The organism is Sphingopyxis sp. FD7 (assembly GCF_003609835.1).
Classification (GTDB): Bacteria; Pseudomonadota; Alphaproteobacteria; order Sphingomonadales; family Sphingomonadaceae; genus Sphingopyxis.
On sequence record NZ_AP017898.1, the window covers coordinates 1,249,469 to 1,305,409 of the forward strand.

Sequence of the window (55,941 nt, forward strand, 5' to 3'; positions counted from 1 at the left end):
GACGAGCATCATGATCGCGATTTACGGGCACGAGACCGCTTATGGTCAGGTCACGGGCGGCTTCGACCTGCCCGAAGCACTGGCGACGCTGGCCTATGAAGGACGCCGACGCAGTCTGTTCGAGCCCGAACTGATCGCCACGATGGTGATGGTCGAGCGGGGCGTGCCGCGCGATGTGCTGAAGGGCAGCTGGGCGGGGGCCTTTGGCTATCCGCAGTTCCTGCCGTCGGTCTATCTGCGCGTCGCCGAGGATGGCGACGGCGACGGGGTGGCGCGAATCTGGTCGAGCGAGGCCGATGCGATCGAGTCGATCGGCGCCTATCTTCGCAACGCCGGCTGGCGCGCGGGGCAGCCATGGGGCATCGCGGTGAGCGTGCCCGCCGCCTTTGATCGTGCCGCCGTCGCCAACCGCCTGACGCCGACGCGCTGCCCCCGCGTTTTCGAGCGGCACAGCCGCTGGCGCACCATGGCGGAGTGGCGCGCCGCGGGGCTTCAGCCGATCGGTGGCCGATGGCCCGACGACAATATCCAGGCGACGCTGCTCGAACCCGACGGGCCGGGGCGGACGGCCTATTTGCTGACCGGTAACTATCGTGCGATACTGGACTATAATTGTTCCAATTTTTACGCATTGTCGGTGGGGTTGCTGGCGGATGAAATCGATCGTTAGAGGCGGGGGCCTGATCGCGGGGGCGGCGCTGATGCTGTCCGGTTGCGGCGGCGCAGATGGCGCGCGCAGCGCCGGGCAGGCGAGCAATGCGGCGGCGTTGCCGGGCGTCACGGACGTGCCGGTGGTCGTCGGCGACCCCTTTAAGGTCGGCGACGTCACCTATACGCCCGCCGACGTCATGGATTATGACGATGTCGGCTATGCGTCCTGGTATAGCGATGCGGAGGCCGGAAAGACCACCGCCAATGGCGAGATTTTCGACCCCACCCGGATCAGCGCCGCGCACAAGACGCTGCCGCTGCCAAGCTATGTCGAAGTGACCGCGCTCGACACCGGACGAACGATCCTTGTCCGCGTCAATGATCGCGGGCCGATGGCGAACGACCAGCTGATTGCCCTGTCGCCCGCCGCCGCCAGACAGCTCGGACTCGACCAGGGGCTTACAGCCGTTCGCGTTCGCCGCACCAACCCGCCGACCGCCGAACGCGCCCAGCTCCGGGCGGGCAGGGCGGTTCCGGAGCGGCTCGCGACCCCGTCGTCGCTGCTGGCGATCCTTCGGACAAAGGCGAAAGCCCTGCCGACCCCGAAGGTCGCGAGCGAACCCGCGGCGCCCCTTGCGTCCGCCAAGGCGAAACCGGGAGACGATCGCCTCTCCATCATGGGCAACATGGCGCCGACGACTAAGGGCGAATATGTCGTGCAGGTCGGGGCGTTCAGCACCGAAGCGCGTGCCGGGGCCGCGGCCAAGTCCGTGGGCGGTTATGTGTCGAAGGCCGGCAATTACTGGCGCGTGCGGATTGGTCCCTTCGCCAGCGAGGCCGCCGCGCAAGGCGCGCTGGCCACTGCGAGGTCGAAGGGCTTTCGCGATGCGGTGGTTCGGCGCGATCGATGATTCGAGCGAGCGGCAAGTCCGCGCTGCTGAGCGGCGCTGCCGCGATGCTGGGCCTGTTCACGGTCAACGCGGCTTTTTTGCCCGCTGCTTCGGCGAAGGATAATCGCACATCCGCTGTCGCGGCGGCCAGCCCGGCGCCCTATACGACACAGGCCCCGATCGTCATGCTCAAGGACGTGGATTCGGGCCGGATCCTCTTTTCGCGCGGTGCCGACAAAGATTTCGCTCCGGCTTCGATGGCAAAGGTAATGACCGCCTATGTCGTGCTCGATCTTATCCGGAAGGGTGAATTGACGCGCGACACGCGTTTCACGGTCAGCGACGGCGCGTGGAAGAAATGGAACAGCAGCACCGGCGGATCGACGATGTTTCTCAGTCCGGGCGAAATCCTGTCGGTCGATGATCTGCTGAAGGGGCTGATCACCGTATCGGGAAACGATGCCGCGGCGGTTCTTGCGGAAGGCATTGACGGAAGCGAAGATGTTTTCGTTAAACGAATGAATGCGGTAGCCGCCGATATTGGTATGATATCGAGCCATTTCGGTACGCCAAATGGCTGGCCCGACGGCGGCGTCACCAAGGTCAGCGCCGCCGACCTTATCACGCTTGCCGACCGGCTGATCCGCGATCATCCGGAGGCTTATGCGCGCTATTTTTCGATCCCGAAACTTCGGCATGGCATCGCCCCCGATGGACGGCCGATCGTCCAGGCGAACCGCAATCCGATCCTCGGTCGATTCGACGGGGCAGACGGCCTCAAGACGGGGCATACGCGCGAGGCGGGCTATTGCTTCCTCGGGTCGGCCAAGCGCGACGGCCGCCGCCTGATCATGGTCGTCGCCGGTCTGCCAAGCGCAAAGGCGCGGCGCGAAGAGGCGCAAAAACTGATGGAGTGGGGGTTCGCCGCGTCGACGCGCCCGGTGGCAGGGCGAATCCCGCGCGGCACCGCCTCGCCGAGCCGCGGGTCGGCCGCGACGCGCAGATGACAAAAACCGCAGGGTAGGTTACCGCCCTGGTCATGCCTCGACGCCTGCCCATTTTCCCATCATTTGGCCCGACACCATGACCCGCGGACGTTTCATCACGCTTGAGGGGGGCGAGGGCGTCGGCAAATCGACGCAGCTGCGCGCGCTGACGGAGGCGCTCGCCGCGCGATCGATCGAGGTGGTGGCCACGCGCGAACCCGGCGGCAGTGCGGGCGCCGAAGCCATCCGCGCGCTGCTGATGGAAGGCAGTGACGATCGCTGGGACGCGCGCAGCGAGGCCTTGCTGTTCGCGGCGGCGCGCGCCGATCATGTCGCGCGCACCATCCGTCCGGCGCTCGCGCGCGGCGCGTGGGTGCTGTGCGACCGGTTCGTCGATTCGAGCCGCGCTTATCAGGGCGGCGGCGGCGGGATCACCGACGCCGACATTCTGGCGCTCCATCGTTTCGGGTCGGAGGGTTTGCTTCCCGATCGCACCTTTCTGCTCAAACTGAGCGCCGACGAGGCGGCGCGCCGACTGGCGACGCGCGGTGGCAGCGATCGCATGGGCAACAAGCCGGCGGCTTATCAGGCGCGCCTTGCCGCGCGGTTCGCCGAAATGGCGGCGACCGAACCGCTGCGCTGGCGTGTGCTGGACGCCGGCCTGCCCGCCGCCGACGTCACCGCCACCATTCTGGCGGAGCTTGCCGAATGGCTGCCATGATCGGCCATCAGGAGGCCGAAAAGGCGTTTCTGGAAGGCTGGCAGGGCGGCCGACTTCATCATGGCTGGCTGCTCGCCGGGCCGCAGGGAATGGGAAAGCGCGGCTTTGCCGAGCGCGCGGCACGCTTTCTGGTCACCCATGGGGTGGGCGGCGAGCGCGCAGCGATGGCGCTGGACGATAGAGGCGACGATACCGCGGCGCGGCTTGTCGATGCCGACAATCACCCCGAGATCATCCGGCTGACGCGCCAGCCCAGGGACAAGGGCAAGGAGCTCGCGCGCAACATCACGATCGACCAGGTACGCCAGATGATTCGCCGCCTGCACCTGTCGCTGTCGCTTGGTGACTGGCGCGTGATCATCGTCGATGCCGTTGACGATCTGGAAAGCGATAGTGCCAATGCGCTGCTCAAGACGCTTGAGGAACCACCCGCAAGGACGCTCTTTCTGCTCGTCAGCCATTCGCCGGGACGATTGTTGCCGACAATCCGCTCGCGCTGCCGAATCCTTCGTTTTCAACCCGTTGACCGTGACGTCATGCTGCCATGGTTGCATGGCTTGCGTCCGATGCTCGACATGGAAGAGGTGCGCGCGATCGTCGCCGCGTCGGGCGGAGTTCCGGGCAAGGCGCTGGGGCTGATCGATAGCGATGTCGCGGCGATGAAGAAGAAACTGCTCACCATTGCCATATCGGGCGACCCCGAGAACCGGCTGCGCGAGGCGCTGGCGCGCGAGGTGGGTGGCACGAGCAACCGCGCGCGGCTCGAACTGGTGATCGACATCGTTCCGGGACTGCTGGCGGAGATTGCACGCGCACGCCCCATCGCCGAGATCGCGCCGGTGCTGGCGCAGTGGGACCGCGTGCAGCGCACCGTGCGCGACGCGATCCGTGGTTCCTATGACGGAATGATGGTGGGCTTCGAGATCGGCAACTGCCTCGCCGAACTTGCGCCGAGACCGGCGCAGACAGCACGCTGACGCTTTCCCTTGCGCGCGCCAGCGGCTAAGGCCCGCGCATGTCCGAACAGAACGCCCCCTTCTATATCACCACCGCAATCAGCTATCCCAACGGCCGCCCGCATATCGGACACGCCTATGAAGCGATCGCCACCGACGTCGCGGCACGCTTTCAGCGCGCGCGCGGACGCGAGGTGCGGCTGGTCACCGGCACCGACGAACATGGGCTGAAAATGTTTCAGACCGCGCGCGACCAGGGGCGTGCAACGATCGATCTGGCCGATGAAATGTCCGGATATTTCCGTGAGATGTATGCCAAGCTGAATATCAGCTATGATGTGTTCATGCGCACATCCGATCCGGCGCATCATGCCGCCTCGCAAGCAATCTGGCGCGCGATGGAGGCGAATGGCGACCTTTATCTCGATCGTTATGAAGGCTGGTATTCGGTTCGCGACGAAGCCTTTTACGACGAAAGCGAGCTGAGCGAGGGGGAAGGGGGCATCCGCCTGTCGCCGCAGGGCACGCCCGTCGAATGGACCGTGGAGGAAAGCTGGTTTTTCCGCCTGTCGAACTATCAGGATCGCTTGCTCGCGCTTTATCGCGACCATCCCGATTTCATCCGCCCCGAAAGTCGCCGCAACGAGGTGCTGCGGTTCGTCGAAGGCGGGCTCAAGGACCTCAGCGTTTCGCGCACCAGTTTCGACTGGGGGGTTCCGGTGCCGGGATCGCCGGGGCATGTAATGTATGTCTGGGTCGATGCGCTGACGACCTATTTGTCGGGGCTTGGCTATCCCGATCCGGCGGGCGACTTCGGCACATTCTGGCCAGCAAACATCCATATGATCGGCAAGGATATCGTCCGTTTTCATGCGGTTTACTGGCCGGCCTTCCTGATGAGCGCCAATCTGCCGCTGCCCAAGCAGGTGTTCGGTCACGGCTTTCTGCTCAATCGGGGCGAAAAAATGTCGAAGTCGCTCGGCAATGTCGTCGACCCGATGGCGCTCGCCGAGCAATTCGGTGTCGATGCGTTGCGCTATTATCTGCTCCGCGAAGTCAGCTTCGGACAGGACGGCAGCTATTCGGCCGACGCGATCGTTCGCACCGCCAACGCCGATCTCGCCAATAGTTTCGGCAATCTGGCGCAGCGAAGTTTGTCGATGATTTTCAAGAATCTGGATGGCGATCTATCGAACGATTATTCACCTACGGCCGATGACGTCACACTGCTCTCGACGGTAGATGAAGTCGCGCGAACGACGCTGCCGCGGGCATTCGAGGAACTGGCCTTCTCGGTCGGGATCGAGGACTGGTTGCGCGCTGTTTTCGCCTGCAATCAATATGTCGATACGCAGGCGCCCTGGGCGCTGCGCAAGAGTGATCCCGAACGGATGCGCGCCGTGCTGATGACGCTGTTTCAGGCCGTACGCACGCTGGCCATTGCCATTCGTCCCGTGGTGCCCGCGTCCGCCGACAAACTGCTCGACCAGATGGGCGTTGCCGCGGATGCGCGCGATTTTGCGGCGCTTGAGGATGCGGCCTGGTTCGCAAAGCTGGCCGCGAGCGATTTCGCGGTCGGGCAGCCCGTGCCGATCTTCCCGCGCCTCGATCTGCCCGAGGACGAAGGGGAGGGGGAGGCGTAATGCTCGTCGATTCGCACTGCCACCTCAATTACAAGGGACTGGCCGAGCGGCAGGATGAGGTGCTGGCGCGTGCGCGGGCCAGGGGCGTCACGGCGATGCTCAACATCGCGACGCGCGAGAGCGAGTGGGACGATGTGCTCGCCGCCGCCGAGGCAAATGAGGATGTGTGGGCCAGCGTCGGCATCCATCCGCACGACGCCGACCAGCATCCCGATGTCGACACCGCCAAGCTGGTCGAGCGCGCCGCGCATCCGCGCGTGATCGGCATCGGCGAGACCGGGCTCGACTATTATTACGACAAAAGCGATCGCACCCGGCAACAGGACAGCTTTCGCCGCCACATCCACGCATCGCAGGCGACGGGCCTGCCGGTGATCGTCCACACGCGCGATGCCGAGGCCGACACGCTGGCGCTGCTCGGCGAAGAAATGGGGAGGGCGCGCTTCCCCGGCGTGATCCACTGCTTCACCGCGAGCGACGATTTTGCGCGCAAGGCGCTCGACCTCGGCCTTTACATCTCGATTTCGGGCATTGTGACGTTCAAGAATGCCGCCGACCTGCAAGCGACCGCCAAATGGCTGCCGCAGGACCGGCTACTGATCGAAACCGACGCCCCCTTCCTCGCCCCGGTGCCGCATCGCGGCAAGGCCGGCGAGCCGGCGTTTGTCGCTGACACACTGACGTTCCTGGCCGATCTTCGCAGCGAAGCTCCGGAGGCATTGGCGGCCGCAACATGCGCCAATTTCTATAAGCTTTTCAACAAGGCGGCGGCATGACGTCACGCGGCGTATGAAGGTCCGAATCCTTGGCTGCGGAACGTCGTCGGGTGTCCCGCGGCTCGGCAACGACTGGGGTCTGTGCGACCCCGACAATCCGCGCAACCTGCGCAGCCGGGCGTCGATTCTCGTGGCGCTCGGCGGCTTTCGCATTCTTGTCGACACCAGCCCGGACATGCGGATGCAACTGCTCGACGCGCAGGTGGGCGAGGTCGATGCCGTCATCTGGACGCACGAACACGCCGATCACACGCACGGAATCGACGACCTTCGCCAGGTCATGCACCTGCGCGGAACGCCCGTTCCCTGTTACGCCCGCAATCATGTGCTCGACATTCTGAAGTGGCGCTTCACCTATGCCTTTGCTGGCAACGCCGGTTATCCGGCGTCGGTCGACCCGATCGATCTGCTCGATCATCAGTCGATCGGCCCCATCGAGGTATCGGCGATCGAAATGCCGCACGGCCCCATCAAGGCGAGCGGCCTGATCTTCAGCGACGGTGCGCACAAGATTGGCTACGCAACTGATTTTTCAAAGTTTACCGATGAAATGGTCGACTTCTTCCACGGAGTCGATCTGTTCGTGATCGATGCCTTGCGACGCTATCCGCATCCGACGCATCCCCATCTTCAGATGACGCTCGAAGGCCTTGAAAAGGTGGGCAGTCCGCGCGCGATCATTACGCATATGGACAATACGATGGACTATGCGGATCTTGCGGCCGAATTGCCGCGCGGCGTCGAACCCGGTTATGATGGGCTGGAGGTGCAATTATGAACGGCGACACGACGGTTCAGCTGCTCTGGTTCGCGGGCGCGTTCACGCTGGTGCTGAGTTCGCTGCTGGCGCGCCGACTGCCAATGTCCGACTGGTTGAAAATGGCACTCGCATGGATCGCGATATTCGCTCTGATGTTCCTGGTGATCCGCACATGGCAACTCGTCGCCTGAGCGCTGGACTCCCCCTGAGCATCGCCAGTAATTTAACATAATATATATTATCGGCCAATTCGCGGTTAAAAAAATTAAAACTTGGCGCGGCGCGGTTTGACGACCTCACCCTCGCCAGCCGGACGTGCCACCGGGTTCGCGGCGACCTGTTCGAGAACTATACGAACAGTGCTGACGCCAGACCGGCGAGCGCTTCCGCTACGCCGACGGGTAGCAGATCGGCGGCCACCAGACCTGCGAGCAGACCCGTAAGAACGGCGCGAACCGGAATACGACGCTTTTCGTCGCGAGGTTTTTCTTCGACGAGCATATGCCATCTCTTTCTTCTCCTAACAGCCCAACATAGGGCACCATGTTTATGATTCGTCAGCCGAAACTTGTCCAGCCCCCAAAAGCATGTCCAACAGGGCGGCGCGTAAGCCTATAGGTTCGCTCGAAATTCCGATGAATTTGACGAGACGTCCGCGCAAAAGCCCTGTCCTCAATTTCGTTTGCCGCGAGGTTCTCAATCGCCTTGCGCAAATCGATTTCATCGAAATGCCGCGCGACGAGCGCGGCGCGCTCGATAGCGCTCGCCTTCGGCTTCCATTTCTTCGCTTTGGGATCATACCAAAAGCCGCCCTTGCGCGCTTTCGGGAGCGCGTCCCAGAGCGCATTGGTAATATCGGTTGCGGTCGTGTCCGTCAATGTGGTGTAAATTCGGGTGTGGCCAGCGGGCTTCATTTTCAGGCGGCCTTTGGTGTAATCTGTAGCGGCTGAGCCTCCTCGATTGTTGGTGTGGCGAGCGCTGCCATGCCCTCGATCTGCATGTAGCGGTGCTGGAGCTGGTATTCGTCGTTCTGCTCGAGCAGGACGGCGCCGACGAGGCGGATGATGCTGTCCTCGTTGGGGAAGATGCCGACGACATCGGCGCGGCGCTTGACCTCCTTGTTCAGCCGTTCGAGCGGATTGGTGCTGTGGAGCTTGACCCGGTGCTGCTCAGGGAAGGTCATGTAGGCGAGCACGTCATGCTCGGCTTCATCCATGCAGGTGCCAAGCTTCGGCCAGCGGGCGCGCAGCTGGTCGGCAACCTGACGCCAGACCTGTGTCGCAGCGGCATGATCGGGCTGGAGGAAGACCTGGCGGATGGCGGCGGCAACAACGGTGTTCTGGCCCTTGGGAACGTAGGCCAGCGCATTGCGCATGAAGTGGACACGGCAGCGCTGCCAGGTGGCGCTGAGGACGCGGGTGATCGCTGCCTTGAGGCCTTCGTGGGCATCCGAGATGACCAGCTTGACCCCTGTCAGACCGCGCCGGGCGAGGTCCTTGAGGAAGTCTGACCAGAACACCTCTGCCTCCGAAGGGCCGATGTGCAGGCCGACGATCTCGCGCTTGCCCTCGGTGTTGACGGCAACGGCGATTATCGCGGCAACGCTGACGATCCGGCCGCCCTGGCGCACCTTCAGGTAAGTGGCATCGAGCCAGAGGTAGGGCCAGTCGCCGGCAAGCGGGCGCTTGAGGAAGGCATGGACGCGCTCGTCGATGTCCTTGCACAGCTTCGAGACCGAGGATTTGGAGATGCCGGTCATGCCCATGGCCTGCACCAGATCATCGACGCGCCGGGTGCTGACGCCGGCGATCCACGCCTCCTGGATCACGGCGACCAAGGCCTTCTCGACTGTCTTTCGCGGCTCCAGGAAGCCCGGGAAGTAGGCGCCGGTCCGCAGCTTGGGGATCCTCAGGTTGAGCGTGCCGAGCCGGGTATCGAGGCTGCGGTCGCGGTAGCCGTTGCGCCAGGTCGTCCGCTCGCCGGAACGCTCGTGCCGGGCGGCACCGACCAGGCCCTCGACGTCGGCCTCCATGATGATCTGCAATACGCTTTCGGCAATGGTGCGCAGAAAATCTCCATCTCCGCTCTTCGCCAAAAGCTCGGCAAGCGGTAGTCTGTCTTCGGTCATCGGGATCAACTCCTTGGTTGGTGTGAAGTCTGGAAACTCCACCTTACCAATGAGCCCGGTGGCCACCGAGATCGAAATCGCATGGGGTGGGGCATGCCCCACCCCATGCGATCACCTCAATCTACACCAGAAATTACACCACGAACGCGGACGCTAACTCGGTTGCTTCGGTCACGGCACCGAACACGCGAACAACGGCCTGATAAAGAGCGTTGTCGCCGATCTTCCATTTGCGCTCCTTCTCACCGGACGGCGCAGCGCGCCGTTTCGTCCTGACTCGACGCCCGGTAAAGCGGTCCAAGCCGCGCTCCACGACAGTCCAAGAACGCTCAACGACAGGTTCATGCGACGGCGGCGCTTCATCCTTCGGCGGAGCGTCCGGGCCAACTCCCGGCGGACTATCAACGATAGGATAGCCAACGCCGGGAACCCACGGCGGATCGAGCTGGGGCAGCTCATTGCCCCATTGATCCTGCTCATGCGGAGACAGGTTTTCCTTCGGCAACCTGTCCCGCCCGGCCGACGGTCGCGGATAGACCGCCGGATCGGCATACGGGTCGGGGAATGGGTTACGCGGGAACGCCGCATTGCCCATTCGCCCGGTGAAGGAAGGGTCAAATTGATCAGTTTGCCCCGACGGCGCATCTCGCACCCAACGCTCGTAATTCGCGTGGCGATGTTGAGACAAGCCTTTCGTGTAGCACCACCAAAGGCCGAACTCTGTCCAATGTGGTAGAAGATCGCCAGCGTGGCCGATCGCTTGGGCTGCAATCGGCCCTTCATACGCCAAGCCGCTGCCAATAATCGGCGGCGACCTCAACGCTGCTCCGAGCACACCGTAGGAGGCCCATGAATATGGGCCGTGAGTGCGCCGCCACCCCTTCGCCGTGGGGAAACCCCACGGACGCGGCGGCGTCGGAGGAAACCAGTTATCGGGGTCAAACATATCAATGACCCCCAAAACAGGCACACGCGGCAACGGAATGCGCGGCGTCGGTAGCCCCGGTCCAAAATTGGGGACGCGCTTGCCAAATGGCACCCGCTGACGGGGCTTAAAGGGCTGATTGTCATTAGCTGGCCGGGGCCGAGGCTGGCGACGGTCTGGCCTCGGCTCCCTTGGTTTTCTGCGGGGAACACCCATCTTGAACAGTCCTAATCGGTGAAACACACCCGACCTTAACATAGGACGAATCGGGTGTGAATCGGCCCTCTCCTGCAATGGCAGCGCGAGGGTTCACCGTTAGGGGTCATGGGGGCCTATCGGCCCAAATCACGCCTGTAAGGCTAACGCTTCCGGCGGCGATCCATACTCAAGCGATGCCCTCACCCGCGTTCGTGCCTCCTTGGCCAGATATTTGGCTACATAAAACGCCGGGCGACTTTCGCCCTGGGCGACCAGTTTGAACTGGCTGAAGCCGCCCTTCCATTGCCCTTGCAATGTCCGTTTCTTCACGGGTTCCGACTGCGAAACCTCGTGAACAAGCAGATGCCAGTGAGGCATACCGTCTTTATGGGCCTCACTGACCAACAGGTAGCGCAGCTGCGAACCGCTCTCCTTCCGCACTCGCTTCAGGTAGCGGGTGATCGACGGGTTCGTCTCTCGCACAAGCTCGGTGAACCGTTCGTCCTCGGTCATGGTGTCGTAATCGATCGATTGCGCGGCCAGACGGTGCCTCGCGCGGGACAACACCAGAAACCGAATGTCGGGCGAGAGCGTCAGGGTTCCGAACCATGTCCGCTGCGCCCGCGCCATCTCGTTGATGGCCGCGAGCCGCCAATAGGCCGCTCGCGCACGGAGGCAGCCGTCGCACTTGCGACAGCGTGCCTGAATGTCGAGGCGATAGACCGGGCTATCGCTCGAACTCATACCGTGGGTGACATGGACACCCATCGCTTTCGCTCCTCTGTGCTCGACGGCAACGGGCCGCGAGCATCTTGTTCGGGAGCCTTCCCTACCGGCGGCGTCCCAAGAAAGGCTTAACGATGAAGCCTTTACGGCGCCCGCGTCCAAAGCGCGGGTGGCGGCGTGGCGCCAGAGGTCGAGATGTTGAACTCGCCTCATAGTGACACCGTCGGCGCGGTGTCACTTGTGCAAAGATATTCAAGTCCCCGCTTCGCGGGGAGATTTTGCACCCCGCCTACCGGCGGGCAGCCCTTGCGGGCTGGAAGAGGGGGACGCCGCCCCCCTCGCCTGTCAAGGGGCCGTGTCCTCGCTTCGCTGCGGGCCGCACCACCCCCTTGACAGGCACACCCCCCGCTCTCGCCGAGGGGCAGAAGGCCGGGGCGATTTGCCCCGGCCTTCGCATGAAAGGATGATGAAATGACAGAACCGAAGCTACCGCTGCTGACGCGGCACTTCTCACTGGCTGAGCTGACCGTCACGAATACCGGCCTCGACAACTGGCCCTCGGACGTGATCCGGGCGCGACTGCGCCAACTGGCGCAGTATCTGGAACAAGTCCGGGAACGTTGCGGCGGGCGCGCGCTAATCATCACGTCGGGCTACAGATCAACGGCAGTCAACCGAGCCGTGGGAGGTTCGCCGACTTCGGCGCACCTGAAAGGCTATGCGGCTGACATACGTATCCACCGAGGACTGGACAGCGACCTGATCGGCGCTATCCGCTCAGTGGGCGGGTTCGACCAGCTAATATATGAGCCGTCGCGCGGAATCGTGCATGTCAGCATCGACCCGCGCCAGCGCGGGCAGGTCAAGACACTGACCGCGCGAGGATATGTGAACGGCATAGATAACTGGGGCTGGCATCGGGATGGGGGGCGGAAGCCCCCCTCCCCTTCGCGTTAGCCGCTGGTATCCTCCAAGCGGCTCTTGATGTTCAGATCGACGCGACCGTCGACGCGGACCTTGTTCAAGGTCGCTGGCGTCGTGAACATCGAATCGGCGTCGGCGGCGACCGGATACTTCTTCTGGAGCGCCGCCGTCGGCAGAGCGACCAGACCGGCATCGGTAGACGCGAGGTCGAAGTTGACGAACTGGTCGCCATACATCGCCAGATCGCGAATATCGACCCAATAGTCATTCGTGCCGACGTTACCCGCGAGCGGGCCATCCGCCGCCAAGAACTTCTTGAGCGACGTATAAGGCTCGTCCTGCAACACGGCAGGAAGCCAGCTGAACGCATCGTTCAGATAGCTGGCCAACTGGCCCTTCTGCTTACCAAGGTAAATCTTCGGGCGAGTGACCGTCACGCCGAAGATGAAGCCCGGCTCCTTGAAGAAGCGATCCTTGTCCGCGCGCTCCGCAACAGCCCACGAAACCGCCGACGCGACGGAGCCGTCGGTCGGGTTCACGGTATTCGATGGATATTGCCAGTGCCGGACATAGCGCACCAATTCCGGCTCGTGCGGCTCGGCGTCCTCGCGCGGAACGCTCACGCCAAAGGTCTTAAGCCAATCCTCGAAATCCACCGTAGTAAGCGACATCGAGCGCATGGCCTCCCAGTGCGCGTAATGATCCGCAAACTGCGGATTCAGTCCAGGGGCAATGACCCCATCGGGCTGACCGCCGGGGAACTCCTCGTCGCCGTCGGCGACTGCGCTGTCGAGGATCGCGCTGTCGAGCCACGACTGCGACGAGACCTTTGCGACGGGGATGTTGTCGATGACGAAGGCGTCCCATGCTTCGTCTTCATCACGAAACACAGTTTCAACGATACGCTCCAAACAGTGCTTCGCATAATTGATACCCCCTTGGTGATAATAGGCCGCACTGGCGGCCTCATTGAGCGCCGACACGTCGGCATTGGTGACGATCATATCCGTGAGGTCATCGCGGATATTCAGATCGCGCAGCTTCACGTAGAAGAAGTAATATTCATTCCACCAACCGATGAGCGGATTCTTGATGGGATCGGTCACGCAACGCGCCTGCAACAGCAGGTTGGTCATCGTCTCACCCGGCCAGACCGGCGCGACGAGAAAAGGCTGAATCTGCCACGGACGATAGCGGAGCTGAAAAGTATGCGACGGGCGACGCAACTTGCGGCCCGTCTTGGATATTGGAACGATGTTGCTCACATCGACCTTTGCGGCGTAGGGAACTGCCATAACGCGGTCCTTCCGAAAAAGACCGCGAAGTGACTGATAACACTATATATATTATCGATGTTTATTGGCTATGCGCCATGCGCGGATTTGATCCCTCGTCCATCAGGCTTTAGGCCCTGTTTCAGTAAGATTGAAGCGATGCGCCCAGCGCGGCTCGCTGCACGATCTCGTCGCTTCAATCTTACTGAAACAGCGTCTAAGGCGCGCGCATGAGGATTGCGATCATCGATACCAGCATGACCCGCGCCGCCATCATTTCCGATGGCTTGCGCGAAGCTGGTCTCGACGACCTGGTGCTGATCGACCCGACCGGCCCCCTCACCCGCCAGATCGAAACAGCCAAACCCGAAGTGGTGCTCATAAATCTTGAAAACCCGAGTCGCGACCAGCTGGAGGATTATTTCGCCATGTCGCGCGCACTGGCGCGGCCGATCGCCATGTTCGTCGATCAGAGCGATGCAGAGGCGACCGGAGCGGCAATCGACGCCGGAGTGTCTGCCTATGTCGTGGATGGCCTGTCGAAACGGCGCATCAAGCCGGTGATCGATCTCGCCATACGGCGCTTCCAGGCTTTTTCGCGGCTACAGCGCGAACTGGACGAAGCGAAGAACGCTCTGGCCGAACGCGCCACCATCGACAAGGCCAAGGCGATATTGATGAAACGTCGCCAGATCGACGAACCGGCGGCCTATGCGCTTCTGCGCGGCCAGGCGATGCGGACCAACCGCCGGATTTCCGAGATTGCCGAGGCGATCGTGACCAGCGAAGCGTTGATGGGAGACATGGAATGACGGGCGATCGTTTCCGCATCGGTTTCCTGCCGCTCGTCGACGCCGCATTGCCTATCCTGGCGCACGAAATGGGTTTTGCCGCCCGCGAAGGCGTGCAGATCGAACTCGTGCGCGATATGACCTGGGCGACGGTGCGCGACCGACTGCTCTATGACCATACCGACGCCGCGCACATGATCGCGCCGCTGGCGATCGCGACCACGCTCGGCCGTGACCGACCGCCCCTCCCGCTCGCGGTGCCGTTCGTGCTCGGCCTCAACGGCAACGCCGTGACCTTTTCAACCGCGCTCGCCGCCGAGGCGGGGCTGGGCAGCGCGCTCGGCGATCCGACAGAGGTTGGAGCGGCGCTGCGCGTGATCGCGGCGGCGCGCAAGGTGACAGGCAAGCCGCTGCGTTTCGGAGTGGTTCATCGCTATTCGAGCCACAATTATATGCTGCGATACTGGCTCGCCGGCGTGGGCATTCAACCCGATGTCGACGTCGAGATCGTCGTGACAAGCCCCCCTTTCGCCGCCGATGCGCTCGCCGCCGGCGAAGTCGATGGTATCTGTGTGGGCGAACCGTGGAACTCGATCGCAGTCGATCGCGGCGTCGGCCATATTGCCCTGGCAACGGCGCAGATATGGCGGCGCGGTGTTGAAAAAGTCCTCGTGACACGCGAAGCGGTGCTCGGTGAGCGACGCGACGCGGTCGAGGCGCTGATCCGCGCGCTCCATGCTGCGGCGGCGCATTTCGTCGCGCCCGATTCGGTCGAGGCGAGCGCCGACATATTGGCGCGCCGCGAATATCTCGACGCTCCGCGCGACGCGGTGCTGCGCGCGATCACCGACCGCATCCGTGTCGTTCCAGGCGGCGAGCCGATCCATTATCCCGATTTCATGTTTCAGTATCGCGAAGCCGCGAACTTTCCCTGGCGCAGTCAGGCGGCCTGGCTCTATTCGCAGATGGTTCGCTGGGACTATATGCCATATGACCGGGTGCAGGCCGATGCGGCAGCAAATGTGTTTCGACCCGACATATATCGTAGCGCGCTTGCGGGTTCCGGCGCTCCCCTGCCCGGCGCCAGCTCAAAGCTTGAAGGAGGTCTTGGCGAACCGATCGGCGCGGGTTCGACGCAAGGTCGACTGACACTCGGCAACGACCGATTTTTCGACGGCCGCGCCTTCGATCCGGATGATATCGAAACTTATCTCGCTGATCTGCCTTGATTTCATATAAATGCTGCACCTGCGAAATAACAACTTGCAGCCGATCCGCGAATCAGGCAGTTTAATCGCACTCGGCAAGGATGCCGGGGCAGGATAAAGCGGCCGCTGCTCCAACGAGGGGGTAGCCCGCGCGGCAGGCAGGGGCCATCCCTGCACTCCAACAGGCAATGAAGCCGTCAGGATGCGCCCGCGTGGCCGCCGTCCTGGCGGCTTTTTTATTGCCCGTCACACGAAGGGGACGGACGATGACGATAGCAGGCGCAGGTGCCGGGAGGGCACCCAAATCGAGTTTCTGGGCCAGCGGCCACTGGCCGACGCTGGTTGCGGCCTTTCTCTATTTCGACCTGGCCTTCATGGTATGGGTGATTCTGGGGCCGCTTGCCCCCGCCATTTCCACCGATCTTGGCCTGAGCCCGGCGCAGAAGGGGCTGATGGTCGCGGTGCCGACGCTCGCGGGCGCGCTGTTGCGCGTCGTGAACGGGCTGCTCGTCGATCGTATCGGTCCGAAGCGTGCGGGGGCGATCAGCCAGGTGATCGTCATCGTCGGCCTGTTTCTCGCCTGGGCGGCGGGCGTGACCAGCTTTGCGGGGACGCTCGCGCTCGGCGTGGTGCTGGGCTTCGCCGGGGCCAGCTTTGCGATCGCGCTGCCGCTCGCGAGCCGCTGGTATCCGCCCGAGCATCAGGGCAAGGCGATGGGGCTTGCCGGCATGGGCAATTCGGGCACCGTGCTCGCCGCGCTGTTCGCGCCCGGCCTTGCCGTGACCTTCGGATGGAACGCCGTGCTGGGCCTCGCCTGCATCCCCCTGACGATCGTGTTCGTCGCCTATCTTTTCATGGCGAAGGACGCGCCGAACGCCCCTGCCCCCAAAAAGCTGGTCGATTATTTTCAGCCGCTCAAGACCGCCGATGCCTGGTGGCTGATGGCCTTTTATTCGGTGACCTTCGGTGGGTTCGTCGGACTGGCGGCATCGCTTCCCATTTATTTCACCGACCAGTTCGGCCTGACCCCGGTGATCGCCGGTTATTGCACCGCCGGCTGCGTTTTCGCCGGATCGCTGGTGCGCCCGCTGGGCGGCGCGCTCGCCGACCGGATCGGCGGCGTAAAGGCGCTGATGATGGTGTTTGTGGTCGCCGCGCTGGCGCTTGCGGGGGTGCCGCAGGCGGCGAGCCTGCCCGCCGCGCTCGGCCTGTTCGTCATCGCGATGCTGGCGCTCGGCACCGGCAATGGTTCGGTGTTCCAGCTCGTGCCGCAGCGCTTTGCGGCCGAAATCGGCGTGATGACGGGACTCGTCGGCATGGCGGGCGGCGTCGGCGGCTTCTACCTCGCTTCGTCGCTGGGCTTTGCGAAACAGTGGAGCGGCAGCTTTGCGCCGGGCTTCTATATCTTCGCGGGGCTTGCGGTTGCGGCGCTCGCCGCGCTGATGTTCGTCAAGGGCCAGTGGCGCGCCACCTGGGGCGCGGCCGAAGGCGTGCGGATCTGAGCATGACCCGCACCCTCATCCTGCTGCTGGCGCTCGCGCCGATCGGGGCCGCGCACGCCCGCGAGGTCACCCTCGCGCCGCTTGGCGACGCCCGCCTCCGCTACGAGCAGGTCGATCAGGACGGCCTTGCCGCCGATGCCGACGCGCTCACCCTGCGCGTCCGCGCCGGGTTCGAGGCGAAGGCGGGGCGCTGGTCGGCGCTGATCGAAGGGCAAGGCAATCTGGCAATCGTCGACGACTATTTCGACGGCCTCGACGGCGGCGCAACCCGTCCGATCGTGGCCGACCCCCGGAACATCGCCCTCACCCGCGCGCAACTTCGCTATGCCGCGCCCGGCATTGCGGTGACCGCGGGACGGCAGCGGCTGGGTTTCGACGACGAACGGTTCGTCGGCAGCGTCGGCTTTCGCCAGAACGGCCAGGGTTTCGACGCGCTGCGCGCCGAGATCAGCCCCATCAGGGGCGTGAAGGCCGACATCGCCTATGCGTGGAGCGTTCGGACGATCTGGGGCATCGATGGTGCAGGCGCGCGCCAGCAGGCGGTATCGGGCGACAATATGTTCGCCAGGCTGAGCGTGCAAACGCCGGTCGGCGCGCTCGGCGCCTTTGCCTATCTGGTCGATCAGGACGAGGCGGCGGTGCAGGGCTTTCGCCTGTCGAGCCAGAGCTATGGCGTCCGGCTCGACGGCGGGCAGAGGTTGGGAAAGGCGAAGCTCGCATATCAGCTTTCCTACGCGCGCCAGTCGGACTGGCACCGCAATCCGAACGACTATGCCTCCGATTATTATCTTGCCGACATCGCGGTTGATTTTGGCGGTCCGCGCATCGGCGCGGGATATGAAATGCTTGGCGCGAGCAACGGCGCCGCGCTCACCAGCTTTCAGACCCCGCTCGCGACGGGGTTCAAGTTCCAGGGTTGGGCCGACAAGTTTCTCGTCACTCCGCCCGATGGCGTGCGCGACCTCTATGCCAGCGCGGGCTGGGGGTGGAAGGCGGTGGGACCGTTGAACGCGGTCACCGTGCAGGCGGCCTATCATGCCTTCCGCAGCGACCGTGCCGCGCGCGCCTATGGCGACGAGATCGACCTGCTTGCGAGCGCGAAGCTCGGCAAGCTCACCGGCTCGCTGCGCTACGCCCATTACAAGGCCGACAGCTTCGCCACCGACACCGACAAACTCTGGCTGCAATTCGATTGGACGCTTTGATGGAACATCGCCCTCTCTCCCCCGATGCCGACACGCGGGCCCATCTGGTCGTGATCGGCAACGGCATGGCCGGGTGCCGCGCGGTCGAGGAACTGCTCGCGCGCGATCCCATGCGTTATCGCGTGACGATTTTCGGCGCCGAGCCGCGCGTCAATTACAACCGCATCATGCTCTCGCCCGTGCTCGCGGGCGAAAAAAGCTTCGACGACATCGTGATCAACGATGCCGACTGGTATGCGGCGAACGGCATATCGCTGATCGCGGGCGACCCGGTGATCGCGATCGACCGCGCGGCAAAGACGGTGACGACGCGCGGCGGGGTCAGCGAAAGCTATGACAAGCTGCTGATCGCGACCGGTTCGGACCCCTTCATCATCCCCGTGCCCGGCAAGGATTTGCCCGGCGTCATCGCGTTTCGCGACATGGACGATGTCGGCACGATGCTGAGTGCCGCCGAAAAGGGCGGTAGCGCCGTGGTGATCGGCGGCGGCCTGCTCGGCCTCGAGGCCGCGCACGGCCTGAGCCTGCGGGGCATGAACGTCACCGTCATCCACCTGATGCCGACGCTGATGGAACGCCAGCTCGACGAAGCGGCGGGCTGGCTGCTCAAGCAGGCGCTGGAGGCGCGCGGCCAGACCATCCTGACCGGCGCCGACACCGCGGAGATCGTCGGCGACGACAAGGTCGAGGGTGTGAAGCTGAAAGACGGGACGCTGATTCCCGCCGACCTGGTCGTCATGGCGGTCGGCATCCGTCCCTCGGTCGCCCTCGCCCGCGACGCGGGGCTCGCGGTCGGGCGCGGCATTCAGGTCGACGACCATATGGTGACGAGCGACCCCGACATTCTCGCGGTCGGCGAATGTGTCGAGCATGACGGGCAGGTATACGGCCTCGTCGCGCCTTTGTGGGACATGTGCCGCAGTCTTGCCGACGGCCTCGTCGAAAAGCCATCGGGTTATCGCGGATCAGTGACCTCGACCAAGCTCAAGGTGTCAGGGATCGACGTCTTCTCCGCGGGCGATTTTTCCGGCGGCGACGGGTGCGAGGACATTGTGCTGCGCGACGCGGCGCGCGGCATCTACAAGCGCGTGGTGCTCAAGGACGATCGCATCGTCGGCGCGGTCCTCTATGGCGATACCGCCGATGGCAGCTGGTATTTCGACCTGCTCAGGAAACAGGAGGATGTCGCCCGGCTTCGCGACGTGCTGATCTTTGGCCAGGCCTTCGCCTCCGGGGGTGGGCAGGCGGACCCTAGGGCGGCCGTTGCGGCGCTTTCCGACGATGCGGAAATCTGCGGCTGCAACGGCGTTTCCAAGGGCCAGGTCATCTCATGCATCACCAAGGGCGCGCACAGCCTCGACGCCGTGCGCGCCACGTGCAAGGCATCGGCGAGCTGCGGCAGCTGCACCGGCCTCGTCGAGAATCTGCTCGCGCTGACGCTCGGCGACGATGTCCAGAGCGGCCCCAAGACGATGTGCAAATGCACCAGCTTCGGCCACGACGATGTTCGCCGCGAAATCGTCACGCAAAATATGCGCTCGATCCCCGAAGTGATGCAGAAGCTCCACTGGTCGACCCCCGACGGCTGCTCCTCCTGCCGTCCGGCGCTCAATTACTATCTGCTCTGCGCGCTGCCCGGCGAATATGTCGACGACCAGCAGAGCCGTTTCGTCAACGAGCGGCTTCACGCCAATATCCAGAAGGACGGCACCTATTCGGTCGTCCCGCGCATGTGGGGTGGGCTCACCAGCCCCAAAGAGCTGCGCGCGATCGCCGATGTCGTCGAAAAATATAATGCGCCGATGGTCAAGGTGACCGGCGGCCAGCGGCTCGACATCTTCGGCATCAGGAAAGAGGATCTGCCCGCGGTCTGGGCCGATCTGAATGCCGCCGGGATGGTGTCGGGGCACGCCTATGGCAAGGCGCTGCGCACCGTGAAAACCTGTGTCGGGTCCGAATGGTGCCGCTTCGGCACGCAGGATTCGACCGGGCTCGGCGTCAGGATCGAACGGATGAGCTGGGGCAGCTGGATGCCGCACAAGTTCAAGATCGCCGTGTCGGGGTGCCCGCGCAACTGCGCCGAGGCGACGATCAAGGATTTCGGCGTCGTCTGCGTCGATTCGGGCTATGAGCTGCACGTCGGCGGCAATGGCGGCATTCATGTCCGCGCGACCGATCTGCTCTGCAAGGTCGCGACCGAACAGGAAGCGCTCGACTATTGCGCCGCCTTCATCCAGCTCTACCGCGAAGAGGCGCGCTACCTCGAACGCACCGCGCCGTGGATCGAGCGCGTCGGGCTCGATTATGTGAAAGCGCGCCTGCTCGACGACCCGGCGGGCCGCGAGGCGCTGCGCGCGCGCTTCCTCTATTCGCAGAGCTTCAGTCAGGACGACCCCTGGGCGCAGCGCGCCGGGGGCGCCGAGGCCGAACATCATGCGCCGATGGCGCGCTTCATCCCGCAGGAGGCCCTTGCATGACCACCGTGGCAGAATGGCTCGACATCGGCTGGGTCGATCAGATTCCCGTGCGCGGCAGCCGCACCGTGCAGGTCGCGGGCGGCGACGATATCGCGGTGTTCCGCACCGCCGAGGGCAAGGTCTTCGCCCTCCTCGACCGCTGCCCGCACAAGCATGGCCGCCTCTCGCAGGGCATCGTCCATGGCGGCGCGGTCGCCTGTCCGCTGCATAACTGGCGGATCAGCCTGTCGACCGGAGAGGTGCTCGGCGAGGATAAGGGCTGCACCCCGACTGTGCCTGTCAGGATCGACGGAGGGCGCGTGCTGATCTGCCGCGCCAGCACGTTGAAGGCGGCGGCGTGACCTCCGCTTCGCTATCCATGTACCCCCGCGAAGGCGGCGGTCCATCCCCTGCCTTGTCGGCACGATGTCGTCGTTGGTTTGAAAACGAAAGCTCGGGAGATGGACCCCCGCCTTCGCGGGAGGACACACATCGAGACAAGGAGCGGTGGCGCGCATGATTCCCATTCGCACCACCTGCGCCTATTGCGGTGTCGGCTGCGGCATCCGTGCGAACGTGACGGGTGAACGGACCGTCGAGATAGCGGGCGACCCCGACCATCCCGCCAACCACGGCAAGCTCTGCTCGAAAGGCACGCATCTTGGCGAGACGGTGGGCCTCGAAGGCCGCCTGCTCCATCCGATGATCGGTGAAAAGCGCGCGAGCTGGGACAAGGCGCTCGACCTCGTCGCCCGCAAGTTCAAGGAAAGCATCGCGCGCTACGGCCCGAACAGCGTCGCCTTCTATGTATCGGGGCAATTGCTCACCGAGGATTATTATGTCGCGAACAAGCTGATGAAGGGCTTCATCGGCACCGCGAATATCGACACCAATTCGCGCCTCTGCATGTCGAGCGCGGTCGCGGGCCATATGCGCGCCTTTGGCGAGGATGTCGTGCCCGCGACCTACGACGATCTCGATGCAGCCGACCTGTTCGTGCTCGTCGGATCGAACACCGCCTGGTGCCATCCGGTCGTCTATCAGCGCATCGCCAGGCGTTGCGAGGCGGGCGCGAAGCTCGTCGTCATCGACCCGCGCCGCACCGAGACCGCCGAAGAGGCCGATCTCCACCTCGCGATCCGGCCGGGAAGCGACGTCGCGCTGATGAACGGGCTGCTCGCGCATTGCCGCGAAGCGGGGGTCGTCGATGAGGATTATCTCGCTGCACATGTCGCGGTGCCCAAGGATTTCTGGAACCAGCTTGGAGAGGGGAATGACCTGTGGTCGGTCGCGCGCATCTGCGACGTGTCCGCTGCCGACCTCAGAGCCTGATCCGAAATTAAGTTGAGTGGTGCCAGCGGGTTAGCTTGACGCGAGCCCAAGTCGCTGATTCACGGGGTTTTGCAACAAACTTCGGGAGTTCAACGATGTGGACCGACACCACCCGGGCGCAGTATGCCCGTGCCGACCTGGCTTTGCCAAGCGATTTGACCGATGCGGAATGGGCCGTGCTGGAGCCGTTACTTCCGGGCCCTTGCTGTGTAGGGCGACCGCGCAAATGGCCGCTGCGGCGGATCATCGAGGCGATCCTGTATCTGCTGCGCGGTGGGCTGCCCTGGCGGATGTTGCCGCCCTGCTTTCCTCCGGTCTCGACGGTGCGGCGCTGGTTCTATCTGTGGCGCGACAATGGTCTGTGGCTCTCGCTCAATCACGCCCTGCTGCTGATCGGGCGGGAAGCCCTCGGGCGCGAGGCTTCTCCGAGCGCTGGGGTCATCGACAGCCAAAGCGTGAAAACCACGGAAAGCGGCGGGCCTTGCGGCTATGACGCAGGCAAGAAGATCAAGGGCCGCAAGCGACACATCGTGACCGACACCGAGGGCAATCTCGTTCATGCCGTGATCCACACCGCTGACGTGCAGGATCGCGATGGCGCGCCGTTTGTTCTGGCCGAGATCATCCGCCGTCACCCTTGGCTCAGGCACATCTTCGCCGATGGCGGCTATGCTGGCGACAAGCTTCGCCAGGCGCTGCGCAAGATCGGGAAGTGGACGGTCGAGATCATCAAGCGATCCGACCATGCCAAGGGCTTCGAGGTCCTGCCCAGACGCTGGGTGGTCGAGCGGACCTTTGCGTGGCTCGGTCGCAACCGCCGCCTCGCCAAAGACTTCGAGCAGACCATCGCATCGGCAACCGCGTGGCTGTTCATCGCCTCAATTCAGCTCTTCGTCCGCCGTATCGCAAGAGCATGAAATCTATCGCGATAATTTTGAATCAGACTCTCAGGCATTTCTACGATCTGTTCGCGGCGACGCCGCGCACCGTCACCCTGTTCAGCCAGGGGATCAACCAGTCGACGAGCGGAACCGACCAGGTCAATGCGATCCTCAACCTCCATCTTGCGACAGGCCGGATCGGCAAGCCGGGCGCCGCCCCCTTTTCGATCACCGGCCAGCCCAATGCGATGGGCGGGCGCGAGGTCGGCGGGCTTGCCTCGACGCTCGCCGCGCACATGGATTTCGCGCCCGAAAACCGCGCACGCGTCCGGCGCTTCTGGGCCGCGCCGACGATAGCCGAAAAGCCGGGCCTGAAAGCCGTCGACATGTTCCGCGCGATCGGCGAAGGCCGCATCAAGGCGCTGTGGGTGATGGCGACCAACCCGGCGGTGTCGATGCCCGACGCGAACCGGGTGCGCGAAGCGCTGGCCGCCTGCCCCTTCGTCGTCGTCAGCGACGTCATCGAAAAAACCGATACCGGCGCCTTCGCGCATGTCCGCCTGCCCGCCGCCGCCTGGGGCGAAAAGGACGGCACGGTCACCAATTCGGACCGGACGATCAGCCGCCAGCGCGCGCTCTTTCCGCTCCCCGGCGAAGCGATGCCCGACTGGTGGATCATCAAGGAGGTCGCGCGGCGAATGGGATGGAAAAACGCCTTCGCCTTTGACCGCCCCGCCGACATCTGGCGTGAGCATTGCCGCCTCTCGAGTTACGACAATGATGGCGCGCGCCTCTTCGCGTTGCCCGGCGCCGCGCTCGGCGGTAACGCCGCCTATGACGCAATGGAGCCTTTTCGCTGGGGCGGCGACCATGTCTTTGCCGACGGCCGTTTCTCGACCGATGACGGCCGCGCGCGCCTTGTTCCCGTTACGCAAAAGCCCCTTCCCGAACCGCTCGCCCGATGGCCGCTGACGCTCAACACGGGCCGCTATCGCGACCAGTGGCATACGATGACGCGCACCGGCCTTGCCCCGAAGCTGGCGCGCCACCGCGCGGAGCCGCTCGTCGAGGTTCATCCCGACGACGGCATGGGTCTGGGCCTCGCCGACGGGGGGCTTGCACGCGTCGAAACCCCGCAAGGCGAGAGTCTGTACCGCGTCGCTTTCCATAGCGGCCAACGCGTCGGCGAACTGTTCGTGCCGATCCACTGGACCGACCGCACATCGAACGGCGGGCGCACCGGCCTTCTCCCCCGCCCGCTCGTCGATCCGGTGTCGGGCCAGCCGGGCTTCAAGCGCACGCCGGCGTCGATCGCCCCGGTCAACCCCCGGTGGCGCGGATTCCTGATCCTTGCCCGCGATCTGCCGGAGGCGCCACGCTGCCTGTGGGCGACGCGCATCGCCGTGCCGTCGGGGGTGCTGTGGGAAGTCGCCGGCAACGGCGATCTCAAAAGAATCGAGGCGCTGCTTCCGAAGGGCGAGCGCATCGAGGCGCAGGACGCCGGACGGGGCACGAAACGCATCGCGGTGATCGCGAACGGTCGCCTCGCGGGCGCGCTCTTCGTGACGGAAAAGGGCGAGTTGCCCGGACGCGACTGGCTCATCGCCCAGCTCGTCGCCGCCGACGTCGCGCCGACGCTGCTAGCGGGACGCGCACCCGGAACGCAGGCCGACAACGGGCCGATCATCTGCGTCTGCTTCGGCATTGGAATGAAAAGCATCATCGCCGCCATCCGCGACCAGAAGCTCGCCGACCTCGCGGCCATCGGCGGCGCGCTCGGCGCAGGCACCAACTGCGGTTCGTGCCGCCCCGCTCTCGCACGAATCCTGACCGAGGAGAAAAGCAATGCAGCCTGACGATTTTCCGGCCGGATCGGTGTGGCTCGTCGGCGCCGGTCCCGGCGACCCCGAACTGCTCACGATGAAGGCGGTGCGGCTGATCGAGCGCGCCGATATTGTCTTTTATGATGCCTTGGTCGGCATGGGCATTCTGGCCTTGATTCCTGATCGTGCCGAGCGTGCCAGCGTCGGCAAGCGGTCGGGTCGACACTCAAAGGATCAGGGCACGATCGACGCCCTGCTGGTGAGCGCTGCGCGCGCGGGCAAGCGCGTGGTCCGACTGAAGGGTGGCGATCCGATGTTCTTCGGTCGCGCGACCGAGGAAATCGCCGCGATCGAACGGGCCGGCTTGCGGGTGCGCGTCTGCCCCGGAATCACGACAGCCAGCGCCGTTGCGGCGTCGGCCGGCATGTCGCTCTCGCTGCGCGGCGTCGCGCGTGACATCCGCTTCGTCACGGCACACAGCCGCCGCGGCGCTGCGCTCGATCTCGACTGGGACTCTTTGGCGCGGGATGGGTCGACGCTTGCTTTCTACATGGGTCGCGAAGCGGCGGGGGCCATTGCCAAGGGTTTGATGGCGGCCGGAATGCGGGGCGACATGCCGGTGCTTATCGCCTGCAACGCGAGCCTGCCCGACGAACAGCGACTGGCGACGCGGCTCGACCTGCTCGGCCTTGCGACGCAATCGCTCGCGGGCTCGGCGCCGACCCTCATTCTGGTAGGCGCCGCGGTAGCGCTTGCCGAGCGGGCGTGCTCGGGACAGATCACCGCCCACGCGGGCTGAGCAGCGCGTCATTTCTCCGCCAAATTGCTTGAGATGGCGGGCCGTTGCGCTATGTCGGGCGCGGCGCTGTCATCAGCACCCGGTTGCGGTCCGGATCGCGGCGCCTTCCCTATGGCCGCCTGGCGCTGGCGCGCCTGTTCCAGCAGAAGCGATGCGATACCCATGACAAACACTGCGTCCCCGGCCCCCATCGACCGGCTCCTCGCCATCATGCGGCAACTTCGCAACCCCGACGGCGGCTGCGAATGGGATCTGGCGCAAAGCTTTGCGACGATCGCGCCCTATACGATCGAAGAGGCCTATGAGGTTGCCGACGCCATTGTCGGCGGCGATCCCGCGGCGATCTGCGACGAGCTGGGCGATCTGCTGCTTCAGGTGGTTTTTCACGCCCAGATTGCGGCCGATGACGGCTTGTTCGATTTCGACGATGTCGCCAATGCGATCAGCGACAAGATGGAGCGGCGCCATCCGCACATCTTCGGCGGTGCCGCGACCGGCGATGTGCGGCGGCAATGGGAGGCGATCAAGGCCGATGAACGGTCCGAAAACGGCCCTCAAGGCGCGCTGGCGGGCATCGCGCTTTCCCTGCCCGCGCTGCTGCGCGCCCAGAAGCTTCAGGGCCGGGCCGCGCGCGTCGGTTTCGATTGGCCCGACAGCAATGGTCCGCGCGACAAGATCGCCGAGGAGCTAGCCGAGGTCGCCGAGGCGAAAGATCCCGCCGCGCGCCACGAAGAGATCGGCGACCTGTTATTCGCCGTCGTCAACTACGCCCGCAAGCTGGGCGTCGACGCCGAAAGCGCGCTCCGCGACGCCAATCGGAAATTCGCGCGCCGTTTTGCCGCGATGGAAGACCGCGCAGGCGGCACTCTGACCGGCCTGTCGCTCGACGCGCAAGAAGCGCATTGGCAGGCGGTCAAGGCGTCGGAGGCTCGGTAGGCGGCCATAGCCGGTCAAAACGGGCGCGGTCGGCCGGATCGAGCCGGACCGTCAGCACATGCCCCTCTCCCCTGGGTTCATCGGCAACCACTTCGCCGCGCGCGTGCAGCCATGCCATCGCGTCGCCCTGTTCATAGCCGAGGTAGATTTGCTGAACCTGGTGCCGTGCGGTCAATTGCGACGCCATAAGCAAGCGCGCGGCGTCAACCCCCTCGCCCGTCACCGCCGATATGATCGCTACGTCGCTGCGCCGCGCGGCCATCGCTTCCATAGAGGCGCGGCGATCGGCGTCGGCCGTGTCGATCTTGTTCCATATCTCGATTTGCGGAATGGCGCTGGCAGCCCCGTCGCTCTCCTCGTCTTGCGGCCCATTGACGCCCAGCGAGTCCAGAATCGCGCGCACATCGTCGTACTGCGCCTCGGTGTCGGGATGCACGATGTCGCGGACATGGACGATCAGGTCAGCGGTCGTGACCTCCTCCAGCGTCGCGCGGAACGCCGCGACCAGCTCGGTCGGCAGGTCCGACACAAAGCCGACCGTGTCGGACAGGATCGCCTTGTCGATACCGGGCAGGCGGATTTCGCGCATCGTGGGGTCGAGCGTCGCGAAAAGCATATCTTCCGCCATGACGTCACTTCCCGTCAAGCGGTTGAAGAAAGTCGATTTTCCGGCATTGGTATAGCCAACGAGCGCGATCACCGGCCATGGCGCGCGCTGACGCTTGGAACGCTGGAGCTGGCGTGTGCGGCGCGCGTCCTCCAGGCTGCGACGAATACGCGCCATCCGTCCCCGGATCATCCGGCGGTCGGCCTCGATCTGCGTTTCGCCGGGGCCGCCCAGAAAGCCGAAGCCGCCGCGCTGCCGCTCGAGGTGCGTCCAGCTACGCACGAGCCGTCCCGCCTGATAGTCGAGATGCGCGAGCTCGACCTGCAACCGTCCTTCGGCCGTCGCCGCACGCTCGCCAAAGATTTCCAGGATCAGGCCCGTGCGGTCGATCACCTTGGTGCCGAAGGCGGTTTCAAGGTTGCGTTGCTGGATCGCCGTCAGGGCGGCATCGACCACAACCAGTTGAATGCCTTTTGCCGCGATGTCGGGCTCGATCGCTTCGATCTGGCCGACGCCGAGCAGCGTCGCGGCGCGCGTCTGGCGCAACCGCAGCATATGGACCGCCACGACGTCGAGCCCGATCGCCAGCGCAAGGCCCTTCGCCTCCTCGGCGCGCGCGTCGAGGTCGCGGGCAAGGCGCTGGCTATGCCATTCGGGCACGATAATCATCGCGGCGGCGCCGCGCGTAAACTCGTCTTCGCTATTGGCTATCGGGTCGATCAGCTGTCGTCCGCTTCGTCATCATTATCGGTCAGGTTGATCGGACCGTTCGGCTGGACCGTCGAAATCGCGTGCTTGTAAACGAGCTGCACCTGCCGTTCGCGCTCGAGCAACATGCAGAACAGATCGAACGCAACGATATCCCCCTGCAACATCACGCCGTTGACGAGGAACATTGTCACCGATTCGTCCGATCGGCGAACCGCGTTGAGGAACACGTCCTGCAACGCCTTGCCCTTGCTGGGCGGCGCATCGCGCAGACTGCCGCCGAGCAGCGACAGGTCGAAATCATGCGAAGGCATCACGGTCGAAATCGCATGTTTGTACACCAGCTGCGACTGGCCGTCGCGGCGGAGCAGCAGCGAGAAATTGTCGAACCAGGTGATGATGCCCTGAAGCTTGACGCCCTTCACCAGAAACATCGTGACGGGGGTTTTGCTCTTGCGGAGAGCGTTGAGGAAAATATCCTGAAGATTCTGATTTTTATCGGACACATTTGCCTCCTGTTCTTGGCGGTGAAACCGCGGGTACGGCGCCGGTTTTCCGGCATTCAAGACCTTCTTCTTGCTCGCAATATGCGGCAAAGCGTCCGCATCGTCCAGCGCTAAGCCGGGCTTTCATTGTCTGAACTTTCGGTAAGCCCCAAAAGTTTCAGTTTGCGGTGCAGCGCCGAACGCTCCATCCCGATGAAGCTCGCGGTGCGCGAGATGTTGCCCGAAAAGCGGTTGATCTGAATCCGCAGATATTCGCGCTCGAAATTTTCGCGCGCTTCCTTGAGCGGAATGGCGGTGATCGACTCCGAATTGGGCAGAATGTCCGTTCCGCCGCGAACCAGTTCGGCGGGCAGCATGTCGGCGTCGATGCGCGCCAGCCGGTCGCTCGGCGCCAATATCATCACCCGTTCCACTACATTGCGCAGCTCGCGTACATTGCCGGGCCAGTCATGCGCCTGCAACGCGGCCATCGCCTCGGCGCTGATCTCGGGCGGCGGCACGCGGCGGTCGGCGGCATAGCGTCGCACGAAATGATCGCACAGGCTGGCGATGTCGTCGCGCCGTTCGCGCAGCGACGGGATATGCACCGGCACGACGTTGAGCCGATAATAAAGATCCTCGCGAAAGCGTCCCTCGGCGATCTCGACGGTCAGGTCGCGCGCCGAGCCCGAAATGATCCGCACATCGACGCGGATCATCGTCCGCCCGCCGACCCGCGTGAAGCTCTGGTCGGTCAGCACGCGCAGTATCTTTCCCTGCGTCGTGAGCGGCATGTCGGCAACCTCGTCGAGAAACAATGTGCCGCCGTGCGCCTGCTCGAGCAGGCCGACGCGGATCGAGCCGTCGTCGGCCTCGGCGCCGAAAAGCTCCAGCTCGACCGTCTCCGGGTCCATGCGCGCCGACGAAATCACCCGGAAGGGTGCATTGTGGCGCCCGCTCCAACCGTGAAGGACGCGCGCGGCGACTTCCTTGCCGACGCCGGGCGCGCCGGTGATGAGGACGCGGCTTCCCGTTCCGGCGACGCGCTTCAGCGTTGCGCGGACATTATTGATCGCGGCGCTGTTGCCGGTCAGCTCCTCCGCCGGTCCGGCCTTTTCACGGAGCTGCTCATATTCGAACTTCAACCGCTCATTTTCGGTAGCGCGCGCGACGAGGTGGAGCAGGCGCGAGGCTTCAAACGGCTTTTCGATGAAATCGAACGCGCCGCGGCGGATCGCGGCGACCGCGGTGTCGAGCCCGCCGTGCCCCGAAATCACGATGATCGGCAGCGTCGGGTCGAACGCCTTGATCGCTTCGACCAGCCCGAGCCCGTCGAGGCGCGAACCCTGAAGCCAGACGTCGATCAGCGCCAGCGAGGGGCGCCGCTGGCGGATGGCTTCCAGCGCCGAGTCGCTGTCGGCGGCGGTGCGCGCCTCATAACCTTCATCCTCCATGACCCCGGCCACGAGGTCGCAGATGTCGCGTTCGTCGTCGACGATCAGAATATCAAGCGCCATGGTCTTCTTTATCCTGTCGGTTGCGGATGCGTCCCGGAACGGTCTCACGCCGACCAAGCATATTTTCGTCGCCCTGCCCCGCCAGCGGCCGCAGCCGGTCGGGATGCAGCGTCAGGGTGACGCGCGTGCCTTGTCCCATTGGATTGTCCGAAAACTCCAGTTCGCCATAATGTTGTTCGACGATCTTCTTGACGATCGCGAGGCCGAGCCCGGTCCCGCCCTGCCGCGTCGTCATATAGGGCTCGGCGATCGCCTCGCGCGCTTCGGGCAACCCGATGCCGTCGTCGGTGATGCGGATGACGACCGCGTCGTGCGCGCCGGTTTCCAGTTCGACCCCAATGGTTCCGGCCGCGACTTCGTCGGAATCTTTACGCTTTTCTTCAATTGCTTCGACGGCATTTTTGACAATGTTCGTTATCGCTTGCGACAGCAGGCGGCGGTCGCACACCAGCGGGTCGATCTCGGCGGGCGTCTTGACCGTAAAGGCAATGTCGGGTTTCGCCACCTCGAACAGAAACACCGCCTGGCGCAGAATGTCGCGCACATCCTCAACCCCGAAGGTCGGCTTGGGCATCCGTGCGAAGCTGGAAAACTCGTCGACCATGCGGCGCATGTCGTGAACCTGGCGGATCACCGTGTCGGTGAGCTTGCGAAAGGTCGGCGCATCGGCCTCGACACGGTCGCCGAAGCGGCGCTGCAATCGCTCGGCGGCGAGCTGGATGGGGGTGAGCGGGTTCTTGATCTCGTGCGCGATGCGGCGCGCAACGTCCGACCAGGCGGCGCGGCGCTGGTCGAGCAATTGCTGCGTAATATCCTCGAAACTGAGGACAAAACCGTCACCTTGCGCCACCGCCTTGGCCGCGAGCGTCGCCGGTTCGCTATCCTTGCGCGCCAGCTGGACGATCGCCTCGCGCTCTTTCCCGGTCAGCAGTTGCGACAATTCGGGCGCGACGTCGTCCAGCAGAAGTCCCGTGAGCTCGTCGGCCGGACGGTCGATCAGCCTTTCCGCCGCGGCGTTGGCAAGCAGGATTCGGCGGTCGGCATCGACCGACACAACCGCCGACGATACGCCGCTCAGCACCGCCTCGATAAAGCTGCGCCGCGTTTCGAGTTGCTCATTGGCGTGAACGAGCGCGCGCGTCTGCCCTTCCAGTTGCTCGGTCATGCGGTTGAAGGCGCGTGTCAGGACCGAGATTTCATCGTCGCGCGCGGGCGGGGTCACGCGAACCGACAGATCGCCGCCCGCGGCGGTGCGCGTCGCGCCGATCAGCGTTCCCAGCGGCCGCACGATGCGGTCGGCGACGACGATCGCGGCGATCACCGCGAGCGCGAGCAGCAGCAGCGACCCCAGATAGAGGGCGCCGTTGAACTGCAGCTGAAGCATCTGCGAGCGATCGAAGAGCTGGTTGTAATCGGCGAGCACTGCGCTCGCTCGCGCCGATTGCTGAAAGCCGGGCACATTCGTATCGCGCGACGCATAGACATAGGCGCGATCGGTACCGGGAAGCCGCGCCGCCGCCTCGATCCGGTTGGCCTGGCGCACCACCACGACATCTTCGCCCGCATCGAGACGCGCGATCATCGTTGAACTCAGCCGGTTTTCTGCGGTCCGGTCGTCTGGATTGATTGCCGTTGCCGTTCGTGCGAGGCCGTCACGTCCGATCTCGATAATCGCCGATTCGTTGAGGCTGCGGACAACCACCTGCTGCAGATAATAGTCGTTGAAGCCCGGTGCATCGATCGGATACTGCCGAAGTCGCGTGCCCAGGTCGGTAGCCATGGCGAACGTGTTTGCGCCAACCTGGCGCTGATTTTCCTGATAATAGCCCTCAGCGAGATTCGCCGCATTCTCGAACATCCCGCGCGACCGGTCCGAAAACCAGAAATCAACGCCGAACTGGAAGAGCAGCGACGCGAAGATAACGACGAGCAGGGTCGGAACTGCCGCGATCAGGGAGAAAAGCGCCACGAGCCGGACGTGCAGGCGCCCATTGCCGCCCGCCATCGACCGCACCGCGCGGGCGCGCGCGACGCGGCTGCCGATCAGCACGATCAGCGCCATCGCCGGAACCAGATTGGCGACCATGATCGCGGCGACGAGCGCGGGCGTCAGCAGCCGTTCGCTTTGCGCATCGCCGGTCACGAAAATATAGGTGGCAATCGCAATGCTCACCATCGCGGCAAGCGCATAATATTCGGGGACGCCGAAACGCCAGATACCCGCGCGCACGTCCTGGCCGTCCGAATCCATGTCGAAAGTCGGGGCAGCGGCCAACGTCATTGTTGCTGCAATACGACATTCCTGTTGCATAGAGAACACACAATCGCGCCGCCGATGCCATTTGACGCGGGCCTGGCGGCGCTCAGGGACGCAATGGATTGATTTCCAGTTGGGCCAGTCGTTTGCGCAGCGTATTGCGGTTGATGCCGAGCCGCCGCGCGGCTTCGAGCTGGTTACCCTGCGCATCGCGCATCACGCGGCGGAACAGCGCAGTCTCGACGATGGCCTCGAGTTGCCCGTGGATGTCGCTTTCCGCATCAGGGCTGGCCATTTTTTCCCGCGCCCAATCGTCGATCGCGCGTGCGATCCGCGCCGCGGGATCGACCAGGCCGCCGCTTTCGCCATTGTCGCGCAGCACCATCTCGACCTCGCGCGCAGTGACGACGGTGTCGCGCGACAGCACCGCGAGCCGCTGCACCACATTGCCGAGCTCGCGGACGTTCCCCGGCCAGTCGTGACGTTCGAGCCATTGCATCGCTTCGGGCGCGAACTGACGGTCGGGCAACCCCGATCCGCGCCCGACCTCGACAAAATGGCGCACGAGTGCGGCGATGTCGCTGCGGCGGTCGCGCAGCGGCGGCAGGGTCACGGGGATGACGTTGAGCCGGTAGAACAGATCCTCGCGAAAGCGGCCGTCGGCGACGAGCGCGCGCATGTCACGATGCGTCGCGGCGATGACGCGGACGTCGGCGCGCAGCGGCTGGCTGCCACCGACGGTCGAATACTCATTGCTCTGAAGCACGCGCAGCAGCCGCGTCTGCGCCTCCAGGGGCATGTCGCCAATCTCGTCGAGGAACAGGGTGCCGCCTGCGGCCTGTTCAAAACGCCCCGCGCTGCGGCTGTGCGCGCCGGTGAAGGCGCCTTTTTCGTGGCCGAACAGCTCGGCCTCGATCAATTCGCGCGGAATGGCGGCCATGTTGATCGCGACGAACGGCCCCGCGCGGCGCAGCCCGGTGGCGTGGATCGCGCGCGCGACGACTTCCTTGCCCGTCCCCGATTCGCCGAGGATCAGCACCGCGAGGTCGTTGGTCGCGAGCCGCGCGATCGTCCGGTAGACCGCCTGCATCGCGGGGGCGCGGCCGACGAGGCCGTGGCTGTCGGCGGGCGGGTTGGCGTCGCTCGCCGTCGGCTCGGCGCGCCGTTGCAAAGCGGCGCGAACGCTGGCGGTCAGTTCGTCAAGGTCGAAGGGCTTGGGCAGATAATCATAGCTGCCGATACCCGTCGCGCGCACCGCGGTATCGAGCGTGTTCTGCGCCGACAGCACGATCACCGGCGTCGCGGGGTCGACCGCGGCATGCGCGAGCGAGTCGATGCCGTCGCCGTCGGGCAGCACGACGTCGGTGATGATGAGGTCGGGGCGATGGCCCGCGAGCCAGGCGTTGCGTTCGGCGATGCTGCCGACCGACGCGAGAAGGCCGCATTCGCCATCAAGCGTTTCGCGGATGATCATCGCGATCGCCGGATCATCCTCGACCAGCAGGATCGTCTTGCCGTCGCTCATCCCCGTCCCTTTGCTTGCGCGACGGGCAGGTGGACGCGAAAGCGCGTCCAGTCGCCATCGCGCATATGCTGCACCGTCCCGCCCATGTCGCGCGCGAGCTTGGCGACGAGCGCCAGGCCAAGGCCCCTGCCCTCGCGCTTCGTCGTCACGAACGGGTCGAACAAATCGCCGCGAATGTCCGCGGGGACGCCGGGACCATTGTCGCTGACGCTGAGCTCGATCGGCAGCGCGATGCGCCCACGCCCGTCGCCATTGTCGATCGACAGGCCGTGACGATAGGCGGTTGCGATCCGCACCACGCCATCGTCGCGCCCCGCCAGCGCTTCGCAGCCGTTGGTCACGAGGTTGAGCAATATCTGCACCATGGCGTCATGGTTGCCGTGGACGAGCGGCAGCGACGGGTCGAAATCCTCCGCGAAGCGAACGCCCGGAAACTGGCGCGCACGCGCGGTTTCCATCGCCTGATGGATCGGCTGATACAGGTTGATCGGTTCGCACAGGATCGGCTGTCCCCGCGAAAAATGCTCCATCTGGTCGATCAGCGTCGCGATGCGGTCGACCTCGGCGCAGATCAGCGTCGTGAAACGCTCGCCTCCGCTGTCGGTCTTGCGCGCGAGCAGCTGCGCCGCGCCCTTGATGCCGGCGAGCGGATTCTTGATCTCGTGCGCGAGCATCGACGCCGCCGCGCCTGCCGCGCGGCTCGACCGCCCGATCGCTCCGCCCATCAGTTCGGTATCGCTTTGCGAGGGCACGAGCGCCAAGATGCGGTGGCCGCCCTGGCCATAGGGCACCATCTGCATGTCGACGAAGACCGATTTGCGTCCGCCGAGGGTAATTTCGGCCCGGTGCGCGAAGAGCGCCGACATCGCGGCATCGTTCATCCGCTGGCGATAGCTGCGGTCCATCTGGATGACGTCATAGATGACGCGCCCGACCATCGCCGTCCGGCTGACATTGCAGAGCTGCTCGGCGGCGGCATTGACGAAGAGCACGACACCGCCGCTGTCGATCAGCAACGTCGGCACGGGATGCGACTGGATCAGCTCGTGATGGTCAAAGCTCGGGATGCTCGAAGTGGGCGCGGTCACGCCGCCGCCCGCGTCAGATGCGGGCCATAAAAGGCCTCGAGCGCGTCGAGGACGCTCTTGCTGTCGGGGATCTGGTTGACCTTGTTGCGGAACTCGGCCGAGCCCGGCAGGCCCTTGACGTACCAGCCAAGATGCTTGCGCGCCATATTGACCCCGGTGGTTTCGCCATAATGGTCGATCATCGCCCGGTAATGCGATGTAATGACGTGATATTGTTCGTCGAGACCCGGATCAGGACGCTCGCCCTCGCCGCGCAGCGCCGCCATCACCTGTCCGAGCAGCCAGGGGCGGCCATAGGCGCCGCGGCCGATCATCACGCCATCGGCGCCGCTCTGCGCCAGCGCGGTGCGCGCATCGTCGGCCGAGCAGATGTCGCCGTTGACGATCACCGGGATCGACACCGCATCCTTGACCTTGCGCACAAAGGCCCAGTCGGCCTCGCCGCGGTACATCTGGTTGCGCGTGCGGCCGTGAACGGTGACGAGCTTCGCGCCCAGATCCTCGGCGATATGCGCGAGTTCGGGGGCATTGAGGCTGTCGTGGCACCAGCCCATGCGCATCTTCACCGTCACCGGCACCGACACGGCCTTGACGCAGGATTCGATCAGCGCGGCGGCGAGCTTCAAATCGCGCATCAGCGCCGATCCCGCGTCGCCATTAGTGACCTTGCGCACCGGGCAGCCCATGTTGATGTCGATGATCGCCGCGCCGCGATCTTCGTTGAGCTTGGCCGCCTCGCCCATTTCATAGGGGGTGCAGCCGACAAGCTGCATCGACACCGGCTCCTCGACCGGATCCCAGGCCGCCTTCTGGATCGACTGGCGCGTTTCGCGGATCGCCGCCTGGCTGGCGATCATTTCGGTGACGTTGAGCCCCGAACCATAGGAACGCACCAGCTTGCGGAACGGCAGGTCGGTCACGCCCGTCATCGGCGCGAGGATCACGGGATCCGCGATGGTGATGTTGCCGATCTGGATGGGCCGCAGCGGCGCCATGGGGGATGCTTTCGTTTGCATTGCCTAAAATTTGAGCAGCCCCTACACGCTATGCCGCTTTCCCGCAAGGCGCGGCTGCGCTAACCGGCGCGCATCATGTCCGAGTCCCCTGCCCCGCCGCCCCGCCGCGTCGCCGCGATCCTCCTTGCAGGCGGCCGCGGGGTGCGCGCAGGCTTTGCGCGGCCCAAGCAGCTCGAAATGCTTGGCGGCAGGCCGGTGCTGCGCTGGAGTCTCGACGCTTTGGCGTCGCATCCCTTCCTCTCGGGCGGCGTGCTGGTCGCAAATCATGACGTCATGGCGGCCGCGCAACCCTTGCCCGAAGGCTGGATTTCCGCCGAACCCGGCGCCGAGCGGCAACAATCGGTGGCCAATGCGCTGGCCGCGCTGTCAGATTGGGAGGACGAGACGCCGGTGCTCGTCCATGACGCCGCGCGCCCCGGCGTCGATGCCGCCGTCGTCGACCGGCTGCTTGCGGCGCTGGATCAGGCCGAAGCGGCGATCCCGGTACTGCCGGTCCCCGATACGCTGGTCGAGGCGGCGGACGGCGGGGCGGGCGATGTCGTCGCGCGCGACCGGCTGGCGCGTGTCCAGACGCCGCAGGCCTTTCGGCTCGGCACCTTGCGCCGCGCGCACGCCGAAGCCGCTGGCGCGGCCGCGAGTGACGATGCGCAGCTCGTCCGCAGCCTTGGCGTCACGGTGGCGATGGTGGAAGGCGATGCGCGTCTCCACAAACTCACATATGCCGGGGATATGGCCATCCTGCGTGGGCTGCTGGGGACAAGCGACATGATGCGAACCGCCGTCGGGATGGGCTATGACGTTCACCGTCTCGTCGCGGGCAAGCCGCTGTGGATCGGCGGGATAGAAATCGAGCATAGTCATGGGCTTGAAGGGCATAGCGATGCCGACGTCGCGCTTCATGCGCTGACCGACGCGATCCTCGGCGCGCTGGGCGACGGCGACATTGGCGATCATTTCCCGCCGAGCGACCCGCAATGGCGCGGCGCCGCGTCGCACCGCTTCCTCTCCTTTGCCGGCGAGCGCGTTGCGGCAAAGGGCGGGCGGATCGGCCACCTCGATCTCACGATCATCGCCGAAGCGCCAAGGATCGGCCCGCACCGCGTCGCCATCCGCAACCGCATTGCCGAAATCCTTGCGATTCCGGTCGGGCGCGTTAGTGTGAAGGCGACAACGACCGAGCGGCTCGGTTTTACCGGCCGTCGCGAGGGCGTCTCGGCCCAGGCCGTTGCGACCATCCAACTTCCGGAGATTTGACCCGTGCTGCCCGATGCCGAATCGCGCCTTTCCGCGCGTGATGATCTCGCCGCGAGCGTGCTCGCGCAAAACCGCGCGGCCGGGCGCAAGATCGCGGTCGCCGAAAGCTGCACCGGCGGCATGGTGGCCGCGGCGCTGACCGACATCGCCGGATGTTCCGACGTTTTTACCGCCGGTTTCGTGACCTATTCGGCCGACGCCAAGAAACGGCAGCTCGACGTCAGCGGCGAGATACTCGAAACCTTCGGTGAAGTGTCGCTGGCGACCGCCTGGGCGATGGCCGCGGGAGCGCTGGCGAACAGCGACGCCGACGTCGCGGTCGCGATCACGGGCATCGCCGGTCCCGGCGGCGGTACCGAGAAAAAGCCGGTCGGTCTCGTCGTCTTCGCGCGCGCGCTGCGCGGGCAAGACCCGGATGATTATTTCACCCAGCGCATCCAGTTCGAGGGGGCCGACCGCGCGGCGATCCGCCAGGCCGCGACAATGTTCGCCCTCGAACTGCTTCAGCCCGAAAAGGACGCGCTGCGCCCGTCGGAGGATGTCACCCTTCCCGCATGATTCAAACGCGGCCGGTTCGGAGTGCCTTGGCCCAGTCGGTCCGGCCGTTGACCTCCGCGTCGCGCGCGGCCTGTTCCCAATCATATTCAACGGCGCAAAGCTCGGCTGACCACGTCCCATTGGTCATCGTCGCTATCGCATAACGCGCGTGAGGCGACCCGGTCTCCACGATGTGCGGAAAGGGCTGGTCGTCGTCATATGCCTGCAAGCCGACGCTTCCCGGATTAACGATCAGCCGCCCGTCATCGAGGCGAACTATCCGGGGCACATGCGTGTGACCGCAAAGGATCAGGCTGGCACTGACTGCACCCGTACGTTCAACTATCTCGTCTCGGGTGGCCGCCCGCAATCCATCCTCGGTGACCGTTTCCAGAAAATAGACGAGGTCACTGTCGGGTGTTCCGTGGACAAGCAGAATATCGTCCGAGATTTGCATGGTCTCGGGCAGCGCGGCGATCCAGGCCAGATGGTCCGGCCGCAAATTTGCCGCTGCATGGCGATCAGACAGCCCCATTCTGTCACGCGCTTGTTCCAGTATCTGCCGCTCGTGATTACCGCGGATAGTAGAAATGTTAAGCTTCATCAGTCGGTCGGCGGTCTCTGCGGGGAAGAGGCCGCCTGACAATATATCCCCCAGATTCACGACGCATTCTATTCCGCGACGAGTTATGTCGGCCAGAACCGCATCGAGAGCCGCAAGGTTGCCATGAATATCGGAAATCGCGGCGATTTTCATCGCCCCTCACCGATCGCCGCATCTGATGCCGGATTGCTGTCAGCGATGATCGGGGGTTGCGCGTCCGGATTGTAAAGTTCGTCGGCGCGCGCTTCAAACGCGGCGATCATCTTTCTCAGCGCCTTATCGAACATCTGTCCCGCGAGGGCCTCGAACATCCGGTTGCGGAACGAGAAGTCGACCATGAAATCGACGCGGCAGCCGCCGCCTGCGGCGGGCTGGAAATGCCATTCGTTGCTGAGATGCTTCATCGGGCCGTCGATATAGCTGACGACCACCTCGCACGGCCGCTGCTTGTGGACGCGGCACGAAAAACTCTCGCGCAGCCCCTTGAAGCCGACGATCATGTCCGCGACCGCCTCATGCTCGCTGTCGCTGCGAACGCGCAGCGCGACGACCCACGGCAGGAACTCGGGATAGCGTGCGATGTCGGTCACCAGCGCGAACATCTGTTCGGCGCTGTATGGCAGATCGCGCGTTTCGTGGTGGCGGGGCAAGACCGGCTCAGTCGGCGCGCGTGCGCGCGAGTTGCGCCTCGCGCGCCGCGCGCATCCGCTCGAAATCGTCGCCCGCGTGATAGCTGGAGCGCGTCAGCGGCGACGAGGCGACCTGCAGAAAGCCCTTGGCGCGCGCGATCTGCGCATAGGCGTCGAACGCCTGCGGCGTCACGAAGTCGATCACCCTGGCATGTTTCGGCGTCGGTTGCAGATATTGGCCCATCGTCATGAAATCGATGTCGGCGCTGCGCATGTCGTCCATCACCTGATGCACCTCCATCCGTTCCTCGCCGAGACCGAGCATGATGCCCGACTTGGTGAAGATCGACGGATCGCGCCGCTTGACGCTTTCGAGCAGGCGCAGCGAGGCATAATAGCGCGCGCCGGGGCGGATGGTCGGATAGAGCCGCGGCACGGTTTCGAGATTGTGGTTATAGACGTCGGGGCGGGCATCGACGATCGCGGCGACCGCGCTTTCGGGCTTGTTGCGAAAATCGGGCGTCAGGATTTCGATCGTCGTCTGCGGCGTTTCGCGGCGCAGCGCCTCGATGACCTTGACGAACTGGCTCGCGCCGCCGTCGGGCAGGTCGTCGCGGTCGACCGAGGTGATGACGATATGCGTCAGCCCCATCTTCGCGGCGGCGATCGCGGTATGTTCGGGTTCGAGCAGGTCGACCGGGCGCGGCATCCCCGTCTTGACGTTGCAGAAGGCGCAGGCGCGCGTGCAGGTGTCGCCCAGGATCATCACCGTGGCGTGCTTTTTGGTCCAGCATTCGCCGATGTTCGGGCACGCCGCCTCTTCGCACACCGTATGCAGGTTCAGCTCGCGCATCAGCTTGCGCGTTTCGGCATAGCCGGGGCTGGTCGGCGCCTTGACGCGAATCCAGTCGGGCTTGCGCGAGCGCTGGCTCGGCGGGGCGGCGGGTGCGGCAGGAGCGTTCATCGCGCCCACATAGTCGCCTATGCCCCTCTTCTCAACCTCTCTACCTATGCTATGGGGCCGCCATGACTCACTTTGCCGACATGATCGAGGGCTATCGCCGTTTCCGTAATGGTGGGTGGCAGGAACAGCGCGACCGCTGGAACGAGCTTGCCGAGGGGCAGTCACCCAAGGTGATGGTGATCGCCTGCTCCGACAGCCGCGTCGAACCGTCGCAGATTTTCGATACCAATCCGGGTGAAATCTTTGTTGTCCGCAATGTGGCCGCGCTTGTGCCGCCGTTTGAAACGACGCCCGGACGTCACGGCGTCTCGGCCGCACTGGAGTTTGCCGTGCAATTCCTGAAGGTCGAGGAAATCGTCGTCATGGGCCATGGCCTTTGCGGCGGCTGCCATGCGGCGCTGCATGGGACGATGGCGGGCGCCGAACCGGGTCGCGGCGGCTTTATCGCCGACTGGATCGCGCTGCTCGACGATGCGAGCGACGAGGTGCGGGCGGAGCATTCCGACCTCGACAGCCGCGACGCGGGCCGCGCGATGGAAATGGCGGCTGTGCGCGTCAGCATCGCGAATCTTCGCACTTTTCCCTGTATTCAGGAAAAGGAAGCGCGCGGGACGCTGAAACTGCGCGGCGCCTTTTTTGCGATCAGCGACGGGGTGCTGCATGTCATGGACGAAGCCACGGGCAAATTCAAACCGGCCTGAGCAGCCGCGTCACGGAATCGCGTAAGTCACATTCGCTTGCCCGACCGGCTTTAGCGGATCGTCGGTCCAGATACGGACGTCCATGACCGCGAGCCGCTTGCCGAGGCGCAGCATATGCGCGTCGGCGAACAGCGATCCCGGACTGCACGGCCGCAGAAACTGGTAATTGAGCGCGCTCGTCACCGCCATCGCCACCGGCCCGATATGCGCGAGGACGAGCGCATAGGCCGCCATGTCGGCGAAGCCCATCTGCGTCGGCCCCGAAATCAGCCCGCCGGGACGCAGCGCCTTGTCGGTCGGGTCCATCCGCGCGCGCACAGACCCGGCGTGGCCGAAACCACATAGCCGCGCGATCCCGGTTCCGATTGGGGAAAGGCCTCCGCCATGAACGCGTTGAGCGCCTCCGCGTCCATGCGGATCGCGCTCGCCGAGATGCCGTCCCCCTTCCCCATATCGGTCAGCGCGACAATTTCTTGTAGGTCGTCGCGTGCGGCCGCGTCGCGCCTTCGCCGAGGCGGCGGATCTTGTCCTCCTCATAGGCCTCGAAATTGCCCTCGAACCATTCGACATGGCTGTCGCCCTCGAACGCCAGAATGTGCGTCGCGAGGCGATCGAGGAAGAAGCGGTCGTGGCTGATGACCACGGCGCAGCCCGCGAAGTTTTCGAGCGCTTCTTCGAGCGCGGCGAGCGTTTCGGTGTCGAGGTCGTTCGTCGGTTCGTCGAGCAGCAGGACGTTGCCGCCCTGTTTCAGCATCTTGGCCATATGGACGCGGTTGCGTTCGCCGCCCGACAGCTGGCCGACCTTCTTCTGCTGGTCGGTGCCCTTGAAGTTGAACGCGCCGACATAGGCGCGCGTCTGCATCTCATGCTTGCCGATCGACATCATGTCATGGCCGCCCGAGATTTCCTCCCAGACATTCTTGTTCGGGTCGAGCGCGTCGCGGCTCTGGTCGACATAGCCGAGGCGCACCGTGTCGCCGATGGTGATGCTGCCGCTGTCGGGCTGTTCCTGCCCCGTGATCAGCTTGAACAAGGTCGACTTGCCCGCACCGTTGGGGCCGATAACCCCGACAATCCCGCCCGGCGGCAAAGTGAAGGACAGATCCTCGAACAGCAGCTTGTCGCCATAAGCCTTCGAGATATTGTTGACCTCGATCACCTTGCCGCCGAGGCGTTCGGGAACCTGGATGACGATCTGCGCCTTGCCGGGCGCGCGGTTTTCCTGCGCTTCGACAAGCTGATCGAACGATTTGATACGCGCCTTCGACTTGGCCTGGCGCGCCTTTGGCGACTGCCGGATCCATTCGAGCTCGTCCCTGATGGCCTTCTGGCGGCCGGCATCCTCGCGCGCTTCCTGTTCGAGCCGCTTGCCCTTCTTTTCAAGATAGGTCGAATAATTGCCCTCGTAGACGAAATAACGTCCGCGATCGAGTTCGAGGATCCAGTTCACGACATTGTCGAGGAAATAGCGGTCGTGGGTGACGAGGATGACATTGCCCGGATAGTCGACGAGATGCTTTTCCAGCCAGGCGACGCTTTCGGCGTCAAGGTGGTTGGTCGGTTCGTCGAGCAGCAGGATCGAGGGCTTTTCGAGCAGCAGGCGGGTGAGCGCGATGCGGCGCCGTTCGCCGCCCGACAGATTCTCGACGCTCCAGTCGCCCGGCGGGCAGCGGAGCGCTTCCATCGCGATTTCGAGCTGGTTGTCGAGCGTCCAGCCGTCGACCGCGTCGATCTTTTCCTGCAGGCTGCCCATTTCCTCCATCAGCGCATCGAAGTCGGCGTCGGCGGGCGGATCGGCCATCAGCGCGCTGATCTCGTTGAAGCGGTCGAGCATGTCGGCGACCGGGCGAACGCCGTCCATGACATTTTCCTTGACTGTCTTCGCCGGGTCGAGCTGCGGCTCCTGCGCGAGATAGCCGACGGTGATCCCCTCGCCCGGCCAGGCCTCGCCAGCGAAATCCTTGTCGATGCCCGCCATGATTTTCATCAGCGTCGACTTGCCCGTGCCGTTCGGGCCGACGATGCCGATTTTGGCGTCGGGATAGAATTGCAGGCTGAGGTTGTTGAGCGTCGGCTTTTGTGCGCCGGGATAGGTCTTGGTCAGACCCTTCATCACGAAACTATATTGAGCGGCCATGCAATGCTCCGGTAAAGGCTGGGCCGCGTCGGCGGCCGGAAGAGTTGCGCGCCGGTTAGCGAATGGGCACTGGCTTGGCAATCGGGAGGGAGCCTTTGCGGTGCCTGCCCATGCGGGCTGCTTCGGACGTCGGACCGGGCCGCCCGGCGCAAGGCGCGACAGATCGCGCCGGGCCGGGCGCGGCAAGGCGACATCGCCGACGACTGGCGCCATGCCCCGCGTACGCGCTTTGGCCTTGCCACGACCGGGTTTTGCGATTCTATCGCCCTCGCGGATAATTGCCGATCGCACCTTCTTTCGGTAAAGTGACACAAATCCGCCACGCCCGGCCATCTCAATTATTTTTGTTGACGATTCACGCGGAACCTCTAAATCCCGCCGCTCGCGGTCGGGGAAAATCCCCATCGCGGAAAGGCATTTTAGGGAGCCCACACATCATGAAGAAGTTTGCTGCTATCGCCGTTGCTGCCAGCATGTTCGCCCTCGCCGCTTGCGGTGAAAAGGCTGCTGAAGAAGCCACCACCGAAGCTCCGGCTGCCGAAGCGGTTGCCGAAGAAGGCGCCGAAGCCGCTGCTGCCGGTGCCGACGCTGCCGCTGCGGGCGCCGAAGCCGCTGCCGCTGGCGCCGAAGCTGCTGCTCCGGCCGACGCTGCTGCGACCGCTGAAGCTCCGGCTGCCGACGCCGCTGCTGCTCCGGCCGAAGAAGCCAAGTAAGTCACGGCCCTTCGGGGCGTTGACCGAAACGAAAAAGGGCGGCCTTCCTTTCGGAAGGTCGCCTTTTTCTTTGCCCGCGACGCGCATGGGATGGACTTGCCCCCGCGGCATGTCTAAGGCGCGGGTCCGGTCGTCGGGGAGTAGCGCAGCCCGGTAGCGCGCCTGCTTTGGGAGCAGGATGTCGCAGGTTCGAATCCTGTCTCCCCGACCACTTCCCCTATCGGCCAGCCTTTCGGCGCACTCACCCGGCCGAGGTCGCAATCAGCCGCGCATAGAAATCGATCATCCGTCGCAGGCTGTCGATCTTCATATGCTCGTTCGTGCCGTGAATCATCGCGGTTTCCTTGAGCGTGAAGTGCATCGGCATGAAACGATACACATCCTCGGAAACGTCGCCCATGCTGCGGCTGTCGGTCGCGCCGACGACGAGGAAGGGCGCGACGACGGCATCGGCGGCATCGGCGCGCGCGGCGGCGACGACATATTTCCAGCCCTGCGAACGCGTCGAAGACACGCGCGAAGGCTCGTCGGGCGGCCTGGCCCAGCTCAGCGTGACGGGGGCATCGCCCACCGCCGCCCTGGCGCGCGCCATCACCTCGGCCGAGCTGTTCCATGGCGCGATGCGATAGTTGATGAGTGCGCTCGCCGTCTGCGGCAGCACATTCTCCTTCGGGCTGCCCTCCAGCATCGTCGGCGCGATCGTTGTGTGGAACGCCGCGGCCGACGAGGGTGACGCCGACAATTGCCGTTTCAGCACCGATCCCAGCAGCCACTGGTTCGCGACCGCCATCTTGGTCGTCCCGCCCTTGTGCGCCGCGAGCGCCTCGACCATTGCGGCGCCGGGACCGCGCATCTCGATCGGGAACGGATCGTCGGTGATCGCGAGCACCGCGCGCGCCAGCGTCGTGACGCCGGTTTCGGCGGGCGGCATCGAACTGTGCCCGCCGGGTGCTTCGGCGGTCACTTTCAGCGTAGCATAGCCCTTTTCGGCCACCCCGATCAGGATCGCCGGGCCGTCGATCACCGGCGTATCGCGCAGCACGACGCTGCCTTCGTCGAGCGTGTAGAGCGCGCGCACGCCTCGCGCCTTGAGCAGCGCCGCCGCAGCCGCCGCGCCCGATCCGCCCACCTCCTCGTCGTGCCCCGATACAAGGTAAATGCTGCGTTCGGGGACAAAGCCGCCCTTCGCCAGCGCCTCGATCGCCTCGAACAATGCGACAAGCGAGCCTTTGTCGTCGACGGTGCCGCGGCCCCAGACCGCATTTTCGGCGATCGTGCCGGCGAAGGGCGGATATTTCCAGTCCTCCTCGGTCCCCTCGGTTACCGGGACGACGTCCTGATGCGCCATCAGAATGATTGGCGCGCGCCGTGCGTCGCGCCCCGCCCAGCGATAGACGAGCGTGCGATTCGGCAATATCTCGCGCGTCATCGCCTTATGCGCGGCCGGATAGGTGGCCGCCAGCCAGCGGTGCAGCCGGTCCCATTCGGCAATCTCGTTTTCCGTGGCATCCTGATGCGAGATGGTGCGGATCTGCACCGCCGCGCCAAGGTTCGCGGCCGCAGCCTTCAGGTCGTAGGCGGGCACCGCAGCGAGCCGGATGTCGCTGCCGTCGGCAATGTCGGCCGGCGCAAAGGTTGCGGTGCGGATCGCGACGGTCCCGGCGACGATCGCAACGACCGCCAGACCACCGAATAAAATCGTTCGCCGCCTGCCCATATCCCCTCTCCCTTCGTAAACGCAGTGGACCGGCTTCGCGCCGGATATGCAAGGGGAATTGGGCAGGCAATGGTGGGCCCGGCAGGACTCGAACCCGCAACCTAGCCGTTATGAGCGGCCAGCTCTAACCATTGAGCTACAGGCCCCCTTCGCTACCCGCAAGGGGATGTGGCGGCGATAGCGGAGCGCGCGGCGCATTGGCAAGCGCCAAGGATCAGTCCGCGGCCTTTCGTTCGGCCATCGCCATGATCTCGGCCCCTGTTGTCGATTCGACCCCGCGCCGCGCGAGATGGTCCAGCACCGTGTCCCACCAGCGATAAAAATGATCGAGGTCCGCCGCCGTGCGGACATAGGGGGTGTTGCCCGGCTGGAGCGACGGCGAATGAAAGGAAAAGTTGAGCACCGGCAGGCGCGCGTCGATGGCGATGTCTATCGCCCGGACCGCGCGATCTGCGGGTATGCCTTCGGGCGTCAGCGCGATGCGCTCGACAAGGCCGAGGCGCGCGAGCGCGGCCCCGGCGCGCGAACCGCTGCGTGCGACGCGATGGTAGAGCGCTCGCCCTGCCCGCCCCAGCAACCCGTCGAACACCGTCGTCACCGGCATTTCGAGAACCGGGCCGGCCTCCGTCTGCACCCACCAGGGGTGAAGCGGCGCCGCGCGATAATCCGGGCCATGTCCGGCGCGATAGTCGAAGCCCGAGCGCACTGACGTGTCGCAGCGAAAGCCGAGTGCGGCAAGCATCGCGGCGCTTTCGCGGCCGAGGCCGTAACGACCCGCGCGGTAGACCGTCGGCGCAACGCCGAATCGGTCGCCGATGGCGTCGCGCAGAACTGTCATTTTGGCGCGTTGAAGCGCGACCGGGAGGTTGCCGGTATAGCTGTTGCGCGCATTCACTTCCTCGTCGTGCGGCGGAGTCACCCACGGATGAAGCTGCGCGCCGATTTCGCAGCGACCAGCGGCACAGGCGGGACGCAGAATATCGACTGCGCGGTCGTCGGCGACGACGGGCCAGTCGACCAGATAGATTGGCCGCACGGCGGCGCGCTCGAAATAGGCCTGGCAATCGGCGAGCGCGGGGATCGAACCGAGCGCAAATCCCGTGCGCGCGAAGGGCGCATCCCAGTCGAAATCCTCTTCGGTGTCGATCGTCACCCAGAAGCGCGGCCGCTCGCCATCGCCGAGCCGAATCAGCTCGGACGCGGGCGGATATGCGAAGAAATTGCCCGCAGGCTGCACCTTGGCCCCCTTGCCCGTTCAGCGCGCGACCTACTCGCCCTGCTGGAGCTCCCGTTCGGTTTCGGGCTTCGAGGTGGCGGACGGCAGGTGCAAGGTCAAGGCGTTATGCCCGATGTCGAGACGCCCCCCCGCCGCACGGGCGAGACTGTCGACGAGGCGGAGCGAAAAACCGAGGCTGAGCACGGCCGCGCCCGGCGCTTCGCCTTCGGGGCTGAAACCGGGATCGAGCAGGTCGGCGGCGTCGGCAAAGCGGATCGCTGCCGGGCGCACGATGCGCAGCTGGATCATGTCGTCATGCGGCGAATCGGTCACCAGCTGGCCGACCAGGATCCCGCCCGGCTCGCAAACATCGACCAGCGCAGTGAGCAGGCGTCCGATCATCCGCCGCGCATCGGCATCGCTCGCGCGCCCCAGAAAGGGGCCGCTGCCGACATGCGCCAACGTCAATTCGATGCGATGTTCGGCCAGCAACGCCGCGAGGTCGGTTTCGACCTGCTTCACGATCGCGGCGACATCGACCGTTTCGTTCGACTCGCGGTCGGGCACCGTATGACCGCGTCGCGCCGCGATCTCCAGGTCGTCGATGATCGCCTGCACCGACGCCGCGTCGGCGACGATCGTTTCGGCCATTCTACGATAGGATTGGCTGACCGGTCCGAACATCTGGCCCGAGATGATCTGCGCAAAGCCCGATATGGCGTTGAGCGGGCTGCGCAGCTCGTGGATGAGCTGGCGGATCGAATCGCCCGGATCGTCCGCCTGTGGTCGGCCATAAGGCGTTTCATTGTGGTGCGGCCGCCGCGCGGTACCGCGATAGCCGCGGAACTGCCCCGTCGCCGGATCGAACCAGGGCAGCGCGGAGAAGCGCCATTCGCCGGCTTCGTCGGCCATTCCCTCCAGCCACAGGCGCGCGCTGACGATCTCGGCGCGCTGCCGAAAGGCGCCCGCCGCGGCGCCGTCGGTGCCGGGCTCGCCTCCAAAGGCCGCATCGGCGATCGACAGACCGATGATGGCGCCGCGGGTGATGCCGTCGGCCCAGTGGATCACGCCATCGGGGCCGGTTTCGAACTGGAAGGATCGCCGCGGTTTTCGGGCCGATGCGGGCTGGCTGCGGCGCGACTGATATTTGTCGATCCGCCGCACCAGTTCGCTGATCTGACTCGGCGCGGCGTCGGCGACGCCTTCAGCCCGCCGGGTCGGCGCGGATAGCGTGTCGTCCGTCGCCGCCCGCGCCGGGTGCGGCAGCGCCACTGACGCTGCGCCGAGCGCGGCCAGCGCGCGGCCGACGCCTTCGGGCAGGTCGCGGCGTCCAGCCAGCACCGATCGCGCCATGGCATTTGTCGCGGGCAACAGCGCGAGCCAGTCGGCTTCGCTCAGGCGCGCCTCGCGCAGAATCGCCGCCGACACCGCCGCGACGTCATGGGCATAGAAGGCGACGAGCGGCGCAAAGCGGCCATGGCGCGCGATCGCGCGCGCGCAATCGCGGCGAACATCCTCCGGGACATGCGGGCGCAGGACGGCGAGCGCATGCAGGCTGCGCCGGACATCCTCTTCCGCCAGTTGATTGCCGCGCTGCGCCAGAATATCGGTGAGTTGCCGCCAGGCCGTGATGCGCGTACGCCGGTCGGCGGGTGCCTGGCGCAAGATGGTCGCGATCATCGAGTCAGCAGTCACGCCAAACCAGCCCCACAGTCGTTGGTTACCCTGTGCTTACCGGCTAGCGTGAATCATCCAGTCACGAAAGTGCCTTAACCATCCGCGTCGCATTGTGGGACAATTGCAATCGCCTGAAATATAATTATGGTCATCGCGATTTTGGAAAGCGGATGTTTCAACGATGGCGAGTCAGAAATTCGATCAGATTGATCTGCAGATATTGGGCGAATTGCAGAAGAATGGGCGGATAACCAATGTCGAGCTTGCCCAGATGGTGGGTTTGACCGCTCCACCGTGCCTGCGCCGCGTGCGCGCGCTGGAAGAGGCGGGCGTCATCCGCTCCTATCATGCCGACCTTGACGCGGCGAAACTCGGCTATGGCATTACCGTGTTCGCGATGGTCAGCTTGCGCAGCCAGGCAGAAGCCGATCTGAAAGCGTTCGAGGATTATGTCGGCGGCCTGCCCGAAGTGCGCGAATGCTATATGCTGAACGGCGAAATCGACTTTCTTTTGAAGGTTGTGGCGCGCGACCTTCAAAGCTTTCAGTCCTTCCTGACCGCCCATCTCACTTCGGCGCCGAACGTTACCAGCGTCAAGACGTCGCTGACGATCCGCACCGCAAAACAGTTGGCGGGCATCCCCGTCGAGCCCTGATCGCCGCACGATGCAAAAGGGCGCCGCCTCCGGCGAGAGCGGCGCCCTTGTCGCGACGGCGGCTGCGATCAGCCGGCGGTCGTCGCGGTCGGTGCTGCGCCGGCCTTGGCGCGCACCGTCCACAGCTTTGCCAGCCGCGCGCGGCTGCCTTGCACTTTGGCAAAGCTGGCCGCGGCAGCGTCGCCCTGTCCGGCGAGCGCCTGTGCGACGCCCAGTCGGAACTGCGCGACGGTGTCGGTCGGCGCACCCTTGAGCGCCGCTTCATAGAGCGGGATGGCCTTGGCCGGCTGGCCGATGCCGACCAGCACGTCGGCGGTCGAACGCGCGGCCTTGGGATTGTTCAGCGTCGCGGGCTTACCCGCGTCGGCGGCGACCGCGGCGGCGTCGGTGGCCGCACGCGGCGTCTGCGTTTCCAGGATATTGCCGAAATGGGCGTCGCCCTTGGGAATGACGCCGCTATCCTGTCCCTGGCGGATCACGGCGACGGCTTCGCCCGGATAGCCCGCTTCGACCGCAAGCGCCGCATACTCCAGATATTCGGGGCGCTGCGTCATCGCATTGGTCGCGCGCATCAGGCGCAGGATGTCGAGGTTGAGCTCCTTGTCGCCGCCCGACTGCTGCAACAGGATATAGAGCGTATTGCGCCACGTCGCGGGCGAAGGATAATCCTCGACCCGCATCGTCAGCACGTCGAGCATCTCATTGGTCCGATTGGCTTTCTGAAAGGCCTGCGCCGGGCGGACATAAAGCTCCTCGGACGGCTTGGCGCCCGCGGCGCGCGCGGCGTCGATGCCCGCCTTGGCGATCGCCCATCCCTGGTCGACCTGTCCGGCGTTCAAATAGCTGTCCATCAGGATCGCCGACAAGGCCGGCTCGGTCGAGCCCGCGGCCTTGGCCGCTTCGAGCCGCTGGATCGCCTTGGCGTAATTTTTGGCGCCATAAGCGAAATTGCCCGAATAGAAATTATAGGTCGCGAGATTCTCCGCCGGGGTCAGCCCCGAATCGAGCATTCCGTCGAGCCCCTGCCCCTGAAGCGCCGTGTCCTTGTTCAGGATGCCGAGCTGAAGCTGATAGAAGGACAGCAGATATTTGTCGTCGGGCGATGTCGCGCTCGCCTGCGCCTCGGTCATCGCCGCCTGCAACGCGGCGGCATCCTTGGCGCCGGTCGCATCGGTCATCTTCTTGAGCGCGGGAGCGAAACCCTTGCTGGGGCTGAGCGATTTGCCCTTGGCGGCTTCTTCTTTCTTGGGTTTCTTCTGGGCCGCGGCGGGGGTTGCGGTCGTCATCAGCGCGCAGCCCAGCACGGCGGCCATCGCCGTTGCGGGCATCGAGCGGAAACGCTTGAACATCGAAATCTCTCCTCTGAAACTCGTGGACCGTCCGCCGCGCACGCACGTCCGGTCGCGTGTCGTTAACGCGGCTAAACCCGTCGCGTTGCCATGGCAAGACGGCCGCTATCGATATTTCTCTGGATGCGCGCGGCTGAACGGCGATTGAACCCGCCGCGGCGGTCAGGCGATCTCTTCGATGACGCGGTTGATCGCGCGCAGCACCGCAGGGTCGCCCGGCGCGCCCGCTATCGCTTCCTCGGCGAGTTCGATGAGCGGGACGATGCCGAATGTGGCCGCCAGGCTTTTGAGGCGAAGCGCCGCCATTTCCCAGTTGGCGTCGCATCGCGCGCGACGCAGCAGGTCGGCAAGGTCGCGCGCGCTGGCGGTGAACGCCGTGCGCAGATCCGCCGCCATCGCCGGATCGTCGCCGCACGCGGCGCTCAGATACCGGTCGAGAGGGCCGCTGTCGAACGACATTCCACAGCCTTGCCACCTGCGTGGTTAAGTTTCCGTTTCATGGCGGGCATTTGCTGTTAAGATGGCGGGATGACGGGGGAAAAGAAAATCGTCGGATTGTGGCGGGATTCCGCGGCAAAGCCGGAAGCGGACAGCACAGCGTCGGTCGAAGCCGCCGCGCCCGACGGCGTGCCTGCGGCGGACGCGGACACGGCGGGCGACCGCGAATGGCTGGATATGACGCCGTTCGATGACGCCACCGGGGCCATCGCCGCAGAGGATGTCGCGCCGTCAGCGTGGCGCGAGCGCGGCGTACCGACGCTCCTTGTCCTTCTTGCGCTGGGATGGACGGCGTTTGCGCTCGGCATCGCGACCGATGGTTTCGCGCAAACTCCGGCGCTTGCGGACTGGCCTGGGCTTGTGGCGACGATCGCGATGCCGCTCACCCTGATCGCGATGCTCTGGATGCTCTGGCTGCGCTCGAGCCGCTCGGAGCAGGCCCGGTTCGCGCGCGTCGCCGCCGCGCTGCGTGCCGAAAATCAGGCGCTCAACCAATCGATGCACGCGCTCGGCCTGCACCTCGCCGACGCGCAGAAGCAGTTGGGGGAACAGGCGCGGCTCGTCCAGCAGCTCGGCCTCGATACGGTCATGCGACTCGGTGAAAGCAGCGACAAGCTCGCCAGCAATGCCTCGGTCATCGCCAATGCGCACGACCAGCTCGCGCGGTCGGGCGATGTCGCGTTGCAGCGGATGGACGGCCTTCTCGCGGGACTGCCGCGGATCGACGATGTGGCGCAGCGGCTCGCGGTCAATTTTCGCGAGGCCGGGCTGGTCGCGCACCAGCAGGGAGCCAATCTCGAAGCCAGGCTCGCCGCGCTCGGCGAAGAGGCGGCGCGGGCGGCGCGGGCCGGACAGGCTTCGACCGAGGCGCTTCTCGAAGCGATCGTCGCGCTGCAGGAACAGACGAAGGAAACCGAAAGCGGTCTGCTCGCGGCGTCGGCGGAGGTGGTCGGCGCCCATGACGCGGCGCTGGCGCGCGTGACCGAGGGCGCGGCATCGGTGCGCAGCGCGATGACCGACACGCTCGCCGCGCTGTCCGCGCAAAGCGAGGAGAGCTGGCGCCGCTTCCGCGAGGGTGTCGACGCCGCGGCGGCGCAAATGGACGCCAGGCTCGCCGCGGCGCGCGATGCCGGCGACGCGATGGGCGCGCAGCTGTCGGCGCACGCCGATGCGAGTGATGCGCTTGCCGCCCGGATCGCCGCGCATGTCGCCGAGGTCGGCAAGCAGCTCGAAACGCTCAACGTCAATGTCGATGCCAGCACCGGCGTCGTCGGGCGCGCGATCGACGACACCAGGGCGCAGCTCGCGGCGTTCCAGGAACAGGTGCAGAGCGGCAATCATGCGTCGGCGCAGCTCGTCACCCACGCCGAATCGCTGCTGCTCGCGCTTGATGCGGTGACGCGCGAACTCGACGAAACGCTGCCGCACGCGCTCGACCGCATCGCCGGGCATGGCAAGACGACGCAATCGGCGCTCGCCGAAATCCGTCCGCTGCTCGAATCGTCCGAGCTTGTCGCGCAATCGACGGTGTCGCACGTCCACGCCGTGCAGGCGACGCTGCGCTCGAACGGAGAGCAGATGGCGGGCCAGGCGGAAGCACAGCAGGCGATGGCCGACCGCCTGAAAACGTCGCTCGCCGAGGCGGATGCGGCGCTCGCCAAGCTGCGCGACGGGGCTGAAGCGTTCAGCGAAGAAGGCGGGGCGCGGATGATCGCGACGCTGGCTGAGGTTCGCGCAACCGCCGATTCGGCGGCGAATGAGGCGCGGCTGACGCTCGAACGGCTCGTCGACGGCGCGCGCGAGACGATGAAGGCGACCGCGAGCGAGGCGATCGACGCCGCATTCCAGACCGAAATCATGGCGCAGCTCGCGGCGATCGAGGATGCGTCGGCGCGCGCCGTCGCCGCCGCGAACGGCGCCGCCGAGCGGCTGATGCGCCAGATGACCGCGATCATGGACACCAGCGCGAGTGTCGAACAGCGCGTGAGCGAGGCCGAACAGGCGATCGCCGCATCCGACCGCGATTCGCTCGCCAAACAGGTCGGCGTGCTCACCGAGGCGCTGAAATCGACGGCGATCGACGTCACCAAGATTTTGTCGAGTGAGGTGAGCGACGCGGCGTGGGACGCCTATCTCAAGGGCGACCGCGGCGTCTTTGCCCGCCGTGCGGTCAAGCTGGTCGAAAATAGCGAGGTCAAGGAAATCCTGCGCCTCTACCAGAATGACGACGGCTTCCACGCCGCGGTCAATCAGTTCATCCACGATTTCGAGGCGATGCTGCGCCTGCTGATCGGCGCGCGCGACGGATCGGCGATCAGCGTGACCCTGCTGTCGTCGGACATCGGCAAGCTGTATGTAGCGCTGGCGCAGGCGATCGACCGGCTGCGGGGCTGATCTGGTCCGATTCTCTGAGCGGAATTGCGGCAGCATTCGACCGGAAACTGCCATATCTATCGTCGTCATCCCGGACTTGATCCGGGATCCACGACGACGGCGCTGCTATAGATCCCGGATCAAGTCCGGGATGACGAATGTCTGAAAGCGATCAATTGCTGCCGTTCCGTCGGACATGCTATCCCCTGCTTGTGGATCGTTTTTCCTTCTTGCCCTTTGTGATCGCGGGATGGCTTGCTGCTAGCGCGCTTGGCCCTGCCGGCGCACGCGAAACGCCTATGGAAGGAGCGGCCATTCCGCAGGACATCCTTATCGCGTATGAGGAAGCGTCGAAGCAAACGATGTATGTGTGTCCCAGAGACGCGATTAAGAAGATAGACGACGATTTGCGAAGGCTTGAAGACGAGATTAGACGGCGATTTCAGAAGGATCTTGCCGCTCCGGATGGAGAAGTCCGAACAATGCCGACGACTTGCCATTCTCCAGAATCATACCCCGATTTCGCAGCCAGGATCAAAAGCTACGCGAAGGCTGTGAAAAACCTCGAAGAGGTTCTTCGGCGTCGCTGAGAGAGTCCGCTTCCTACCCCGAAGCCGACAACCGATATCGTCGGTGCTTACCCCAAACTCACGCCCGCCCGGTCAGCACATCGGGATCGGCCCAGCCGTTCACATAGGCGACGTAATAAACCGCAAAGGCGACCGCCGCGACGATCGTCATCTGAAGCACCACACGCCCCGGACGAAAGCGCGCCGGGGCGCCGCGATCCTGGCCCGCGACCAAAGGCTCGGCGTCATCGCTCGCGCGGCGGCCATGGAAGGGCAGCACGAAGAAGGCGCTGAACACCCAGAAGAGGGTGAAGATCGCTAGCGCAGACGTCCATTTCATCGACCGGTCCTCAGATTTCGACGAGCATCACATCGACGACGGGTTTCTTGCCCGTCCAGTCGGTCGCGATCCGCCGGACGCCGAGCCGGATCGCTTCGCGCAGTTTCTCCTCGTCGCGCGCGGGGCCGGTCGCGGCCTGCTCGGCGGCTTCGCGCATTTCGTCGATAAAGGCCGCGCGCTCGTCCTCGACCGGGACACCGCGATAGCTGATCGCGCTGTCGACGAAGCTTTTGCCCGAATAGATCGCCGCGACGGTGATATGGCCGTTGAGCGACAGCTTGCGCCGCTCGCTCATCGTTTCGCCATCGGCGGGCAGGATGACGTCGCCGTCGAGGATCAGTCGGCCCGACCGCACGCGCTCGACGATCTGCGCCGGCCCCGGCGCGAGACGGCAGAGGTCGCCATTTTCCTGCACCAGCGCGCCCGGCACGCCCTTTTCGAGCGCGAAGCGTGCCTGTTCGTGCATGTGGCGGATTTCGCCATGCACCGGCACCACCAGCTTCGGGCGCAGCCAGCCATAGAGTGCGGCCAGCTCGGGCTTGCCGGGATGGCCGCTGACATGGATATGCGCCTGCTTTTCGGTGACGGTCAGCACATCCTTTGCCGCGAGCTGGTTCATGATCCGCCCGATCGCGACTTCGTTGCCCGGGATCTGCTTCGATGAAAAGACGACGGTATCGCCCGCCTCCAGCTTGATCTGGTGGCCGTCGGCCGCCATGCGCGCGAGCGCGGCGCGCGGTTCGCCCTGCCCCCCCGTCGCAATCACCATCAGCTTGTCGCGCGGCAGGCGCATCGCCTCGTCGAAATCGACCGTTGGCGGAAAGTCCTTGAGATAGCCGACCGAGCGCGCGACGCCGAGGATGCGGTCGAGCGAGCGCCCCGCGACGCAGAGGCTGCGCCCGGTCGCCCGCGCGACCTCGCCCAGCGTGTGCAGCCGCGCGGCGTTGGAGGCAAAGGTGGTGACGACCACCCTGCCCTTCGCCGCGCCGACCGCCTGCTCCAATCCCGCGCGCAGCGCGCCTTCGCTGCCCGATTCTTCGGCGTTGAAGGCATTGGTCGAATCGCACACGAGGAAATCGACGCCCTCGTCGCCGATCGCGCTGAGCGCCGCGGCGGTCGCGGGCACGCCCAGGATCGGTTCTTCGTCGAGTTTCCAGTCGCCGGTGTGAAAGACGCGGCCATAGGGCGTGTCGATCACCACCGCGCTCATTTCGAGGATCGAATGCGCAAGCGGGACCATGCGGATGCCGAACGGGCCGATGCGGAAACTGTCATCGATGTCGACGACCTTGATCTCGACCTCCTTCTCCAGCCCCTCTTCGGCGAGCTTGTGCGCGATCAGCCCCGCCGTGAAGCGGTTGGCATAGAGCGGCACGCCAAGGTCGGCGGCGAGATAGGGGATCGCCCCGATATGATCCTCATGCCCGTGCGTCAGGATGATGCCGAGCAGGTCTTTCCTGCGGTCCTCGATAAACTCCAGGTCGGGCATGACGATGTCGATGCCCGGATAATCCTGGCTGCCAAAGGTCACGCCCAGATCGAGCATGATCCATTTGCCGTCGCAGCCGTAAAGATTGGCGTTCATGCCGATCTCGCCCGATCCCCCCAAAGCGAGAAAAAGCAGCTCCTTGCCCGGAGTCGTCATGTCGTTGGCTTTCGTTGATAATAAAGGTGCATCAGCCCGTTCAGCGTCAGATCGGGTTCGATGCGATCGAACAGATGCGCCTGTTCCTGGAAAAGCGTCGCGAGGCCGCCCGTGGCGACGACGGTGAGCGGCTTGCCGATCTCCGCCTTCATGCGCGCGATCAGCCCCTCCATCATCGAGACATAGCCCCAATAGACGCCGATCAGCATCTGGCTTTCGGTCGTCCGCCCGATCACGCTGGCGCTCGCGGGCGCCTCGATGGCGATGCGCGGAAGCTTGGCGGCGGCGGCGACCAGCGCTTCCAATGACAGGTTGACCCCCGGCGCGATGATCCCGCCCAGATAGGCGCCGTCGGGGCCGATATGGTCGAGCGTCGTCGCGGTGCCGAAGCTGATGACGAGCTTGTCCTTGCCGGGCTCGACCGCCTGCGCCGAGATCGCGTTGACCGCGCGGTCGGCGCCAACCGATTGCGGTTCATCGACTTTCAGCGCGATACCCCAGCTCACCGGCTCGCGGCCCGCGATCAGCGCGTCGACGCCGAAATATTTGTGAGCCAGCAGTTGCAGATTGTGGAGCGCGCGCGGCACAACAGTCGAGATGATGACGGCATCGACGTCGCCGCGGTCATGCCCCTCGATCCGCATCAGCTGGTCGAGCCACACCATATAT

52 protein-coding genes, 2 tRNA genes and 2 pseudogenes (2 of these 56 only partly in view) are annotated in these 55,941 nt (G+C 64.9%); 28 read left to right on the forward strand and 28 right to left on the reverse strand.

All coding sequences use genetic code 11. The features are described 5' to 3' along the window. From SPYCA_RS05815 to SPYCA_RS19210, 9 genes are all read left to right on the forward strand, one after another. Positions 1 to 670, forward strand: partial view of a lytic murein transglycosylase gene (locus SPYCA_RS05815; RefSeq protein ID WP_443029498.1) — the 3' portion only. It extends 395 nt beyond the left edge of the window; only the last 670 of its 1,065 coding nucleotides appear in the window; its start codon lies off the left edge, out of view; the stop codon is at positions 668 to 670. Then, a complete protein-coding gene (locus tag SPYCA_RS19680; RefSeq protein WP_120219316.1) occupies positions 654 to 1,562 on the forward strand; it encodes a septal ring lytic transglycosylase RlpA family protein in 909 nt (302 codons plus the stop codon). The genes SPYCA_RS05815 and SPYCA_RS19680 overlap by 17 nt, the downstream gene beginning before the upstream one ends. Continuing rightward, positions 1,559 to 2,548 carry a D-alanyl-D-alanine carboxypeptidase family protein gene (locus SPYCA_RS05825; RefSeq protein ID WP_120219317.1) on the forward strand — a complete coding sequence of 330 codons (990 nt, stop codon included), beginning with the start codon at positions 1,559 to 1,561 and terminating at the stop codon, positions 2,546 to 2,548. Before SPYCA_RS19680 ends, SPYCA_RS05825 begins: the two co-directional genes overlap by 4 nt. Before the next feature lie 76 nt (positions 2,549 to 2,624). Next, positions 2,625 to 3,248 (forward strand): dTMP kinase, encoded by a 624-nt coding sequence (gene tmk, locus SPYCA_RS05830; RefSeq protein WP_120219318.1) that lies wholly within the window; start codon positions 2,625 to 2,627, stop codon positions 3,246 to 3,248. Beyond that, complete coding sequence (locus tag SPYCA_RS05835) at positions 3,236 to 4,225, forward strand: DNA polymerase III subunit delta' (protein ID WP_232003543.1); 990 nt, start codon at positions 3,236 to 3,238, stop codon at positions 4,223 to 4,225. Before tmk ends, SPYCA_RS05835 begins: the two co-directional genes overlap by 13 nt. A 38-nt stretch (positions 4,226 to 4,263) precedes the next feature. Further along, the gene (metG, locus tag SPYCA_RS05840; RefSeq protein ID WP_120219320.1) at positions 4,264 to 5,847 is read left to right on the forward strand and encodes a methionine--tRNA ligase; all 1,584 of its coding nucleotides are present in this window, start codon (positions 4,264 to 4,266) and stop codon (positions 5,845 to 5,847) included. Next, a complete protein-coding gene (locus SPYCA_RS05845; protein ID WP_120219321.1) occupies positions 5,847 to 6,623 on the forward strand; it encodes a TatD family hydrolase in 777 nt (258 codons plus the stop codon). The genes metG and SPYCA_RS05845 overlap by 1 nt, the downstream gene beginning before the upstream one ends. Before the next feature lie 13 nt (positions 6,624 to 6,636). Continuing rightward, on the forward strand, positions 6,637 to 7,401 hold the full coding sequence (locus SPYCA_RS05850; protein WP_120219322.1) for an MBL fold metallo-hydrolase: 765 nt from the start codon (positions 6,637 to 6,639) through the stop codon (positions 7,399 to 7,401). Beyond that, on the forward strand, positions 7,398 to 7,574 hold the full coding sequence (locus tag SPYCA_RS19210) for a hypothetical protein (RefSeq protein ID WP_172594982.1): 177 nt from the start codon (positions 7,398 to 7,400) through the stop codon (positions 7,572 to 7,574). Before SPYCA_RS05850 ends, SPYCA_RS19210 begins: the two co-directional genes overlap by 4 nt. 157 nt (positions 7,575 to 7,731) lie before the next feature. Here SPYCA_RS19210 and SPYCA_RS19215 read toward each other — a convergent pair whose 3' ends face one another. From SPYCA_RS19215 to SPYCA_RS05870, 5 genes are all read right to left on the reverse strand, one after another. Beyond that, positions 7,732 to 7,884 (reverse strand): hypothetical protein, encoded by a 153-nt coding sequence (locus SPYCA_RS19215; protein ID WP_172594983.1) that lies wholly within the window; start codon positions 7,882 to 7,884, stop codon positions 7,732 to 7,734. Positions 7,885 to 7,940: 56 nt separating this feature from the next. Next, entirely contained in the window at positions 7,941 to 8,297 is a 357-nt protein-coding gene (locus tag SPYCA_RS05855) for a hypothetical protein (protein ID WP_146625090.1), read from the reverse strand. Between the two features lie 2 nt (positions 8,298 to 8,299). Next, positions 8,300 to 9,511: an IS256 family transposase gene (locus tag SPYCA_RS05860; protein ID WP_066120009.1), complete on the reverse strand. Its 1,212-nt coding sequence runs from the start codon at positions 9,509 to 9,511 to the stop codon at positions 8,300 to 8,302. Between the two features lie 133 nt (positions 9,512 to 9,644). Beyond that, complete coding sequence (locus SPYCA_RS18985) at positions 9,645 to 10,301, reverse strand: hypothetical protein (protein WP_146625091.1); 657 nt, start codon at positions 10,299 to 10,301, stop codon at positions 9,645 to 9,647. A gap of 480 nt (positions 10,302 to 10,781) precedes the next feature. After that, positions 10,782 to 11,402, reverse strand: coding sequence for a rolling circle replication-associated protein (locus SPYCA_RS05870; protein ID WP_120219325.1), 621 nt, complete (start codon positions 11,400 to 11,402; stop codon positions 10,782 to 10,784). 429 nt (positions 11,403 to 11,831) lie between these two features. Here SPYCA_RS05870 and SPYCA_RS05875 point away from each other — a divergent pair, with 429 nt between their 5' ends. Then, complete coding sequence (locus SPYCA_RS05875; RefSeq protein WP_120219326.1) at positions 11,832 to 12,317, forward strand: D-Ala-D-Ala carboxypeptidase family metallohydrolase; 486 nt, start codon at positions 11,832 to 11,834, stop codon at positions 12,315 to 12,317. On the opposite strand, the gene SPYCA_RS05880 is transcribed toward SPYCA_RS05875, so the two are convergent. After that, a complete protein-coding gene (locus SPYCA_RS05880; RefSeq protein WP_120219327.1) occupies positions 12,314 to 13,579 on the reverse strand; it encodes a hypothetical protein in 1,266 nt (421 codons plus the stop codon). The two genes, SPYCA_RS05875 and SPYCA_RS05880, sit on opposite strands and share 4 nt — an antisense overlap. A 209-nt stretch (positions 13,580 to 13,788) precedes the next feature. On the opposite strand from SPYCA_RS05880, the gene SPYCA_RS05885 reads away from it, so the two are divergent. From SPYCA_RS05885 to mazG, 11 genes and pseudogenes are all read left to right on the forward strand, one after another. Next, entirely contained in the window at positions 13,789 to 14,370 is a 582-nt protein-coding gene (locus SPYCA_RS05885) for an ANTAR domain-containing response regulator (protein WP_120219328.1), read from the forward strand. Then, entirely contained in the window at positions 14,367 to 15,578 is a 1,212-nt protein-coding gene (locus SPYCA_RS05890; protein WP_120219329.1) for a CmpA/NrtA family ABC transporter substrate-binding protein, read from the forward strand. The genes SPYCA_RS05885 and SPYCA_RS05890 overlap by 4 nt, the downstream gene beginning before the upstream one ends. Before the next feature lie 245 nt (positions 15,579 to 15,823). Continuing rightward, complete coding sequence (locus SPYCA_RS05895; RefSeq protein ID WP_120219330.1) at positions 15,824 to 17,059, forward strand: nitrate/nitrite transporter; 1,236 nt, start codon at positions 15,824 to 15,826, stop codon at positions 17,057 to 17,059. A gap of 2 nt (positions 17,060 to 17,061) precedes the next feature. Beyond that, positions 17,062 to 18,264, forward strand: coding sequence for a hypothetical protein (locus tag SPYCA_RS05900; protein ID WP_120219331.1), 1,203 nt, complete (start codon positions 17,062 to 17,064; stop codon positions 18,262 to 18,264). Further along, complete coding sequence (nirB, locus tag SPYCA_RS05905) at positions 18,264 to 20,741, forward strand: nitrite reductase large subunit NirB (RefSeq protein WP_120219332.1); 2,478 nt, start codon at positions 18,264 to 18,266, stop codon at positions 20,739 to 20,741. The genes SPYCA_RS05900 and nirB overlap by 1 nt, the downstream gene beginning before the upstream one ends. Continuing rightward, entirely contained in the window at positions 20,738 to 21,082 is a 345-nt protein-coding gene (nirD, locus tag SPYCA_RS05910; RefSeq protein ID WP_172594984.1) for a nitrite reductase small subunit NirD, read from the forward strand. Before nirB ends, nirD begins: the two co-directional genes overlap by 4 nt. Before the next feature lie 154 nt (positions 21,083 to 21,236). Further along, positions 21,237 to 22,046 (forward strand): annotated as a pseudogene (locus SPYCA_RS05915) (molybdopterin-dependent oxidoreductase); the annotation flags it as partial. Between the two features lie 101 nt (positions 22,047 to 22,147). Beyond that, a complete protein-coding gene (locus SPYCA_RS05920) occupies positions 22,148 to 22,969 on the forward strand; it encodes an IS5 family transposase (protein WP_066114500.1) in 822 nt (273 codons plus the stop codon). A 29-nt stretch (positions 22,970 to 22,998) separates the two neighbouring features. Continuing rightward, a pseudogene (locus SPYCA_RS05925) lies at positions 22,999 to 24,789 on the forward strand (molybdopterin-dependent oxidoreductase); the annotation flags it as partial. Next, positions 24,779 to 25,555, forward strand: a complete 777-nt coding sequence (gene cobA, locus SPYCA_RS05930; protein WP_120219333.1) for a uroporphyrinogen-III C-methyltransferase — start codon at positions 24,779 to 24,781, stop codon at positions 25,553 to 25,555. The pseudogene SPYCA_RS05925 and the gene cobA, both read left to right, overlap by 11 nt. Positions 25,556 to 25,717: 162 nt before the next feature. Next, a complete protein-coding gene (gene mazG, locus SPYCA_RS05935; protein WP_120222175.1) occupies positions 25,718 to 26,491 on the forward strand; it encodes a nucleoside triphosphate pyrophosphohydrolase in 774 nt (257 codons plus the stop codon). Here the strand turns inward: mazG and hflX are convergent. The 7 genes from hflX to dusB all read right to left on the reverse strand — a co-directional run bounded on the left by hflX (position 26,469) and on the right by dusB (position 35,673). Beyond that, positions 26,469 to 27,767 (reverse strand): GTPase HflX, encoded by a 1,299-nt coding sequence (hflX, locus tag SPYCA_RS05940; RefSeq protein WP_120219334.1) that lies wholly within the window; start codon positions 27,765 to 27,767, stop codon positions 26,469 to 26,471. The genes mazG and hflX overlap by 23 nt on opposite strands. 50 nt (positions 27,768 to 27,817) lie before the next feature. Then, entirely contained in the window at positions 27,818 to 28,312 is a 495-nt protein-coding gene (gene hfq / locus SPYCA_RS05945; RefSeq protein ID WP_232003545.1) for an RNA chaperone Hfq, read from the reverse strand. Positions 28,313 to 28,422: 110 nt separating this feature from the next. Beyond that, entirely contained in the window at positions 28,423 to 29,808 is a 1,386-nt protein-coding gene (gene ntrX, locus SPYCA_RS05950) for a nitrogen assimilation response regulator NtrX (RefSeq protein ID WP_120219335.1), read from the reverse strand. After that, positions 29,798 to 32,089 carry a sensor histidine kinase gene (locus tag SPYCA_RS05955; protein ID WP_232003547.1) on the reverse strand — a complete coding sequence of 764 codons (2,292 nt, stop codon included), beginning with the start codon at positions 32,087 to 32,089 and terminating at the stop codon, positions 29,798 to 29,800. Before SPYCA_RS05955 ends, ntrX begins: the two co-directional genes overlap by 11 nt. Positions 32,090 to 32,171: 82 nt before the next feature. Further along, positions 32,172 to 33,590 (reverse strand): sigma-54-dependent transcriptional regulator, encoded by a 1,419-nt coding sequence (locus SPYCA_RS05960; RefSeq protein WP_120219337.1) that lies wholly within the window; start codon positions 33,588 to 33,590, stop codon positions 32,172 to 32,174. Next, positions 33,587 to 34,678 carry a two-component system sensor histidine kinase NtrB gene (locus SPYCA_RS05965; protein WP_120219338.1) on the reverse strand — a complete coding sequence of 364 codons (1,092 nt, stop codon included), beginning with the start codon at positions 34,676 to 34,678 and terminating at the stop codon, positions 33,587 to 33,589. Before SPYCA_RS05965 ends, SPYCA_RS05960 begins: the two co-directional genes overlap by 4 nt. Next, positions 34,675 to 35,673, reverse strand: coding sequence for a tRNA dihydrouridine synthase DusB (gene dusB / locus SPYCA_RS05970; RefSeq protein WP_120219339.1), 999 nt, complete (start codon positions 35,671 to 35,673; stop codon positions 34,675 to 34,677). The genes SPYCA_RS05965 and dusB overlap by 4 nt, the downstream gene beginning before the upstream one ends. Positions 35,674 to 35,769: 96 nt before the next feature. On the opposite strand from dusB, the gene SPYCA_RS05975 reads away from it, so the two are divergent. After that, a complete protein-coding gene (locus tag SPYCA_RS05975; RefSeq protein WP_120219340.1) occupies positions 35,770 to 36,948 on the forward strand; it encodes a bifunctional 2-C-methyl-D-erythritol 4-phosphate cytidylyltransferase/2-C-methyl-D-erythritol 2,4-cyclodiphosphate synthase in 1,179 nt (392 codons plus the stop codon). A gap of 3 nt (positions 36,949 to 36,951) precedes the next feature. After that, on the forward strand, positions 36,952 to 37,506 hold the full coding sequence (locus SPYCA_RS05980) for a CinA family protein (RefSeq protein ID WP_232003549.1): 555 nt from the start codon (positions 36,952 to 36,954) through the stop codon (positions 37,504 to 37,506). A gap of 1 nt (position 37,507) precedes the next feature. Here the strand turns inward: SPYCA_RS05980 and SPYCA_RS05985 are convergent, their stop codons facing one another. From SPYCA_RS05985 to lipA, 3 genes are read right to left on the reverse strand one after another with little or no spacing between them, the layout of a single operon-like run. Next, positions 37,508 to 38,242: a metallophosphoesterase family protein gene (locus tag SPYCA_RS05985; protein WP_120219341.1), complete on the reverse strand. Its 735-nt coding sequence runs from the start codon at positions 38,240 to 38,242 to the stop codon at positions 37,508 to 37,510. Next, a complete protein-coding gene (locus tag SPYCA_RS05990) occupies positions 38,239 to 38,739 on the reverse strand; it encodes a type II toxin-antitoxin system RatA family toxin (protein WP_232003551.1) in 501 nt (166 codons plus the stop codon). The genes SPYCA_RS05985 and SPYCA_RS05990 overlap by 4 nt, the downstream gene beginning before the upstream one ends. A gap of 7 nt (positions 38,740 to 38,746) precedes the next feature. After that, positions 38,747 to 39,682: a lipoyl synthase gene (lipA, locus tag SPYCA_RS05995; protein ID WP_120219342.1), complete on the reverse strand. Its 936-nt coding sequence runs from the start codon at positions 39,680 to 39,682 to the stop codon at positions 38,747 to 38,749. Positions 39,683 to 39,744: 62 nt separating this feature from the next. Here lipA and SPYCA_RS06000 point away from each other — a divergent pair, with 62 nt between their 5' ends. Next, positions 39,745 to 40,383, forward strand: coding sequence for a carbonic anhydrase (locus SPYCA_RS06000; RefSeq protein ID WP_120219343.1), 639 nt, complete (start codon positions 39,745 to 39,747; stop codon positions 40,381 to 40,383). A 9-nt stretch (positions 40,384 to 40,392) separates the two neighbouring features. Here the strand turns inward: SPYCA_RS06000 and SPYCA_RS06005 are convergent, their stop codons facing one another. From SPYCA_RS06005 to SPYCA_RS19220, 3 genes are all read right to left on the reverse strand, one after another. Continuing rightward, entirely contained in the window at positions 40,393 to 40,689 is a 297-nt protein-coding gene (locus SPYCA_RS06005; protein WP_232003552.1) for a PaaI family thioesterase, read from the reverse strand. 151 nt (positions 40,690 to 40,840) lie between these two features. Beyond that, a complete protein-coding gene (gene ettA / locus SPYCA_RS06010; RefSeq protein ID WP_120219344.1) occupies positions 40,841 to 42,520 on the reverse strand; it encodes an energy-dependent translational throttle protein EttA in 1,680 nt (559 codons plus the stop codon). A 419-nt stretch (positions 42,521 to 42,939) separates the two neighbouring features. Beyond that, complete coding sequence (locus tag SPYCA_RS19220) at positions 42,940 to 43,320, reverse strand: hypothetical protein (RefSeq protein WP_172594985.1); 381 nt, start codon at positions 43,318 to 43,320, stop codon at positions 42,940 to 42,942. Positions 43,321 to 43,367: 47 nt separating this feature from the next. On the opposite strand from SPYCA_RS19220, the gene SPYCA_RS06020 reads away from it, so the two are divergent. Then, a tRNA-Pro gene (locus tag SPYCA_RS06020) sits at positions 43,368 to 43,444 on the forward strand. Positions 43,445 to 43,474: 30 nt separating this feature from the next. On the opposite strand, the gene SPYCA_RS06025 is transcribed toward SPYCA_RS06020, so the two are convergent. The 4 genes from SPYCA_RS06025 to SPYCA_RS06040 all read right to left on the reverse strand — a co-directional run bounded on the left by SPYCA_RS06025 (position 43,475) and on the right by SPYCA_RS06040 (position 47,846). Further along, entirely contained in the window at positions 43,475 to 44,950 is a 1,476-nt protein-coding gene (locus SPYCA_RS06025) for a M20 family peptidase (protein ID WP_120219346.1), read from the reverse strand. 70 nt (positions 44,951 to 45,020) lie between these two features. Next, positions 45,021 to 45,096: transfer RNA gene (locus tag SPYCA_RS06030), tRNA-Ile, on the reverse strand. Positions 45,097 to 45,164: 68 nt separating this feature from the next. Beyond that, the gene (locus SPYCA_RS06035; RefSeq protein WP_120219347.1) at positions 45,165 to 46,187 is read right to left on the reverse strand and encodes a polysaccharide deacetylase family protein; all 1,023 of its coding nucleotides are present in this window, start codon (positions 46,185 to 46,187) and stop codon (positions 45,165 to 45,167) included. Positions 46,188 to 46,217: 30 nt separating this feature from the next. Further along, entirely contained in the window at positions 46,218 to 47,846 is a 1,629-nt protein-coding gene (locus SPYCA_RS06040; protein WP_120219348.1) for a histidine kinase dimerization/phospho-acceptor domain-containing protein, read from the reverse strand. Between the two features lie 178 nt (positions 47,847 to 48,024). On the opposite strand from SPYCA_RS06040, the gene SPYCA_RS06045 reads away from it, so the two are divergent. Continuing rightward, positions 48,025 to 48,498 (forward strand): Lrp/AsnC family transcriptional regulator, encoded by a 474-nt coding sequence (locus SPYCA_RS06045; RefSeq protein ID WP_120219349.1) that lies wholly within the window; start codon positions 48,025 to 48,027, stop codon positions 48,496 to 48,498. Positions 48,499 to 48,566: 68 nt separating this feature from the next. Here SPYCA_RS06045 and SPYCA_RS06050 read toward each other — a convergent pair whose 3' ends face one another. Both SPYCA_RS06050 and SPYCA_RS06055 read right to left on the reverse strand, forming a co-directional pair. Further along, a complete protein-coding gene (locus SPYCA_RS06050; protein ID WP_120219350.1) occupies positions 48,567 to 49,847 on the reverse strand; it encodes a tetratricopeptide repeat protein in 1,281 nt (426 codons plus the stop codon). 162 nt (positions 49,848 to 50,009) lie between these two features. Continuing rightward, the gene (locus SPYCA_RS06055) at positions 50,010 to 50,306 is read right to left on the reverse strand and encodes an Hpt domain-containing protein (RefSeq protein ID WP_120219351.1); all 297 of its coding nucleotides are present in this window, start codon (positions 50,304 to 50,306) and stop codon (positions 50,010 to 50,012) included. A 69-nt stretch (positions 50,307 to 50,375) separates the two neighbouring features. Between SPYCA_RS06055 and SPYCA_RS06060 the strand changes: the two genes are divergently transcribed. Beyond that, positions 50,376 to 52,739 (forward strand): hypothetical protein, encoded by a 2,364-nt coding sequence (locus SPYCA_RS06060; protein ID WP_120219352.1) that lies wholly within the window; start codon positions 50,376 to 50,378, stop codon positions 52,737 to 52,739. A 137-nt stretch (positions 52,740 to 52,876) separates the two neighbouring features. After that, positions 52,877 to 53,308 (forward strand): hypothetical protein, encoded by a 432-nt coding sequence (locus SPYCA_RS06065; protein WP_120219353.1) that lies wholly within the window; start codon positions 52,877 to 52,879, stop codon positions 53,306 to 53,308. Positions 53,309 to 53,366: 58 nt separating this feature from the next. Here SPYCA_RS06065 and SPYCA_RS06070 read toward each other — a convergent pair whose 3' ends face one another. The 3 genes in view from SPYCA_RS06070 to SPYCA_RS06080 are tightly spaced (at most 10 nt apart) and all read right to left on the reverse strand, a layout consistent with a single transcriptional unit that may run on beyond the window. Further along, positions 53,367 to 53,627, reverse strand: coding sequence for a DUF1467 family protein (locus SPYCA_RS06070; RefSeq protein ID WP_120219354.1), 261 nt, complete (start codon positions 53,625 to 53,627; stop codon positions 53,367 to 53,369). Positions 53,628 to 53,637: 10 nt separating this feature from the next. Then, complete coding sequence (locus SPYCA_RS06075) at positions 53,638 to 55,272, reverse strand: ribonuclease J (RefSeq protein ID WP_120219355.1); 1,635 nt, start codon at positions 55,270 to 55,272, stop codon at positions 53,638 to 53,640. Beyond that, positions 55,269 to 55,941: the 3' portion of a type III pantothenate kinase gene (locus SPYCA_RS06080; RefSeq protein ID WP_120219356.1), read on the reverse strand. 113 nt of this gene lie beyond the right edge of the window; only the last 673 of its 786 coding nucleotides appear in the window; the start codon falls outside the window, past its right edge; the stop codon is at positions 55,269 to 55,271. The genes SPYCA_RS06075 and SPYCA_RS06080 overlap by 4 nt, the downstream gene beginning before the upstream one ends.

Bases quoted from the DNA above. Each gene is read 5' to 3' on its own strand.
- SPYCA_RS06040 (WP_120219348.1), bottom strand. From the start codon at position 47,846: ATGATCGCGACCATCTTGCGCCAGGCACCCGCCGACCGGCGTACGCGC.
- mazG (WP_120222175.1), top strand. From the start codon at position 25,718: ATGACAAACACTGCGTCCCCGGCCCCCATCGACCGGCTCCTCGCCATC.
- SPYCA_RS05835 (WP_232003543.1), top strand. From the start codon at position 3,236: ATGGCTGCCATGATCGGCCATCAGGAGGCCGAAAAGGCGTTTCTGGAA.
- SPYCA_RS05875 (WP_120219326.1), top strand. From the start codon at position 11,832: ATGACAGAACCGAAGCTACCGCTGCTGACGCGGCACTTCTCACTGGCT.
- SPYCA_RS05870 (WP_120219325.1), bottom strand. From the start codon at position 11,402: ATGGGTGTCCATGTCACCCACGGTATGAGTTCGAGCGATAGCCCGGTC.
- dusB (WP_120219339.1), bottom strand. From the start codon at position 35,673: ATGGCGCCGCTGCGGCCCATCCAGATCGGCAACATCACCATCGCGGAT.
- SPYCA_RS19680 (WP_120219316.1), top strand. From the start codon at position 654: ATGAAATCGATCGTTAGAGGCGGGGGCCTGATCGCGGGGGCGGCGCTG.
- tmk (WP_120219318.1), top strand. From the start codon at position 2,625: ATGACCCGCGGACGTTTCATCACGCTTGAGGGGGGCGAGGGCGTCGGC.
- SPYCA_RS05845 (WP_120219321.1), top strand. From the start codon at position 5,847: ATGCTCGTCGATTCGCACTGCCACCTCAATTACAAGGGACTGGCCGAG.
- nirD (WP_172594984.1), top strand. From the start codon at position 20,738: ATGACCACCGTGGCAGAATGGCTCGACATCGGCTGGGTCGATCAGATT.
- SPYCA_RS06065 (WP_120219353.1), top strand. From the start codon at position 52,877: ATGTCTGAAAGCGATCAATTGCTGCCGTTCCGTCGGACATGCTATCCC.
- SPYCA_RS19210 (WP_172594982.1), top strand. From the start codon at position 7,398: ATGAACGGCGACACGACGGTTCAGCTGCTCTGGTTCGCGGGCGCGTTC.
- SPYCA_RS06025 (WP_120219346.1), bottom strand. From the start codon at position 44,950: ATGGGCAGGCGGCGAACGATTTTATTCGGTGGTCTGGCGGTCGTTGCG.
- SPYCA_RS06005 (WP_232003552.1), bottom strand. From the start codon at position 40,689: ATGGACCCGACCGACAAGGCGCTGCGTCCCGGCGGGCTGATTTCGGGG.
- metG (WP_120219320.1), top strand. From the start codon at position 4,264: ATGTCCGAACAGAACGCCCCCTTCTATATCACCACCGCAATCAGCTAT.
- SPYCA_RS19215 (WP_172594983.1), bottom strand. From the start codon at position 7,884: ATGCTCGTCGAAGAAAAACCTCGCGACGAAAAGCGTCGTATTCCGGTT.
- hflX (WP_120219334.1), bottom strand. From the start codon at position 27,767: ATGATTATCGTGCCCGAATGGCATAGCCAGCGCCTTGCCCGCGACCTC.
- SPYCA_RS05890 (WP_120219329.1), top strand. From the start codon at position 14,367: ATGACGGGCGATCGTTTCCGCATCGGTTTCCTGCCGCTCGTCGACGCC.
- SPYCA_RS05880 (WP_120219327.1), bottom strand. From the start codon at position 13,579: ATGGCAGTTCCCTACGCCGCAAAGGTCGATGTGAGCAACATCGTTCCA.
- nirB (WP_120219332.1), top strand. From the start codon at position 18,264: ATGGAACATCGCCCTCTCTCCCCCGATGCCGACACGCGGGCCCATCTG.
- SPYCA_RS06055 (WP_120219351.1), bottom strand. From the start codon at position 50,306: ATGTCGTTCGACAGCGGCCCTCTCGACCGGTATCTGAGCGCCGCGTGC.
- SPYCA_RS05975 (WP_120219340.1), top strand. From the start codon at position 35,770: ATGTCCGAGTCCCCTGCCCCGCCGCCCCGCCGCGTCGCCGCGATCCTC.
- SPYCA_RS05960 (WP_120219337.1), bottom strand. From the start codon at position 33,590: ATGAGCGACGGCAAGACGATCCTGCTGGTCGAGGATGATCCGGCGATC.
- SPYCA_RS05850 (WP_120219322.1), top strand. From the start codon at position 6,637: ATGAAGGTCCGAATCCTTGGCTGCGGAACGTCGTCGGGTGTCCCGCGG.
- SPYCA_RS05895 (WP_120219330.1), top strand. From the start codon at position 15,824: ATGACGATAGCAGGCGCAGGTGCCGGGAGGGCACCCAAATCGAGTTTC.
- lipA (WP_120219342.1), bottom strand. From the start codon at position 39,682: ATGAACGCTCCTGCCGCACCCGCCGCCCCGCCGAGCCAGCGCTCGCGC.
- SPYCA_RS05900 (WP_120219331.1), top strand. From the start codon at position 17,062: ATGACCCGCACCCTCATCCTGCTGCTGGCGCTCGCGCCGATCGGGGCC.
- SPYCA_RS06075 (WP_120219355.1), bottom strand. From the start codon at position 55,272: ATGACGACTCCGGGCAAGGAGCTGCTTTTTCTCGCTTTGGGGGGATCG.
- SPYCA_RS05860 (WP_066120009.1), bottom strand. From the start codon at position 9,511: ATGACCGAAGACAGACTACCGCTTGCCGAGCTTTTGGCGAAGAGCGGA.
- SPYCA_RS06045 (WP_120219349.1), top strand. From the start codon at position 48,025: ATGGCGAGTCAGAAATTCGATCAGATTGATCTGCAGATATTGGGCGAA.
- ettA (WP_120219344.1), bottom strand. From the start codon at position 42,520: ATGGCCGCTCAATATAGTTTCGTGATGAAGGGTCTGACCAAGACCTAT.
- SPYCA_RS05825 (WP_120219317.1), top strand. From the start codon at position 1,559: ATGATTCGAGCGAGCGGCAAGTCCGCGCTGCTGAGCGGCGCTGCCGCG.
- ntrX (WP_120219335.1), bottom strand. From the start codon at position 29,808: ATGGCGCTTGATATTCTGATCGTCGACGACGAACGCGACATCTGCGAC.
- SPYCA_RS05955 (WP_232003547.1), bottom strand. From the start codon at position 32,089: ATGACGTTGGCCGCTGCCCCGACTTTCGACATGGATTCGGACGGCCAG.
- SPYCA_RS06070 (WP_120219354.1), bottom strand. From the start codon at position 53,627: ATGAAATGGACGTCTGCGCTAGCGATCTTCACCCTCTTCTGGGTGTTC.
- SPYCA_RS19220 (WP_172594985.1), bottom strand. From the start codon at position 43,320: ATGCGCGTCGCGGGCAAAGAAAAAGGCGACCTTCCGAAAGGAAGGCCG.
- SPYCA_RS05885 (WP_120219328.1), top strand. From the start codon at position 13,789: ATGAGGATTGCGATCATCGATACCAGCATGACCCGCGCCGCCATCATT.
- cobA (WP_120219333.1), top strand. From the start codon at position 24,779: ATGCAGCCTGACGATTTTCCGGCCGGATCGGTGTGGCTCGTCGGCGCC.
- SPYCA_RS06050 (WP_120219350.1), bottom strand. From the start codon at position 49,847: ATGTTCAAGCGTTTCCGCTCGATGCCCGCAACGGCGATGGCCGCCGTG.
- SPYCA_RS05985 (WP_120219341.1), bottom strand. From the start codon at position 38,242: ATGAAAATCGCCGCGATTTCCGATATTCATGGCAACCTTGCGGCTCTC.
- SPYCA_RS05855 (WP_146625090.1), bottom strand. From the start codon at position 8,297: ATGAAGCCCGCTGGCCACACCCGAATTTACACCACATTGACGGACACG.
- SPYCA_RS05920 (WP_066114500.1), top strand. From the start codon at position 22,148: ATGTGGACCGACACCACCCGGGCGCAGTATGCCCGTGCCGACCTGGCT.
- SPYCA_RS06000 (WP_120219343.1), top strand. From the start codon at position 39,745: ATGACTCACTTTGCCGACATGATCGAGGGCTATCGCCGTTTCCGTAAT.
- SPYCA_RS06060 (WP_120219352.1), top strand. From the start codon at position 50,376: ATGACGGGGGAAAAGAAAATCGTCGGATTGTGGCGGGATTCCGCGGCA.